Annotated in this window: 55 protein-coding genes, 2 tRNA genes and 1 other annotated feature (1 of these 58 running past the window's edge); of the genes, 42 read left to right on the top strand and 15 right to left on the bottom strand. The window is 46.3% G+C overall.

Translation table 11 applies throughout. From position 1 onward, the window contains the following. The first annotated feature begins 471 nt into the window (after nt 1–471). Nucleotides 472–699: a hypothetical protein gene (locus tag KNO86_RS11900; RefSeq protein ID WP_074033023.1), complete on the top strand. Its 228-nt coding sequence runs from the start codon at nt 472–474 to the stop codon at nt 697–699. 185 nt (nt 700–884) lie between these two features. Here KNO86_RS11900 and KNO86_RS11895 read toward each other — a convergent pair whose 3' ends face one another. Continuing rightward, entirely contained in the window at nt 885–1,799 is a 915-nt protein-coding gene (locus tag KNO86_RS11895; protein ID WP_074033024.1) for a hypothetical protein, read from the bottom strand. A 196-nt stretch (nt 1,800–1,995) separates the two neighbouring features. Between KNO86_RS11895 and KNO86_RS11890 the strand changes: the two genes are divergently transcribed. From KNO86_RS11890 to KNO86_RS11880, 3 genes are all read left to right on the top strand, one after another. Beyond that, complete coding sequence (locus KNO86_RS11890) at nt 1,996–3,228, top strand: LCP family protein (protein WP_214696469.1); 1,233 nt, start codon at nt 1,996–1,998, stop codon at nt 3,226–3,228. A 79-nt stretch (nt 3,229–3,307) separates the two neighbouring features. After that, nucleotides 3,308–4,015, top strand: coding sequence for an SDR family oxidoreductase (locus tag KNO86_RS11885; RefSeq protein WP_214696467.1), 708 nt, complete (start codon nt 3,308–3,310; stop codon nt 4,013–4,015). A gap of 20 nt (nt 4,016–4,035) precedes the next feature. Next, the gene (locus KNO86_RS11880) at nt 4,036–4,254 is read left to right on the top strand and encodes a PspC domain-containing protein (RefSeq protein WP_074033027.1); all 219 of its coding nucleotides are present in this window, start codon (nt 4,036–4,038) and stop codon (nt 4,252–4,254) included. A gap of 37 nt (nt 4,255–4,291) precedes the next feature. On the opposite strand, the gene KNO86_RS11875 is transcribed toward KNO86_RS11880, so the two are convergent. Then, a complete protein-coding gene (locus tag KNO86_RS11875) occupies nt 4,292–5,146 on the bottom strand; it encodes an aldose 1-epimerase family protein (RefSeq protein ID WP_214696465.1) in 855 nt (284 codons plus the stop codon). Nucleotides 5,147–5,220: 74 nt separating this feature from the next. On the opposite strand from KNO86_RS11875, the gene KNO86_RS11870 reads away from it, so the two are divergent. After that, nucleotides 5,221–5,787, top strand: a complete 567-nt coding sequence (locus KNO86_RS11870; protein ID WP_251127004.1) for a TlpA family protein disulfide reductase — start codon at nt 5,221–5,223, stop codon at nt 5,785–5,787. 48 nt (nt 5,788–5,835) lie between these two features. Here the strand turns inward: KNO86_RS11870 and KNO86_RS11865 are convergent, their stop codons facing one another. The 4 genes from KNO86_RS11865 to KNO86_RS11850 form a co-directional block, all read right to left on the bottom strand. Beyond that, entirely contained in the window at nt 5,836–6,042 is a 207-nt protein-coding gene (locus KNO86_RS11865; RefSeq protein ID WP_015880796.1) for a DUF3006 domain-containing protein, read from the bottom strand. A 408-nt stretch (nt 6,043–6,450) separates the two neighbouring features. Then, the gene (locus tag KNO86_RS11860) at nt 6,451–7,251 is read right to left on the bottom strand and encodes an MBL fold metallo-hydrolase (RefSeq protein WP_214696461.1); all 801 of its coding nucleotides are present in this window, start codon (nt 7,249–7,251) and stop codon (nt 6,451–6,453) included. Between the two features lie 156 nt (nt 7,252–7,407). Continuing rightward, nucleotides 7,408–7,481, bottom strand: a tRNA-Gly gene (locus tag KNO86_RS11855). 14 nt (nt 7,482–7,495) lie between these two features. Continuing rightward, nucleotides 7,496–7,569: transfer RNA gene (locus KNO86_RS11850), tRNA-Gly, on the bottom strand. Nucleotides 7,570–7,699: 130 nt separating this feature from the next. Between KNO86_RS11850 and KNO86_RS11845 the strand changes: the two genes are divergently transcribed. From KNO86_RS11845 to KNO86_RS11835, 3 genes are read left to right on the top strand one after another with little or no spacing between them, the layout of a single operon-like run. Next, nucleotides 7,700–8,059, top strand: coding sequence for a hypothetical protein (locus KNO86_RS11845; RefSeq protein WP_214696459.1), 360 nt, complete (start codon nt 7,700–7,702; stop codon nt 8,057–8,059). A 2-nt stretch (nt 8,060–8,061) separates the two neighbouring features. Continuing rightward, nucleotides 8,062–8,616: a hypothetical protein gene (locus KNO86_RS11840; RefSeq protein WP_224863319.1), complete on the top strand. Its 555-nt coding sequence runs from the start codon at nt 8,062–8,064 to the stop codon at nt 8,614–8,616. Further along, on the top strand, nt 8,613–9,026 hold the full coding sequence (locus KNO86_RS11835; RefSeq protein ID WP_074033032.1) for a DUF3805 domain-containing protein: 414 nt from the start codon (nt 8,613–8,615) through the stop codon (nt 9,024–9,026). The genes KNO86_RS11840 and KNO86_RS11835 overlap by 4 nt, the downstream gene beginning before the upstream one ends. Before the next feature lie 42 nt (nt 9,027–9,068). On the opposite strand, the gene KNO86_RS11830 is transcribed toward KNO86_RS11835, so the two are convergent. From KNO86_RS11830 to KNO86_RS11820, 3 genes are all read right to left on the bottom strand, one after another. Next, nucleotides 9,069–11,840, bottom strand: a complete 2,772-nt coding sequence (locus KNO86_RS11830) for an SH3 domain-containing protein (RefSeq protein WP_214696458.1) — start codon at nt 11,838–11,840, stop codon at nt 9,069–9,071. A 189-nt stretch (nt 11,841–12,029) separates the two neighbouring features. After that, complete coding sequence (locus KNO86_RS11825; RefSeq protein WP_214696456.1) at nt 12,030–12,938, bottom strand: alpha/beta fold hydrolase; 909 nt, start codon at nt 12,936–12,938, stop codon at nt 12,030–12,032. A gap of 14 nt (nt 12,939–12,952) precedes the next feature. After that, entirely contained in the window at nt 12,953–14,638 is a 1,686-nt protein-coding gene (locus tag KNO86_RS11820) for a formate--tetrahydrofolate ligase (RefSeq protein WP_214696454.1), read from the bottom strand. 243 nt (nt 14,639–14,881) lie between these two features. Between KNO86_RS11820 and KNO86_RS11815 the strand changes: the two genes are divergently transcribed. The 25 genes from KNO86_RS11815 (at nt 14,882) to KNO86_RS11695 (ending at nt 40,083) form a co-directional block, all read left to right on the top strand. Further along, on the top strand, nt 14,882–15,787 hold the full coding sequence (locus tag KNO86_RS11815) for a carbohydrate ABC transporter permease (protein WP_427373576.1): 906 nt from the start codon (nt 14,882–14,884) through the stop codon (nt 15,785–15,787). Then, the gene (locus KNO86_RS11810) at nt 15,784–16,686 is read left to right on the top strand and encodes a carbohydrate ABC transporter permease (RefSeq protein WP_083600080.1); all 903 of its coding nucleotides are present in this window, start codon (nt 15,784–15,786) and stop codon (nt 16,684–16,686) included. The genes KNO86_RS11815 and KNO86_RS11810 overlap by 4 nt, the downstream gene beginning before the upstream one ends. 104 nt (nt 16,687–16,790) lie before the next feature. After that, nucleotides 16,791–17,031 (top strand) — a binding site (T-box leader). A gap of 69 nt (nt 17,032–17,100) precedes the next feature. Next, nucleotides 17,101–18,081 carry an aspartate--ammonia ligase gene (gene asnA / locus KNO86_RS11805; protein ID WP_214696452.1) on the top strand — a complete coding sequence of 327 codons (981 nt, stop codon included), beginning with the start codon at nt 17,101–17,103 and terminating at the stop codon, nt 18,079–18,081. A 161-nt stretch (nt 18,082–18,242) separates the two neighbouring features. Next, nucleotides 18,243–19,535 carry an ABC transporter substrate-binding protein gene (locus KNO86_RS11800; RefSeq protein WP_214696450.1) on the top strand — a complete coding sequence of 431 codons (1,293 nt, stop codon included), beginning with the start codon at nt 18,243–18,245 and terminating at the stop codon, nt 19,533–19,535. Between the two features lie 146 nt (nt 19,536–19,681). Then, nucleotides 19,682–20,866, top strand: coding sequence for a NosD domain-containing protein (locus KNO86_RS11795; RefSeq protein WP_214696448.1), 1,185 nt, complete (start codon nt 19,682–19,684; stop codon nt 20,864–20,866). Beyond that, nucleotides 20,853–21,413: a nitrous oxide reductase accessory protein NosL gene (locus tag KNO86_RS11790; protein ID WP_214696446.1), complete on the top strand. Its 561-nt coding sequence runs from the start codon at nt 20,853–20,855 to the stop codon at nt 21,411–21,413. The genes KNO86_RS11795 and KNO86_RS11790 overlap by 14 nt, the downstream gene beginning before the upstream one ends. A gap of 3 nt (nt 21,414–21,416) precedes the next feature. Beyond that, entirely contained in the window at nt 21,417–22,208 is a 792-nt protein-coding gene (locus KNO86_RS11785; RefSeq protein WP_214696444.1) for a hypothetical protein, read from the top strand. Next, nucleotides 22,205–22,924 carry an ABC transporter ATP-binding protein gene (locus KNO86_RS11780; protein WP_214696442.1) on the top strand — a complete coding sequence of 240 codons (720 nt, stop codon included), beginning with the start codon at nt 22,205–22,207 and terminating at the stop codon, nt 22,922–22,924. Before KNO86_RS11785 ends, KNO86_RS11780 begins: the two co-directional genes overlap by 4 nt. 63 nt (nt 22,925–22,987) lie before the next feature. Further along, the gene (locus KNO86_RS11775; protein ID WP_214696440.1) at nt 22,988–24,448 is read left to right on the top strand and encodes an MDR family MFS transporter; all 1,461 of its coding nucleotides are present in this window, start codon (nt 22,988–22,990) and stop codon (nt 24,446–24,448) included. Nucleotides 24,449–24,485: 37 nt separating this feature from the next. Beyond that, nucleotides 24,486–25,583 carry a PQQ-dependent sugar dehydrogenase gene (locus KNO86_RS11770; RefSeq protein ID WP_214696438.1) on the top strand — a complete coding sequence of 366 codons (1,098 nt, stop codon included), beginning with the start codon at nt 24,486–24,488 and terminating at the stop codon, nt 25,581–25,583. 97 nt (nt 25,584–25,680) lie between these two features. After that, the gene (locus tag KNO86_RS11765; protein WP_214696436.1) at nt 25,681–26,898 is read left to right on the top strand and encodes a M48 family metallopeptidase; all 1,218 of its coding nucleotides are present in this window, start codon (nt 25,681–25,683) and stop codon (nt 26,896–26,898) included. 101 nt (nt 26,899–26,999) lie between these two features. Further along, nucleotides 27,000–28,751 (top strand): sensor histidine kinase, encoded by a 1,752-nt coding sequence (locus tag KNO86_RS11760; protein WP_214696434.1) that lies wholly within the window; start codon nt 27,000–27,002, stop codon nt 28,749–28,751. After that, nucleotides 28,748–29,458 (top strand): response regulator, encoded by a 711-nt coding sequence (locus KNO86_RS11755; protein ID WP_214696432.1) that lies wholly within the window; start codon nt 28,748–28,750, stop codon nt 29,456–29,458. Before KNO86_RS11760 ends, KNO86_RS11755 begins: the two co-directional genes overlap by 4 nt. Nucleotides 29,459–29,473: 15 nt before the next feature. Next, nucleotides 29,474–30,187, top strand: a complete 714-nt coding sequence (deoD, locus tag KNO86_RS11750) for a purine-nucleoside phosphorylase (protein WP_074033044.1) — start codon at nt 29,474–29,476, stop codon at nt 30,185–30,187. Between the two features lie 121 nt (nt 30,188–30,308). Beyond that, nucleotides 30,309–31,454 (top strand): MFS transporter, encoded by a 1,146-nt coding sequence (locus KNO86_RS11745; RefSeq protein WP_214696430.1) that lies wholly within the window; start codon nt 30,309–30,311, stop codon nt 31,452–31,454. A 149-nt stretch (nt 31,455–31,603) separates the two neighbouring features. Beyond that, entirely contained in the window at nt 31,604–32,989 is a 1,386-nt protein-coding gene (locus KNO86_RS11740; protein ID WP_214696428.1) for an aldehyde dehydrogenase, read from the top strand. 153 nt (nt 32,990–33,142) lie between these two features. Next, the gene (locus KNO86_RS11735) at nt 33,143–33,853 is read left to right on the top strand and encodes a Crp/Fnr family transcriptional regulator (RefSeq protein ID WP_214696427.1); all 711 of its coding nucleotides are present in this window, start codon (nt 33,143–33,145) and stop codon (nt 33,851–33,853) included. Nucleotides 33,854–34,031: 178 nt separating this feature from the next. After that, entirely contained in the window at nt 34,032–34,151 is a 120-nt protein-coding gene (locus KNO86_RS11730) for a cytochrome c oxidase subunit 2A (RefSeq protein WP_224863290.1), read from the top strand. Between the two features lie 24 nt (nt 34,152–34,175). Next, the gene (locus KNO86_RS11725) at nt 34,176–34,646 is read left to right on the top strand and encodes a cytochrome c oxidase subunit II (protein WP_074033048.1); all 471 of its coding nucleotides are present in this window, start codon (nt 34,176–34,178) and stop codon (nt 34,644–34,646) included. Beyond that, nucleotides 34,647–36,332: a b(o/a)3-type cytochrome-c oxidase subunit 1 gene (locus KNO86_RS11720; protein WP_214696425.1), complete on the top strand. Its 1,686-nt coding sequence runs from the start codon at nt 34,647–34,649 to the stop codon at nt 36,330–36,332. It begins immediately after the preceding gene. A 51-nt stretch (nt 36,333–36,383) separates the two neighbouring features. Further along, the gene (locus tag KNO86_RS11715) at nt 36,384–36,974 is read left to right on the top strand and encodes a kinase (protein WP_214696423.1); all 591 of its coding nucleotides are present in this window, start codon (nt 36,384–36,386) and stop codon (nt 36,972–36,974) included. A 139-nt stretch (nt 36,975–37,113) separates the two neighbouring features. After that, the gene (locus tag KNO86_RS11710) at nt 37,114–37,506 is read left to right on the top strand and encodes a GntR family transcriptional regulator (RefSeq protein WP_214696421.1); all 393 of its coding nucleotides are present in this window, start codon (nt 37,114–37,116) and stop codon (nt 37,504–37,506) included. After that, a complete protein-coding gene (locus tag KNO86_RS11705; protein WP_214696419.1) occupies nt 37,484–38,164 on the top strand; it encodes an ATP-binding cassette domain-containing protein in 681 nt (226 codons plus the stop codon). Before KNO86_RS11710 ends, KNO86_RS11705 begins: the two co-directional genes overlap by 23 nt. Beyond that, nucleotides 38,161–38,967, top strand: coding sequence for a hypothetical protein (locus tag KNO86_RS11700; RefSeq protein ID WP_214696417.1), 807 nt, complete (start codon nt 38,161–38,163; stop codon nt 38,965–38,967). The genes KNO86_RS11705 and KNO86_RS11700 overlap by 4 nt, the downstream gene beginning before the upstream one ends. 9 nt (nt 38,968–38,976) lie before the next feature. Continuing rightward, nucleotides 38,977–40,083, top strand: a complete 1,107-nt coding sequence (locus tag KNO86_RS11695; RefSeq protein WP_214696415.1) for a hypothetical protein — start codon at nt 38,977–38,979, stop codon at nt 40,081–40,083. Nucleotides 40,084–40,105: 22 nt separating this feature from the next. On the opposite strand, the gene KNO86_RS11690 is transcribed toward KNO86_RS11695, so the two are convergent. The 3 genes from KNO86_RS11690 to KNO86_RS11680 are packed head-to-tail and all read right to left on the bottom strand — an operon-like array spanning nt 40,106 to nt 42,389. Beyond that, nucleotides 40,106–40,750 (bottom strand): hypothetical protein, encoded by a 645-nt coding sequence (locus KNO86_RS11690; RefSeq protein ID WP_214696414.1) that lies wholly within the window; start codon nt 40,748–40,750, stop codon nt 40,106–40,108. Beyond that, nucleotides 40,747–41,913: a DEAD/DEAH box helicase gene (locus tag KNO86_RS11685; RefSeq protein ID WP_214696412.1), complete on the bottom strand. Its 1,167-nt coding sequence runs from the start codon at nt 41,911–41,913 to the stop codon at nt 40,747–40,749. Before KNO86_RS11685 ends, KNO86_RS11690 begins: the two co-directional genes overlap by 4 nt. Nucleotides 41,914–41,966: 53 nt before the next feature. Then, nucleotides 41,967–42,389 (bottom strand): hypothetical protein, encoded by a 423-nt coding sequence (locus KNO86_RS11680; protein WP_214696410.1) that lies wholly within the window; start codon nt 42,387–42,389, stop codon nt 41,967–41,969. 361 nt (nt 42,390–42,750) lie between these two features. On the opposite strand from KNO86_RS11680, the gene pflB reads away from it, so the two are divergent. Both pflB and pflA read left to right on the top strand, forming a co-directional pair. Next, complete coding sequence (gene pflB, locus KNO86_RS11675) at nt 42,751–44,997, top strand: formate C-acetyltransferase (protein ID WP_214696409.1); 2,247 nt, start codon at nt 42,751–42,753, stop codon at nt 44,995–44,997. Nucleotides 44,998–45,053: 56 nt separating this feature from the next. Then, on the top strand, nt 45,054–45,770 hold the full coding sequence (gene pflA / locus KNO86_RS11670) for a pyruvate formate-lyase-activating protein (RefSeq protein ID WP_214696407.1): 717 nt from the start codon (nt 45,054–45,056) through the stop codon (nt 45,768–45,770). Nucleotides 45,771–45,819: 49 nt separating this feature from the next. Here the strand turns inward: pflA and KNO86_RS11665 are convergent, their stop codons facing one another. Both KNO86_RS11665 and rsgA read right to left on the bottom strand, forming a co-directional pair. Beyond that, complete coding sequence (locus KNO86_RS11665) at nt 45,820–47,070, bottom strand: Nramp family divalent metal transporter (RefSeq protein ID WP_214696400.1); 1,251 nt, start codon at nt 47,068–47,070, stop codon at nt 45,820–45,822. A gap of 144 nt (nt 47,071–47,214) precedes the next feature. Next, the gene (gene rsgA / locus KNO86_RS11660; protein WP_214696399.1) at nt 47,215–48,180 is read right to left on the bottom strand and encodes a ribosome small subunit-dependent GTPase A; all 966 of its coding nucleotides are present in this window, start codon (nt 48,178–48,180) and stop codon (nt 47,215–47,217) included. A gap of 243 nt (nt 48,181–48,423) precedes the next feature. Here rsgA and KNO86_RS11655 point away from each other — a divergent pair, with 243 nt between their 5' ends. From KNO86_RS11655 to KNO86_RS11625, 7 genes are all read left to right on the top strand, one after another. Continuing rightward, on the top strand, nt 48,424–48,813 hold the full coding sequence (locus KNO86_RS11655) for a lmo0954 family membrane protein (protein WP_214696396.1): 390 nt from the start codon (nt 48,424–48,426) through the stop codon (nt 48,811–48,813). Nucleotides 48,814–48,835: 22 nt separating this feature from the next. Continuing rightward, entirely contained in the window at nt 48,836–49,480 is a 645-nt protein-coding gene (locus KNO86_RS11650) for a PspA/IM30 family protein (RefSeq protein ID WP_214696394.1), read from the top strand. Nucleotides 49,481–49,558: 78 nt separating this feature from the next. After that, entirely contained in the window at nt 49,559–50,248 is a 690-nt protein-coding gene (gene liaF, locus KNO86_RS11645) for a cell wall-active antibiotics response protein LiaF (protein WP_015880836.1), read from the top strand. Then, nucleotides 50,245–51,267: a sensor histidine kinase gene (locus KNO86_RS11640; protein WP_074033063.1), complete on the top strand. Its 1,023-nt coding sequence runs from the start codon at nt 50,245–50,247 to the stop codon at nt 51,265–51,267. Before liaF ends, KNO86_RS11640 begins: the two co-directional genes overlap by 4 nt. A gap of 2 nt (nt 51,268–51,269) precedes the next feature. Continuing rightward, nucleotides 51,270–51,905, top strand: coding sequence for a response regulator (locus tag KNO86_RS11635; RefSeq protein ID WP_015880838.1), 636 nt, complete (start codon nt 51,270–51,272; stop codon nt 51,903–51,905). Then, a complete protein-coding gene (locus KNO86_RS11630; RefSeq protein WP_214696393.1) occupies nt 51,902–52,441 on the top strand; it encodes a GNAT family N-acetyltransferase in 540 nt (179 codons plus the stop codon). Before KNO86_RS11635 ends, KNO86_RS11630 begins: the two co-directional genes overlap by 4 nt. Before the next feature lie 97 nt (nt 52,442–52,538). After that, nucleotides 52,539–53,468, top strand: a complete 930-nt coding sequence (locus tag KNO86_RS11625; RefSeq protein ID WP_214696391.1) for an NADP-dependent oxidoreductase — start codon at nt 52,539–52,541, stop codon at nt 53,466–53,468. 82 nt (nt 53,469–53,550) lie between these two features. On the opposite strand, the gene KNO86_RS11620 is transcribed toward KNO86_RS11625, so the two are convergent. Further along, nucleotides 53,551–54,181, bottom strand: the 3' end of a protein-coding gene (locus KNO86_RS11620) for an ABC-F family ATP-binding cassette domain-containing protein (RefSeq protein ID WP_214696389.1). The gene runs 1,268 nt beyond the window's last position; only the last 631 of its 1,899 coding nucleotides appear in the window; its start codon lies beyond the right edge, outside the window; its stop codon occupies nt 53,551–53,553.

Here is a 54,181-nt window from a genome sequence, read left to right as displayed (position 1 = left end):
AGCCTGTATGTGTAGCCTTTCAGCATGTCCGTCTCTCCTCCCCTCAGAAGATCGTGATGTGTCTTCTTCATCCGATACCCGTGGAGGGGAGGGAGAATCTGACGGAATAACGAACTTTTGTTCGCAAAATCTGTCACAAGGAGAGAAAACTGTTGAACCGGGCGATTCATCCCCCACCTACGCCGGGCTACGCCCCGAGACGCTTAGAGGAGGGAGAATTCTCGCCTGATTCAATTAAATTGTAAGCGCTATCTGAATAAAAGTTGTGTGGCATTTTCATGACACCTGATGGATGAAAATAATCAACATCCTTCATAAAAAAATGAAATAAAATAGATTGTTCGCACATGATTTTGAATAAATGATTGATTATACATGTTGGTCTGTGAGTTTCGTCAAATGTCAGACGTGACGTGTGGCGAAGACATGATATACTTAATCACAATGAAACCAATCAATTAGGAGTTTATGATGAAATATATTTATCAACTGATTCTCGTCGCTATGTTGTTCATGATTGCTGCTCCGACTACGGTTATGGCCGAAACAGAACCAGTAGTGATTCATGAGAACATCATTGTTGAAGAAGAGGTAGAGATTCACGAAGGATTTCAATCACCCAATGAGATGGTGTATGTCTTCGTATTAATCGTGTTATTATCTGTCGTTGGTTTAGGAATCATGAATACGATTGAATAACGTGAAAACGTTCACAAAAACGCAATAAGTCGTTTGGTAACGGTTACAAACGTTGCCTTATACTTATATGTGTAGGAAGAAAGTTCTGCACCAACTTTCTGTCCTCCTTTTCAAATGAACACCCCTCGTTCATATCATGTATTGGAGTCAACCGATGTCATCGATTGACTCCCTTTTTTGTCTATCTAAAATCGAATACGTTTTTCTTTTGCTAATCGTTTTAATCGTTTTGTTTCATCCGTATGGCCATGGCTCTCTAAGAAATCGACGTAGACACGGAACGGTTCGGAACGATGTGAAAAGAAAGGGATATACTCTGAAAATAGCTTCTGTTCGGCTTCTTGTAAGTTACCTTCGGCGACGAGGAGACGGAGCTCTAACATTTTAAGAGCTTGATAGTTTTCAAGTGCGGTATCTTCTGTCTGGGATTTTTCTAACATCCGCTCACACAGTTTGAGAATGCGTGCGTGAAGAATCTTTCTCGTGTTGGCTTGGCTGTGTTCAATCGGCAAGGTTGATAGTAAGTCGATTCGTGTGGAATCCACGTCTTTTGGCACGTGGAGGGCAGTGTATAAAGCGCGGTCAATCCAGACGGTATCAATGGGTGCGTCTAGTTGGTAGTAGTGGATGAGTTTTTGGAGCATCGTGACTTGTGAGATTTTCAATAGGCGAAACGGGTCGCTCGTTGAAAAGAGAGGTTCTTCTCCGGCTGACGTTGACAGAAGATAAAACATCTCTTCATACATCGTGCGTGCCTCAGTATATTCTTCGGCATAGTGGGCTAAATCACGGATGATTTTTTTGGCGTGGATATACCAATTTTTTTGATCACGGTCGGACATGACTTGGTTGGGACGAATATATAAATGTTCATATGCTGAATCGACAAAACGTTCAGCTAACGTAATCGTTTGTGAGAGCGAATGACGCTCTTCCGAATGTTTTTTTTCTTTATAGCGTGTGAACTGGCTGATCATAAAATCAAAGTCTTGATCATCAATCACATCTTTTGGAGTATGACGATACATCTCGACCAATAAATCACGTAACGTCGCCTCACCATATTGCTCCAACAACATGCGTAATTTTCCGATGCGCATCAGCTCTCCTCCTTTCATTCATACTTGTTGTATGCATCTCTGATTTGGGCAGACACCAATTAATATTCCTTTCCCGGATTTCATCTGAAACAATCATATGGTCTCATGCTTAAGACGGATTTTCCTTAGAAACGTTGTCAGATCAATGCGGGTTCGGGATAATAGAGAAAAATTGATAAAGTTGAGGATTGAAAATATGAAAGATGATCAACATTTATCGCGTGTAGAACGTAGAAAGCGCGAACTCGAACAACAAGAACTCGAAGCGTCTCGTTTGAATGGTGAACGATCTTCAGATGAGCCGTCGAATATAGAAGAGCCATCGAATATAAATGAAGCATGGCGACAGAATCGACAAGGGGAAGGGGCTCCTGTTCAATCGGAGCACCCGTTCTTGAACGAGAAATCAACGGATTCGTCGAAGCCGAACTACGGAACATCAAAAAAGCGGAAGAAGCGTATGCCACGGATTCCGTCATTCTCAAAATCGAAACGAAAGACTTCTCAATCAAAGTCGAATCATGCGACGCAACAACCGAAACCGGCAAAATCTCCGAAACAAGAAGTCGATCATTCGTCCAAACCATCAAATAAACGAAAGCGTAAATGGAAAGGGAAAGTGGCCCTTCTTCTCATTCTCCTGTTGCTTGTCGGAGGGTATGTGGCGACTTCCCCGTTCACGTTCCTCATTATGGGAAGTGACGCACGGGTGGGGGAATCCCTCTCGGGGTCCCGCACAGATTCTCTACAATTGATGGAATTTGTCCCTCGTTCACGTACTGTTCAAAACGTGTCGATTCCACGCGATACGTATACGGCCATTCCATGTGAGCCAGACCGGGATGGCGATAAAATCACCCATGCTTTCGCTTATGGTGGTGCAACGTGTACGGTAGGTGCTGTTGAAGGACTGACCGATGCGTCGGTCGATGGACAAGTCGTGATCACATTTGAGTCGTTCATGGAATTGATTGATTTGATCGGTGGTGTCAATGTGACGGCAACGCATTCATTCAGTGAGAAAGGGTTCAACCAAACGTATGAGTATACGGAAGGTGTCTCTTACGCGATGGATGGAGACATGGCACTTGCCTATGCGAGACACCGTAAGTCGGATACGGACGGCGCCCGTTCGAATCGTCAAACCGAAGTCATGACAGCCGTCGCAGAAAAATTGGCTAGTCCTTCGGGTTGGACGAAGATTCCGGCAACGTATCGTTTCATGAAAGAGGAAATGGGTCTTGAGATGAATGTCTTACAAATGGCATCCGTCGGTCTGACGATGATCTCGAACCCGGACGTGAATAAGATGCAAGTTGAAGGACAAGATGCCTATATCAACAATGTCTATTACTACGAACCTTTAGAAGAGAGTGTGCAATCCATTCGGGACGCCCTCGATTTATCGATGTGGGGCACGGTCAGATAATTTTAAGAAAAGGGTTTGATTCTGACTTGAAAGAGGAATTTTAAACAAATGAACTACTCTTTTGAGGAGGGAAATTTGAATGAAAGTATTAGTCATTGGAGCAACAGGAAAGATCGGGAAACGTGTATTGAAAAGTCTAGCGAAGACCCATCAAGTGACCGCTTTAATTCGTTATCCTGAACTACAAGCAGAGTACGAGAAAATGGGTGCGCACGTATTGACGGTTGATGTCGAGAAAGAACTTGAGAAAAAAGTTCATGAGGCGACAAGTGGACAAGATGCAGTCATCATTGCGGCGACTGCCGGCGCAGACGGATCGAGTACCGAGATTGAACTACTCGACCGAAACGTCGCGATGAACGCGATTGATGCTGCTAAAAAAGAACGAGTACGTCACGTCGTCTTGCTCAGTGCATATGGCGCGGACCAACCGAATGCCGCACCAAAAGAACTCTTTAACTTTCTGTCAGCCAACAATGCCGCCGACGAATACATCGAACATAGCGGTTTGAACTATACGATCATTTGCCCAGTGACCATTGTCGATGAACCGAGTAAAGGTTCCATCGAAGCATCTGAAGACTTGAACGATGCGGACGGTGCGACGATTTCGGAGACGGATGTCGCGACTGTCATCTCTGCATCTCTTGACAACCGTGGACTATACGGTCGCCGAATCGAAATCAAGTCGGGTAGTACGCCGATTAATGAAGCGCTTGATTTTGAAGGCCGTGGAGAAGTGGCAAACGGAGGTAGAACGACGTTACGCCGACCACAACGATCATAACGAGTTGAGGAGAAGATGACATGGAACGAAAGTTGTATAAAGATCAGAATAATAAAATGATTGCCGGGGTCTGTTCAGGGCTCGGGAACTATCTAGGAGTGGACGTCACGATTATGCGTGTTCTGTTTGTGGCAATGGCACTCTTAGGTGGTCCAGGGCTTCTGATTTATATCGTTCTGGCCATCATCATGAAAAAGCCGCCATCAGAATATGAGGCGGAACAAGAAGATCGTTTTTAACGAAATCAAGCAATCCGACAGTCATGTCGGATTGCTTTTATTTTTCGATGTATAAGGTGTAGCTTGCTTCGAACGTCTCGTTTGGGGCAAGGAGCTGAATTCCTTCTTTGTGTAGAAAATCTTTTCGGTGTCCTTTATAATCTGCGTGACCGAACCACGGTTCAAGACAAACGAATGGAGCATCCTTATGGGGTGGTGACCAAATGCCAAAGTGAGTAAATGAAGGGCTTTCCATCACAATTGCTGTTCCTGACGGTTGATGACGTAGCGCGGCGTACTCCACATTTTCGAAAATCAATGCATCGTCGTCAAATAGAGAACGGGTAAGTGGGATGTATTGCCGTTCGCCTAGTGGTTGATAGGCTCCTGTCAAATAAGGTCCTTCTAATAGATAGCGGTCAAGTGTACGTACTTCTCCGAAGTCGATCGTATAGTCCTCGAACGCACCACCCTTGAAAGGGATATTGAATGCGGGATGACCACCGATACTGAACGGTAACATGGTTTCCCCTGGATTATGGACATGATAGGTGACAATGACTTCTTCTCCTACAAGTTGATACGATACGTTCAGAGTAAACGGGAAAGGATAATGTTGTCTTGATTCAGGTGTATCTTTCAAGGTGAAACGAACGGAAGTTTCATTCGATGATTCGATGTCGAAAATCGCGTCACGAGCAAATCCGTGTTGACTCATCGTATACGTATTGCCTTCATATACATATTGATCATCCAATAATCGCCCGACAATCGGGAAAAGAATGGGGGCCTGTCGTCCCCAAAACGTAGGGTCACCTTGCCATAAGTATTCCGTTTCGTCTATTTTCCAACTAGTCATCTCAGCACCCTGTGCTTTTAACGTAATCTGAACATTTTTGTTTTGAAGTTGCACAATACATACGCTCCTTTACGGTTTGTGATAAGTTAAGTGTAGAAATCTTAAGTAAAACAAACAAGGGGTAAATGATGCGCTTACAAAGAATCGTAATCGGAACGCTCATCCTTCTATTGATTGCTGGGCTTGCCTACAAGGGCTACGAAGAATATATGACGACACAAAAGAAAGAAGAAGCGGTTCCAATCGCTCAAAATGAATCGGTATTAGGAGGGCTCGAAGTGGGGCAACAAGCTCCGGACTTCACCTTGAATACCCTAGAGGGGGAGAGTCTGACCCTTTCACAGTTCCAAGGACAGCCGGTAGTCATTAATTTTTGGGCTTCTTGGTGCCCGCCTTGTCGAGATGAGTTCCCTGAACTGGTTTCGTTTGAAGAAGCGACAGGTATTCCGGTTCTCGGTGTGAATGTCACCAAAAATGAACGACGAGGAAAAGCGGACGTCGAGGCTTTTTTACAGGAGTACCCGGTTGATTTTCCAATCTTGTTAGATGAAGAAGCGGTCGTAGAGCAACAGTATCGTGTCGTCGCGCTACCGACAACGTACGTGTTAGATGAACAAGGAGTCATTGTGGCAAAGCAGACAGGTCCCGTCGACGAAGCGTGGATTCAGCAACAGATTGAAAAGACGTCAATGTGATATTTCAAAAAAGCTGAACGATCTGCCCTTAATGGGAGGGCAGATCGTTCAGCTTTTATAGTGTTGCTTGATCAATGCATCAAAATTTGGGGTCATATCTTCTTCAAGATAATAATGATGATTGTCTCGAATGATTGTATCACCAACACGTGCTTCGGAAGGTAGGAATCGTCTAGGAATGAAACTTGAGCCGTTATTCCATCTCAATACGGCATATTTTCCCTCGATTCGCACCAATGTACCGTACTTAATCATGCCTCTTCCTCCTCGACGAGCAGCTTCTGTCTCTTTTTATCCTTACATCATGTATTCCCACATTCCACAAAAGCTACACATTTTTACGAGTGTCTGTCCAATCGGACAAGGGAAGTTATTCCAAGAAACGCAAGAGGATAAATTTGATAAATGTGAAGGAAGTTTGAAGAAAACGCTTTCTTTTTTTAAAATGGTCTTCTATAATGAAAGCACGGGGTGATTATGACGAAACTGTGAACAATGGGGGGATGGTCATGTTTTCTTCTGCAATGATTGGGTTACTCGCTCTGACGGGAGTAACGATCTATGGGGTTGACCGTATGTTCACGGTCCGCTCAGAACGCGTCACAAAGAAATAGGTCTACATAGGGGGAAATCGCAACGTCTTGGGGAGACGTTGCGATTTTTTTAATAGTCTTGTTGACGAGACCGGCGATCGGTCTCTTTTTGTTCCACCATTTTTCGATTACGTTCATGGACACGATCGAAAAAAGAATGTTCTGGCCACATAGGAGACCAGTGGCGCTCTTCGGGAAGTGCTAAGATGTATTCTTCTGCTGCACTCAAACGTTCAATCATCTGGCTACGATTGTCGCATAGGTCACCGTGTCCAGGCACGAACCATTGAACTTCATGTTCATAAATGAGGGTTTGCAACGTTTGTAATGTTTCGAGATATGCGGTCGAATCATGCTCGATAAAAGGTGGCTCGATATTCGAACCGTAATCTCCGCATACGAGTAGGTGCATCGGCTCGATTAGAACAGATAGGTGAGTTGCATCATGGCCCGGTGTCGGGATGAACGTAACGGGTAACGATCCAAGTAGAAGTGTCTGATTCGGTTGGACCACGATATCGATTTCAGGTTTTTGAATCGGGCGATTGATGTAGTGCTGTTCATAGAACTCGCGAATCTCATCGAGCTGATCGGACGAGTCGGCATCTACAAATGCCTGTGAGGCAATCGTTGTCGCATCCTTAAAACCATAAGCCCCGATAATATGGTCGAAATGATGATGGGTGAAGATGACGTAAAGTGGGCGATCATCGCGTCTTAACTCGATATCCCGACGAATCGTGGCAATTTCTTCAGGAAGCCACGTGGGGTCAATCAAAAGAATGGCATCTGGTGTATCGATCAAGGTCGATGTCGTTCGCATCAACGCACTTTCGTAAATCGTGAATGATTGAAGTTTCGCTTGAATCAAAAGAGTTCCTCCTCATCTGATTAGAGTCATTCACTCTTTTCCCCAAAACAATCGATGGAACAACAAAAAAGCAGAAAGTCAGATGACTTTCTGCTTTTGCAAGGTCTCAACCGTGCATTGTATGTGTGCGAGAGGCTCTCGCGTATATGTCGATATTGGAGCGGGTGAAGAGAATCGAACTCTCGTCATCAGCTTGGAAGGCTGAGGTTTTACCATTAAACTACACCCGCATGAAGAAAAAATATGGAGCGGGTGAAGGGAATCGAACCCTCGTCATCAGCTTGGAAGGCTGAGGTTTTACCATTAAACTACACCCGCGTTACGTCCTAACGTTACTTTGATATAATAGCATATCAAATTCTATTTGCAAACCCTTTTTTAAAAAACTTTTTAGGTTGCAGAATCCTATCCATAACGAAGATAATAGAAAAAAGGGGAGAAATCAAATATGAGTGAACGAAAATCATATTTACAACTGATGGGCGAAGGATTTCGGATGTTGAAGCAGTCCAAACAAACCGATCAAACAGTGTCTCTTCGAAGCTGGACGTTCTCGATTCATCATGACAACGAATGGTATGTCGTGTTACGTTCGAATCGGGTCAAGTGGGTCGGATTGCCGAGTCATACATTTGATATTGCTCTTGATTCGATTCAAATTGGGAATCTTCGAATCATACGTCACCCTGAATCGAACGAAGTACGTTTGACAATCGATGAAGAATGGGGATTGGAAAATAAGGTTGTTTGTGACAACCTAGAATGGGAAACATTCGTCGATGCGCTCAAACAAGTGAAGGGGGAGTAAGCGTGAGTGAAGAGAGGTTGTATCGAATGGAAGCGGAAGCACGAGGGAGTGCTTGGCGGGCCCGGGTTCTGACAGGGATTCAGCGATTTCGATTTTACAAAGGCGAATTGCTCGCACCATCGAACCGGCCGTATGTCGTATTGAGCATTTCACAAGATGAAGGGTCCTTGCCTGATCTGATTGAAACCGATATGGGCATCCTCTTGATCCATGAGCGAGTCAGTCCGATCTTTATGAATGTCTGTCCATATGACGTTCAGCTCGTCCGTGTCGAGCTTCATACAAGTACAGGGAAGACAGATCGCTACTGCGCGCTTAATGTGCTCCGACGCTTTGAAATCGAATACCTCGAACACTCGAACGAATTTCGCCCGTTAAGTACGGATCGATTCTATTTCCTATCTAATCAGACGGTTCGAATGAATTTATTTGGACATATGATTGCCCAAGATGTAAATAGCCAACGTCTTTATGTGACCGAACGACTAAAGTATGCATTACAAGCGAAAATGGTCACAGGACTGGCATTTAAGCAAGTAAAGGAGAAAACAGCATGAAAGAGTATGAAATTGATGGGTGGTTCCGCCTGACGTATCCGGAACATTACGAATACAGTGAAGAAGAAGATTATGTGAGCTTCTATTCAACAGAAGAGGATGCGCAAGGAACGCTTCAAATCTCCATCTATGAGTCTGAGGATTCACAAGAACCAAGAGAAGCCGTCTTACGCGAGTTAAATACCTTTTTAGGAGAGTTCCCAATCGACGTAAAAATTGCGCCAAGCGTGACTGACGAGACGGGTGACATGACGACGGCTTATGCGAGCGGCATCGAAGACGGGATGCATTTAGATGTCTGGTCTTTGACGGACGGAAAGCGCCTCTTATTCATGACATACGTTGCTGATCAAGTGACGAATGAAAAAATGGAGATTGAATCCATCATCGACTCAGTCGAATGGACATAAAATGAGACACGACGCCAAATTAGAGGCGCGTGTCTCATTTTTTTATTGATATTTTGGAACATCGAAATTAAGTGTATAGGCATCGAGCGATTGATAGACTTCATAGATCTGTCTCGTTTGAATATCTGCCCAAGCAATATTCGTTGCGTATTGATGCGTGCCTGGTGAATCAGGGTTATAACGCATCTTATAAAGTGTGTTTTGTTTATAAGTCGGATGATTAATGTAGCTAGAACCAATCCAGTAGGCTCCACCGATTACTGCTGCTTCAGGCGTGAACCATTTCTGTTCAAATGCATACTTAGCTCCGCTTCCAAGTGGATTGCTGTCGAAGGCCTGAATGCCATACATATTGTATACGGTAGCGGCTACAGGTCGCTCGGGATAAATGCGGTCACCGTTTGAGTTAATCAAGGCGTTTCCGTCTTTATCAACGGGTACACCAGACGCTAGTTTTGAGGTACCGTTACCCGTTTCATGAAGTGCATGTGAAAGCAGATAGACTTCATTGATATTATACTGACTGCCGGCATCTACGAACGCTTGACCTAAGCCACTGAGTGTACCTTTCGACAGGAGTAGCTTATTGAGCGTTGTCGCTGTCGTTCCGGCACTCTTCGATAAATCTAAGAATTGGTAGAACGAGCGTGAATTCGGATCAATGCCAGTCGGGTCAACATATGTCAACACTTCATTGAGCGATGCCCGACGCCACATGTTATCAAACACACGAAGGTTGTGACCGGATGGACGGTTGTAAGAAACTGTATAGTATGTGCCTGTCTGTCCAGTGATGGTTACTTTTTCGCCCGGATTGATTTGACCGTATGGATGAGATGTAAGGCTTGGTTGGCTTAAAATATTGGCCTTACCGATGACGGAACTCAATGTGATATAACCCGTTGCCGTACCGTATTTGACTTTATACCAAGAAGAGGAAGCGCGTTCTACATATTGAACTGTTGCTCCTTTCGGAATAGTGGCCACTGTCACAGAACTTGATGTGGCAGACGATTTTAACGCAGCACCTACGTTTGAGATGACGGTCATATCCTGATTGACGATTGTGCCGACGTTATCAGTGACACTGACCCAAGCTCTTGGCAAATACGCTTTTTCGTAGCGATGAAAATCAGTTTGAGCGATTTGATTATATTGTCGCTCTGCCATGTCACGAACAGTCATCGGATAACTTGTATAGAATACGTTCTTGATGACACCGCTTCCCGGAGGCGTTGTCGTGACCGGAATTGCGTAATCCATATGAATATAGTTTCCACTATACGTACCATTCGTCAATAATCCCCAATCTGAACCGATGATTGGTTTCACACTGACAATCGTCCCGTTGTTCAACGTTCCAGCGAGGTTATTTGACTGGACGGCAGGAGTAGAACGTACGTTTAACGTACTTCCACCTTCTACATAAATTCGGTATTCGGCTTCCGGACCGTACTGTTCAGTCGGTGTCGTTGTCGGTGGCGTCAACGCAAAGTCACGAGCTGCGACATAGCCAGTCGTGTTGTTGTAACGCACTTGATACCATGAACCAGTCGCTCCAAATTTAGCGAATTGATCAACTTTAGCCCCTTTTGGGATGGTCTGTAGCACCGTTTTAGAACTAGACATCGAAGAATATAACTTCGTTTCTTGTTGGGCGTAATACGGTGTCACCACTTGCGTGAATTTCTCAGATAGATCACGTGTCGGGACGTAACCTGTCGTAGATTGATACGTCACTTTAGACCATGAACCTGTTGCGCCATGAGTCGAAAGTTGAGAGACCGCCGTGCCAGGCGTTAACGTACGGATAGCTTTTTTAGTTGATGACATAGAGTTGTAAAGCGTCGTTTGATTACTAATATACATCGGTTTAGGTGCCGTCAGCGATTGGAGGTCGCGCATGGCCACATATCCAGTAATTCCGTTGTAAGAAATCTTACCCCACGAATTTGTCGCACCATATAAAGATTGAAGACTTACTTTCGCGCCTTTCGGGAGAGTCGTCAATACACGAGAAGTCGTCGTAATCGATGCATATACTTTTGTTGAATCAGTTGTCATATGTGTCGGATTCACTTGAGGCGTCACACTTCCACCTTCGTATGCAGAAAAGTATTTTTGAGCGACGTAACCAATTTTCCCGTTATAAGAAACTTTGTACCACGAACCCGTCGCGCCGTGCGTCGAAATATAGTTCACGACCGCATCCTTAGGAATGACCGTCAATACAGCAGAAGAAGTCGTCATTTCAGCTCTTAAATTGACGTTCATTTCCGCAACATATTGTTTTGCAGATGCCTGCTCAACAAAATATTTTTGAGCGACATAACCCGTCTTCCCATTGTAAGAAATTTTGTACCACGAACCCGTCGCCCCATGCGTCGATATGTAAGTGATGGTCGCACCTTTCGGGATTGCGCTTACGACAGAAGATGAGGTCGTCATCGATGAATACATACTTGTCGCTTCTTTAGCGATATATAGCGCAGTAGAAGCGGTAGAAGTAGTAGATGTAGAAGACTTAGAAATAGATGTATTGACGGTTAAATATTCGGAAGCGACATAACGTGTTTGACCCTCAAATTCGATTTGTGCCCAATCGTTATTCGATGAATAGACGTTTACCGTTGTTCCTTCTGTTAGTTTCCCAACAATCGATGAAGTCGTAGACGAGTCAGAACGAACATTTAAAATCTTTGTGTTGACGGTTCCTTCATATGTTGCTGCGTATGATGGAGTGGGAGCCAATCCACTAAATAACGAGGTCGAAACAAGGACGGCTGCACTCAATCGTGTAAGGTTTGATTTCAAAGTCTATTTACTCCTTTCACCAACCGATTGGTCATCGGTCGATGTAGATAATTTTCACTATGCGGTCTAAGTATAACGTACTTAAATTTTGATAAGAAGGTTATCTTTCAAAAAAGAGGTGAATCCTTGAAGTGAAATGTATGAAAAATGGAAAATAAAAAAGCTCCTTCAAAAAGGAGCTTAAACCATTTAATGGGTTTTGTTTTGTTTCATCCACATGAGTATGTCTGACCATACTTGTTCCCGGTCCGCTTCACGCAAAATTTCATGTCGGGCATCGTCATATGTCGCAACGGACAGTTCGACGTCCGCATTGCGATATTTTTCGATGATTCCGTTCAATCCCTCCCCGTCATGGATCACAGGGTCGTCCATCCCGGCGACGAGCAACATCGGAAGAGACTTCGGATGCTCATGAATGCGTGCGACGGTCGTGACATCAAGTGAGGCACGGGTCACTTCATGTAAAAATCCGAGTGAGGGAAGCCCCCCACAATTCGAATCATCGATATACGAATCAACTTCCTCGGGGACGCTTGATAGCCAGTCACTATCCGTTCGAGCAGGCAAAAACTTAAGGTTGTAGCGCCCGAACAAAAGGCGTTCAAAGAAACGTGATTGATGCGTGGCACCTTTACGTTTCATGACGGAAGCGATTAAACGATGCCCGACTTCACCTGCGACCCCAGGATGTGGGGGAGGCGCGACGACAATCACTCCAGCCAAAGCATGCCCCATGATTTGACCAAGTCGACGAACGAGCAGAGAACCGAAACTGTGACCTAACACATAAGTAGGGCGCTCATCTTCATAACGGTTAATCAGATATTGAGCATCCTCGACAAGTTGCGGAAAGCCCTCGCCCGGAGAGAGGTGTCCATAAGTCTGTTGTTCGTGGGCGCTTGAACCCGCCCCTCGTAAGTCGCATATGAACACATCGTATCCATTTTCTGTTAGAAAATGAGCGAACTCAATATATCTTTCATGGTGTTCAAGCATTCCATGAAAGATGAATATTTTTCCAATAGACTGCTCTGCTCGAATTTCCATTACTTCTGTCTGATATCCGTCTGGATACGTCAACTCCGAAAGAACCATGTGTCATCCTCCTATTAGAAAAGTCCGATTGCTTTTCCAGATTCATCAATGCCCATATTGAGGGCAGCCGGATGTTTCGGTAAGCCCGGCATCGTTAAAACGTTACCTGTGAGAGCAACGAGGAAACCTGCTCCTACTGATGGTTTTAATTCGCGTACCGTAATGGTGAATCCTTGTTGATAACCGAATTTGGAAGGGTCGTCCGATAGAGAGAACGGTGTCTTCGCCATACAAATCGGCAGGTCTGCCCAACCTTTCTGTTCAATCTCAAGCATTTGTTTTTTAGCTTTTGCTGTGAACGTGACATCGGCCGCTCCATATACTTCCCGGGCAATCGTTTTAATCTTTTGTTCAATCGAATCGGTCAATTCGTAAAGTGGTGATAGTTTACTTTCGTTTGACTCAACCGCATCAATGACAGCTTCAGCGAGTTGTTGCCCACCGAGTCCGCCGTTTGCCCATACTTCGCTCAGTGAAGCACGAATCTCATGTGCTGTGCACCAGTCAAGTACCGCTGCGATCTCTTCTTCGGTATCTGAATTGAAACGATTTAAGGCAACGACAGTCGGGAGACCGAGTTTTTTCATCGTGTCGATATGTTTCGCAAGCAGTTTCATCCCTTTACCGACCGCACCGACATTCTCGATATGGAGTTGGTCTTTCGCCACACCGCCATGCATTTTCAAAGCACGAACCGTCGCAACGAGCACAACCGCATCAGGATTTAATTCTCCAACACGAGACTTGATATGGCAGAACTTTTCTGCTCCGAGGTCGGCTCCAAATCCTGCTTCTGTCACTACATATTCGCCTAGTTTTAATGCTGTTTTTGTCGCAATGAGCGAGTTACAGCCGTGGGCGATATTCGCAAACGGTCCACCATGGACGAGGGCAGGGGTTTGTTCAATCGTCTGAACTAAATTTGGTTTGAACGCTTCTTTCAACAGCAATGTTGCCGCACCAGCTGCTCCGATATGTTCAGCGGTGATTGGTTCTTGTTGATGATCATAAGCAACGACGATTCGCTTAATCCGATCTTCGAGGTCTTTTAAAGAATCTGCGAGACAGAGAATGGCCATAATTTCAGAGGCGACAGTAATATCGAATCCTTCTTCACGTGGTACGCCATGAGCGGGACCACCGAGACCGACAGTGACGTGACGAAGGGCGCGGTCGTTCAAATCGAGCACGCGTTTCCAAACAATTCGACGAACATCGATGCCGAGGTCGTTTCCTTGATGAAGGTGATTGTCGATCATGGCGCTGATCGTATTATGAGCTGACGTGATGGCGTGCATGTCCCCTGTGAAGTGGAGGTTGATGTCTTCCATCGGGAGAACTTGACTGAAACCACCGCCAGCCGCTCCACCTTTTAAGCCCATCGTCGGTCCGAGTGAAGGTTCGCGAAGGCAGACGATTGCCTGTTTATTCAATTGGTTCAAGGCTTGGCCGAGTCCGACCGTAACCGTCGATTTTCCTTCTCCAGCTGGCGTTGGATTGATGGCTGTAACGAGTACAAGTTTTCCATCTTTTTTTGTCTTCACACGCTCGAGGACATCATAAGAGAGTTTGGCTTTGTATTTTCCGTAAAAATCAAGATCGTCTTCTTGTAATCCGATTTTTGCTGCAATCTCTTTGATGGGCAATGTTTTAGCTTGTTGTGCGATGGTTAGGTCAGATAATGGTTTCGTTGTTGTCATAAAAAAGTACCTCCGTTTTTCGAACGATATGTTTTTATATATTATTTAATATTCGGTTTTGGTGTTTTTAAGCACGAAACGAATGAATTCATGTCCAACCCGTTCGTAATATCATTGATTTTATCATAACTCATCAGATCGTGAAATTCATTCATTCCGTTCAATATTTTCCACCCTTTCCGTCAAATGTATCCGTTTTCATAAAAGATTCTTCACGATACATTGATAGTGGAGGCGATACACATGACTGAAACTTCGAAACGGATGAAACGAAGACGAAATTGGAAGAAACCAGCGAGTTTTGTAGCATTTGTCGGACCTGCTTTTCTAGCGTTCGTCGCGATCGTGCTCATTCCGTTCTTCAATGGGATCTACTATAGTTTTACGGATTGGAACGGTGTGACCGGAGAATTGAATTTTGTCGGATTTGATAATTATCAGCGACTATTCTTTGAAGATGAGCAGTTCCGCGCTTCATTTTGGATAACGACAAAATATACGATTATCTCTGTCTTACTGACGAACATCGTTGGATTCTCGTTGGCATTGCTGTTGACGATGAATATTAAAACACGAAATTTCTTGCGTACGATCTTCTTCATGCCAAACTTGATTGGTGGATTGATTCTCGGATTCATTTGGCAGTTCATTTATGTTAAAGGGTTTGCCTCAATCGGAGCGTTGACGGGTTGGAGTTTATTTGAATTACCGTGGCTCGGGGATGCGCAAACAGCATTCTGGGGAATCGTCATTGTCGCCATCTGGCAAGGAGGCGGTTATGTCATGGTCATCTACATCGCGGCGCTACAAAATGTACCGACGGATTTGATGGAGGCGGCTCGGATTGACGGAGCCAACCGTTTCAAAATGCTTCGTCACATCACGTTGCCGATGATTATGCCGTCCATCACCATCTGTTTATTCTTGACGATTTCTTGGTCGTTCAAAGTGTTTGATACGAACTTATCACTCACAAACGGCGGACCGTTCAAATCAACAGAGATGTTAGCTTTAAATATTTATACGGAGTCTTTTGTGAATAATAACTATGGTCTTGGGTCAGCGAAAGCGGTCATCTTCTTCTTGGTCGTGGCTGCGATTACGGTGACACAAGTGTACGTGACGAAGAAACGGGAGGTAGAAGCATGACGACTGAGAAATTGGAACATGTCGAGAGAAACATAGAGAAAACACCGAAGCGCGTTCCGCAACGTCCACTTCGCCCGGGAACATATTCTTGGAACCTTGGAATCATTGAGCTCGTCGCCATCTTGCTTGGACTTCTCTATTTGGTCCCGTTCTATTACGTTGTTGCCAATTCGTTTAAATCGATGGCTGAAATCTTTACGAACACATCGGCGTTGCCGAATGAGTGGTTGACGTCAAACTATACGGAAGCATGGGAAGCGATGAATTATGGACGTGTGTTTTTAAACTCGCTGTTCATTACAGTCGGGGCGAATGCAATCATCGTCATCTTCACATCGATGGCAGCGTGGAAACTTGTTCGGACGAAGCATTGGATTTCTACGATGATTTTCTTCTTATTCGTGGCAGCGATGGTCATTCCGTTCCAATCGATCATGATTCCGCTTGTGAAAGTCTCAAGCATTCTCGGGCTACTCAACAGTCATTGGGGACTGATGGTCATGTATCTCGGATTTGGTTCTGGAATCTCCGTGTTCCTATACCACGGATTCATGAAATCGATTCCCGAAGAGATTGAAGAAGCCGCAATCATCGATGGTTGTTCAACATGGGGCGTCTTTTGGCGCATCGTCTTCCCGTTACTCAAGCCAATCACGGTGACGATCGTCATCTTGAATAGCCTATGGATTTGGAACGACTTCTTATTGCCATCACTTGTTCTCCGTGATGTGGAGTTGCGGACCATCCCGCTCGCAACGTTCTATTTCTTTGGGCAGTACACGAAGCAATGGGATTTGGCGTTAGCTGGTTTAGTGTTAGGAATCGTTCCACTTTTAGTCTTTTTCTTCGGTATGCAAAAACATATCATCAAAGGGATTACAAGTGGCTCGATTAAATAACCCTCCCAAGGGAATCCTCCGTTCGCTACACGGAGGATTAATTTTTTTGAAAAAAGTCGTTGACATTAGTCTGAATATTTATAATAATGAACTCAATTCAATTGTGAACGACGTCGAAAGGACGAGTACACGAAGGTAGTGAGTCAAGCGATCCGGGGGTGGTGTGAGCCCGGTCTTAACCCTTCGTCGAAAAACTTCCTGGAGTCGCTACCCGAACGCTTTGCCAGTAGACGTAGCCGGACCGCTCCCCGTTATCGGAGTTACGAGATGATTGTCTCGAAAAAGTGAGTAGATTCGTCTACTAATTTGGGTGGCACCGCGGAACCGAAGTCTTCCGTCCCATGTTCAATGGGAATGGAGGGCTTTTTTTCATGGCTTCATTTTCAAATATTCCACAATTGGAGGAAACGGAAAATGACAACAGCAACAAGCACGATGAAGGAAAGACAGCAGACAATCGCGACAGTGAAGGCACTCTTCGAGGAGAAGGTCTCACGTGAACTCGGACTCACGCAAGTGCAGGCACCACTATTCGTAGAGTCAGCAAGTGGTGTCAACGACCATCTGAACGGCGTGGAGCGCATCATTCAGTTCGATACGATGTATCCGGGACATGAACTTGAAATCGTTCAATCGCTTGCGAAATGGAAACGTGAGGCACTCGGACGATATGGATTCGGAGTCGGAGAAGGGTTATACACGCAAATGCGCGCCATTCGCCGTGATGAAGAACTCGATGCGACACACTCTCTCTTCGTCGATCAGTGGGACTGGGAGCGGGTCATCGCTCGAGAAGAACGGACGATGGAATATTTAAAAGCAACGGTCGAGTCGATTTATGCGGCACTCCGTGAAACAGAATCGGAAGTGGAAACAACGTATGGCATTGAAGCGATTCTTCCGGAAGCCATCCATTTCATCACGAGTCAAGAATTAGAGGACGCATATCCGACGATGACACCGAAAGAACGTGAGAGTGCCATCTGTAAAGAACATGGCGCCGTCTTTATCTCGCAAATTGGTGACCTTCTCGCATCTGGCATGAAACACGATGGACGTGCGGCTGATTATGACGATTGGTCACTCAACGGTGACATCCTCGTCTGGCATCCAGAACTCGAATCGGCATTTGAGTTATCATCGATGGGGATCCGGGTAGATGAAACGGCTCTTGACGCACAGCTAAAGAAAGCGGATGCGGACGAGAAACGGGCATATCCATTCCACCAAGGTGTCCTCGAAGGCAAGCTTCCACTGACGATTGGCGGAGGAATCGGTCAATCACGTGTGGCGATGTATCTCTTGCGTGCGCGCCATATCGGGGAAGTACAAACGTCGGTTTGGCCACAAGAAGTGATTCAGTCGTGTGAAGCAGCTGGCATCAGCTTGTTGTAATATAATAAGAAGAAACACGGAACAGGACTCTAAAATGTGAGTCCTGTTTTTCTGTGCAACATTTTCCACCCTATTCGTCAAATTTGACACCTACATTATGGAAGCGTTTTCATTTAAAGTTGATTTTGTAAAGAATGGATCAGGTTAAGGGAGGAAATGAAATGAAACAGAAGTGGAAATTGTCGACTGCGGTCATGACGGCTGGAATGGTACTTTCATTAGCGGCTTGTGGAGGAGGATCTCTTACAGACGAAGGGTCTTCTGAAGGAAGTGCGGATAGCGGTGACAAAAAAGACGTTACGTTAAATGTCTTCCAGTTCAAAGCGGAGATCGCCAAAGATCTTGAAGCGATGGCAAAAGAGTATGAAGAAGAGACTGGCGTCAAAGTGACCGTTCAAACGGTCGGTGGCGGTGCGGACTATGGTGCGGCCCTCAAGTCTCAATTCGCTTCGGGCAATGAACCGGACATCTTTAATAACGGTGGCTTCACAGAAGCGCAGACGTGGAAAGACAAACTCGAAGACTTGTCGAGCGAGAAGTGGGTCGGAGATTTGACGGAAGTCGCCAAAGAACCGATGACGATGGATGGTAAACTTTACGGAATGCCGATGAACCTTGAAGGATACGGATTCATCTATAATAAAGAACTATTTGAAAAAGCGGGTATCAAAGAGTTGCCGAAAACGCTCTCTGAACTGACAGATGCTGCTGAAAAACTTGAGAAGGCAGGCATCACACCATTCTCTGTCGGTTATGCAGAGTTTTGGATTTTAGGCATTCATCTCTTAAATATTCCGATGGCGCAGCAAGATGATCCGGATGCGTTCATTCAAGCACTAAATGAAAATAAAGCGAAGTTTGAAGACAACGAACAGTTCCAAGAGTTTTTGAAGCTGTTTGATTTGACAATCAAATACGGAAATAAGAATCCATTGACGACAGACTATAATACACAAGTCACTCAGTTCGCCCAAGGTGAGACAGCGATGCTCCAACAAGGAAACTGGGCACAACAGATGATTCTCGATGTGAATCCGGATATGGAAATGGGCTTCGTTCCAATTCCAATCAACGACGATGCCGAGAAAATGGACCGCCTACCGGTTGGTGTCCCTAACAACTGGGTCGTCAACAAGAATTCGAAGTATAAAGAAGAAGCAAAAGATTTCTTAGAATGGATGGCGACATCTGATACTGGAAAAGACTATATGGTCAACAAGTTCAAGTTCATCCCGGCGTTCAAGTCGATTGAAGCGAACGACCTCGGACCGCTCGCAGATGACATCCTTGCATATTCGAATGAAGGAAAGACCATCTCATGGAACTGGTTCAAGTATCCGGATGGTGCGGTGAATGAATACGGTGCACTCATGCAGGCATATGTCGGTGGACAAAAAACAGGTGAAGAGATGCTTCAAGACTTCACGAAAGTATGGCAAGACAAAGTGAAATAAGCGACGCACAGACGGTGAAACGACCCCTTCACCGTCTGTGTTTTTTTTATGAAGAAACTGTCACAAGAATCCCATATAAACCACACACATACCTATGGGGGTTTCAGTAAAATAAGTGATGTAAGCGGTTGAGAGAAGGAGGGGGCATGAAACGATTACTAGTGGGGATTTTATTTATGTGTTGGATGCCGCATGTGAATGCGGAAGGAACGCTGACTCCATTAACTGAACCAATCGTCATCGAATCAAACGAAATATTTGATGGGACCGGAAAAACATATGCAAGCTGTGGACACCCGGCGTTCATTCTTCGAGGGACGGGTGCTCTTCTTGAACGTGTGTCGGTTCAACAGTGCGAGGGTGATCGTGTACCCGCCGTTCAAATGTCGGGTCTCGGACACCAACTAATCGATGTGTCTATCGAATCCTCGGGCACTGGACTATTGATTGAGAATAGTTACGGCGTACGTGTCATTCGAACATCAATTCAAGGAAACGGACAGGCAGATGGGATTGTACTTCTCAATAGCGAAGCGTCAGAGCTCAGAGGAGTCGTCGCGAAAGAGGTGCGAGACGGGATATACATAGAAAACGGATCTCAGCACACGATTGTGCGACCAGTCGTCTCGCATTCACGCTATGGCATTCACTTGATGTTTCCGACTGACGTTATGATTTCTGTACCTGAACTACATCATAATTTGACGGGTGCGATGATTATGGGGACGAATCAAGTCGCTTTCCAAAATGGAAATGTGCATGATCAAGTCGGTGGAACGGCGACGGGACTGATGTTATATGAAGCCATCGATACAACAATTGAGAAGACGAGTATTTATGGGAATCATATCGGTTTATATGCGGAGCAGTCGACTGGGACGACACTCGAACAGAATGCAATTAATGGAAATGACATTGGCTTTCAATTGAAGCAAGCAAGAGGGATGATGATTCTCCAAAATAATCTATTGGGGAATCGAGAACCCGTAACGATGGTCGAGTCATCTGAAAACATCGTGCAAGGAAATGTGTGGGGTGACATGACCCTTGACCTGAATGGCGACGGCTATAGTGAGGTTCCATTTCGCACAGACCCATATTTATTCTTATTGACAGATTCATATGAGGCATTCGAATTATTGTATGGGTCACCCGGTCTTCTTTTACTAAAAAGTATACTAAGGAGCCCGGAAGACGTATCGTTGACAGATGTTTCACCACAAACTTATTCTCCGATGTGGAAATGGAACGGTTCGGTCTGGAATGTAGGAAGTATTTTATTGCTCATTATCATTTGGAGATTTGGGAGGAAACGACATGAAATCGTATAAACAAGTAGCAGGACTATTATCAGTAGCAGGATTATCGTTGGCACTTGGTGCATGTTCAAGTGCATCGGCAGAACCGTTTGAAATCAAATGGGGCGAAACGGAATGCGAAGTGTGTAAGATGAAAATCATGGATGAGCAGTTCGCAGCGGAAGCAATCATGGAGAATGAAAAAGGATATGCGTTCGATGATATTGGATGCTTGATGCGTGATTGGTATCCAGAACAAAAAGAAGACGATATTGCAGCCATGTATGTGAAAGATTTCAATACGAAAGATTGGGTCGAATTAGACGAAGCGATGTTTGTTTACGACAAAGAGTCGAAAACACCGATGGCTTACAATATTCTATCGTTCGCAAAAGAGGCGGACGCGGAAGCGTATATGGAAGAGAACGGCGGCGAGATGATGGACTTCGATCAATTGAAAGATCATACATGGGAACGTGGCGAGATGAACATGATGATGGATGGCGAAGGTTCGATGGACGGAATGAATCAAGATAGCGAGATGGACATGGAGATGGATACGGAAGAAGAAGGGCAGTAACCGATGTCTCTATGGAGGATGGAATGGGCACGCAGCCTTCGAAAGCGAGAGAACTATGTCTTTCTCCTGACGTGGATTCTCACGCTCGTTCTACTCGGAGGACTTGGACAAGCACTACCGATTGCTGCCGACTATACGAACATAAGCGCAACGCTGATCACGGTGCTCGGTCTATTGCTTCCGCTTTTCATCTTACTGACCACGGCAATCCATTGGGGACAAGAGCAAGAATCGAAACGACTAAGTTTACTTTCGACATTTACCTATCCAAAATGGAAATTCATTTTCATCCGCTTTAGTTCATTTTTGGTCACACAAGTGCTCGTTCTATTATTGGCATTCTTCATCGCGTCACTCGTCGTCGGTCAATCGTTTACAACGTGGTTCATCCTATTTGCTTACGCGACTGGATTAACGATATATGCGACGGCACTCGGTACGTTAATCGGACTATTCGGTCGTACGAGAATCCGGGCGATGTTACTCGCCTTTTTAACGTGGGTCGTTCTCGTGCTATTATGGTCGACGATTCTCGTGACGATTATTTCCTGGCTTCCTTACGGTATGCAGGTGAACGGGATGATTGCTGCACTGTTCGTGAATGGATTTGATTTGATGCGTATTTGGGCAAGTACGACGGTATCGTCTCCAGACGTTTTTGGAGAGGTGTATCTCAACTGGTTAAATTGGATGAATCACCCGATTGGATCTGTCATCGTCTGGGCTACCTTGATGACGATGAGTAGTTTCTTGTTGTGGCTTGCTTCGAAAGTGGCTTGGAGGAAAACATCATGATCCACTGCATAGACGTAGGAAAAAAATATGGCGATACGTGGTCGCTCCATCCGATTCGTGAAGAGATTACCTCAGGGCGAATCATTGCTTTATGCGGGAGCAACGGGGCGGGGAAGTCGACGCTTTTAAATCTGATGAACGGGACAATCGAACCAAGTATCGGGGTCGTTCAGTTGAATGGCTACACGACAAAGCAGCGAACGAAATACAATGAGAACTTTGGCTATATGCCGGACGATTTCTCGTTTGATGGGACATGGACGGTTGAAGAGACGTTCACCTACTACGCCATCTTGCAAGGCGCACGTCCGACTCCTGAAGTTCTCAAACGAGTCGGGTTATATGAACATAAGCGCAAGAAAATCGCCGAATTATCTAAAGGGATGCGCCAACGTCTCCTCTTGGCACAAGCGCTCGTCAATGAGGCGGCTATCCTGTTATTAGATGAACCGACGAACGGTCTAGATCCGATCTGGATGCGAATGCTTCAAGATTTACTACGTGAAGAGGCGGAGCGAGGGACGACCATCGTATTTTCAACTCATCAACTAGATGTTGCCGCTATGTTGTCAGATGAAGTCTGGATGATGAGAGCGGGTTCTATTTGTGGGAAGGTGCATGTCCATGAAGAACAAGCCGCGTATGAACGTCTAAGAGAATTCTTTTTCGGATCAGAAGATGACACTTGTAAAATGGACGTGGCTCGCACAAAATAATAGACAGTTGAAGTGGTGCTCGGAACCTTCCGACGCCACTATTTTTTTGGGGAGATGGAACGGATGAGAAAAAATGTGACGGTTGCCCTCTTATTGGCAACCTTTTTAGCGGCGATTGAAGGGACGGTCGTATCAGTTGCGACGCCTGTCATCGCCAGTGAGTTGAACGGGGCGACGCTCGTCAGTTGGGTATTTGCTGCCTTCTTACTATTTACAGCAGTATCGACACCGATATATGGGAAAGTGGCGGATTTATTCGGGCGGAAGCGTGTCCTCTTGTTTGGCATCGGGTTGTTCACGCTATCCTCACTCTTATGTGGGTTAGCCACGTCGATGGAACAGCTGATCGTCTTTCGGGCGCTACAGGGTCTAGGGGCCGGTGCGGTTCTTCCGATTTCGATGACGATTATCGGCGATCTATACAAATATGAGGAACGCGGAAAGATTCAAGGGATTTTAAGTGCCGTATGGGGCGTGTCGGGTGTACTCGGTCCGGTCATCGGAGGCTTTTTAGTCGAAACGTTATCTTGGCGCTACGTTTTTTTATTGAACGTACCATTTGCGTTACTTTCGTTTATCATGATTATCATCTTCTATAAAGAGAAAGTCGCTGAGACGACTGAGCGGATTGACTTGAAAGGCGCGCTTTTGTTCGCAGGTGGGACGACAGCATTCCTATACGCCCTGATCACATTCAGTGAAACGAATGAATGGACGAAGACCATCGTTGCCAGCGGGGTGTTCAGTATCATCTTATTGGTTGGCTTCTTCGTATCTGAACGAAAAGCAAAATCTCCGTTGTTGCCGTTTGAACTACTCAAGCAACCGACGATTGCTGCGATTAACGGTTCGGTCTTTTTTGCGGCGTGGGTGCTCGTCTCCATGTCTGCATATATCCCGATTTGGGCACAAGCTGTGTTAGGGAAATCAGCGACAGAGGCTGGATTTATGTTGATGCCATTATCGGTCGCGTGGACGTTCACATCGATTATCGGTGGGCGTACACTCGGAGTGGCTTCTCCGAGACGACGCGCTTTGATTGGGATGGGATTGCTCATCATCGGGACGCTAACCTTAACATTATTATCACAATCTAGTTCAGATTTATGGGTATACGGGGCAGTGGCACTGATCGGTGTCGGATTCGGGTTGTCTCAACCGATGTTTATCGTCGTCCTGCAAACTGTCGTCTCCTATCAACAGCGTGGAACGGCAACGGCGACAAATTCATTCTTGAGTACGGTTGGTCAAACGCTCGGTGTAGCGGTGTTCGGAGCAGTCTTTAACTTTGTTGTTCTTAACGACTTTAAAGAGAGCAGCGCGTTATCTCAAGTTTCATTAGAAGACTTCTTCAATCAGAGTGTCACGGAGACGTTGAACGCTTCGGTTCGACTTCAAGGAGAACAAATCATTGCGATCGGATTGAACAGCATCTTTATCGGAGCGATGGTCGCCGCAATCATCGCGTTCGTCATCGCGTCCCGCTTGCCGGCTCGCCCACCGGAACCTTCACAGCGCTCGTGAAACAAGGGTATGATGAAAGAAAGGGAGGCGAACCGACATGAAACGTCAAATTGGGATTGTGACATTGTTGTTTCTGATGGGGTGTGCGCCAGAACAAACGAACGAAGGAGCAGAACCACCTACTTCAGAAGAGACACGAAGTGAGTCAGAGACTGACCGTGAGACGAGTACGACGGAAGAGTCGAATCTTGAGATTGGAGAAGTGACCACCATTGCCGAGAACTTGTCCATTCCGTGGTCACTCGCTCGAACAGAGGAGGGATGGCTCGTATCCGAACGTGGTGGCACGATCACCGTGCTTGACAGTTCGGGTCGCGCAACCCGACAAGACGTGAACTTCAAGGAAAGTGTATTCGAGATTGGTGAAGGAGGGCTCCTTGGTCTTGCGTTAAGCAAAGATTTTGAATCGAGCGGAATCCTTTACGCGTATCATACGTATGGATCGTCGGGAAGAAACGTTCAAAATCGTGTGGTCGAGTTGACATGGGATGGAGAACGCTTTGAGGAGACGAATGTCTTACTTGACGAGATTCCAGGTGCACGTTTTCATAACGGAGGTCGCCTATTGCTGGACGGTGAGCATCTTTGGGTGACGACGGGAGATGCGCTCGTGCCTGAACTTGCACAAGACGAATCATCATTAGCCGGAAAGATTCTACGAATCCCATTATCGGGTGAAGGTAAACCGACCGACTGGATCTATTCGCTCGGTCACCGCAATCCTCAAGGATTGAGTCAAATTGATGAAGTTCTTTATGCGAGCGAACACGGGGCGAGCGGACATGACGAGGTCAACGTGATAGAAGAAGGAAACAATTATGGATGGCCCATCATTGAGGCGAATCAGGAACAAGAAGACCTTGTCACACCGTGGTTTGAAGTAGGCGAGACCTCTTGGGCACCTTCTGGTATCGCGACAGATGAACAGTACGTCTATATGGCGACGCTTCGGAACGAGCGGCTTGTTGCCATCGACCGGGAAACGAAACAAGTGACGACGATTGTCGAAGATGTAGGTCGGATTCGTGATGTGTGGTTAGAAGATAACACCTTGTATTTTATTTCGAACAATACGGACGGACGAGGCAACCCACAGCCTCAAGACGATCAACTTTATCAAGTAACGATTCGCTAGAAACTGACGACTTTGTCAGTTTCTATTTTTTTCATTGTTTCTTCTGGAAGTAACGGTATAATTAAACATGTATTTTGGAAAAAGAAGGAGAAAATAGATGAATCATTCAAACTTGGTACATAAACGAGAAAAACTATACTTCTCACTATTAGTTGCAGCAAGCGTGCTCATGTTAATCCTCGGGATCGTGCTGACAGTAGCCTCATTCGGTCTCTTTTTATGGATCATCGGTACAATCGTATCGCTCTCGCTCTTTACTCACTGGATTCAAATCGGGTACATTCGGACGAACGGTGTCAAAGTGACGGCTCGTCAGTTTACAGAACTTCATGAGATGGTTCAACGCGTCGGGGTAGATATGGGCATCCGCTTGTTGCCAGATGTGTATATTTTACAAGCGGGTGGTGTATTAAACGCTTTTGCCACACGTTTCTTCCAGAAGAACATGGTCATTCTGTATTCGGATGTTGTGGAATTAACACGGACGGGACAGACGAAAGAAGTGGAGTTTGTCATCGCACACGAGCTAGCACACATTCGTCGTAACCATGTCCAAAAGCAGTGGGTCGTCTTGCTCGGTAGTATCATTCCTTTCTTAGGTTCTGCCTATTCACGTGCTTGTGAGTATACGTGTGACCGGATGGCTGCTCATTACATTCAAGACTTCGGGGCGGCGAAGCGTGCGTTAACGGTTCTTGCAATCGGGGGACCGCTCGCGAAAGAAGTGAATGAGTTCGACTATTTGTACGAAGCAAGTCGAGAGAACGGTTTTATCGCGAAATATAGTGAGTTGTTGTCGACGCATCCAACGTTACCGAAACGAATCGCATCGATTGCAACAGCTGCAGGTGAAGAAAACATTCCAGTCTTCAAGACGGCTGGATATGTGAAAGCTTCTATCATTTCGATGATATTGTTGACGGTCATCGGGAACGGAGTCCTCATCGCGTTTCTTGTTATGAGCGACGATTTGACGGAGATTGTATCTGCGGCGATGAGCGAGGACCTTGCAGATGATTGGGCGTTGGAATGGGAAGAACCAATCCAAGAATTGACGTACAATAATGCGAGCTATGAAGAAATCGAAGCAGAATTACAAAATGGTGCTGACGTGAATATTCAAGACGAGTATGGCGAAACGCCACTTCACAACTTGTTCTACAATGATGAGGTTGATGAAGAAACAGTTCAACTCTTGCTAGACAACGGAGCTGACGTCACGCTCCAAAATGATAGCGGGATGACACCGATTGATACGGCACGTGATTGGGGACATAGTTCTGAACTCATTGAATTAATGGAAGCATATGAATAAAAGAAATTTCCTCGTTTCAAAAGAGACGAGGAAATTTTTTTGTGGTTTTTTGCAAACGTTTGCATAGCGCGTGATATACTGTTTGGGTAGGAGGGATATCGGTGAATAGCATACGGACAAAGTTAACGGGGATGATTGCGTTGACCATTATTGTACCGGTCATTTTAGCGACGATTGTTTCATTTTGGTACGTGCAAGATCGGGAGCGTGAACGTGGTCTTGAGATGACCGAATGGTCGCTCGAAAGGGGGACACGTCAGATGGAACGCTATATCTCTGATTTGAGTCGATTGCCAACGAGCTTATACGCTGATCGTGACGTATTAGACATTTTGGAGTATGGACCGGGGCTTTCGTTACGAGAAACGGAGATTGAAGTGCGGCGCGCGCTCCTCGCGATGTATCTGTCCCGAGAAGATGTGGCGCAAATTCAGCTGTTAATGCTCGAAGATATGGATTCGTTTGCGGTTTATAAAATGAAAGTGTCACCACGATCGAAAAAAGAGCCGAGTGCCGTCCAACGACAGCTATTGGACAATCCGAAAAGTCGTATCTTATTGGAAGCATCCCATCCACTTGTTGCTTATCATGATTTTGGACCGATCATGACACAAGAAGACGTCGTGACGCTTCATTTCAGGCTGGACAAGATTGAAACGGATGAACCACTTGCTATTCTTTCGCTCGATATCCCTGAAAATTTATTCATCGGGCAGCTGGCTTCTTTACAAAATAGTCCGGATGAGAGTTTATGGTTCGTCGGTGAAGACAACCGTGTGTTTGCCCATCTCGGTGAGGGAGAAATTCCGTCTTCATTTCAGCCGAGATCCATCTCGACCGATGGAAAACACCATCAGATCACGAAAACATTCGAGTTTGACCATCAGCAGTTTTATGTCGGTAAATCGATTCCAGATGAACTCTTGACCGAACCGGCTTCACGAACGTCATTCATCATCTTGCTTGTCGGGATGGTCTCGCTCATTTTGGCACTGATCGGAGCGACCTATGCTTCGATGAAATTGACGACACCAATCAAGACGTTGACCTCAAACATTTGGCGAATCGAGCAAGGGGACATGACCGTCTCATTTGATTCCCTCGGAAATGATGAGTTCGGCGTACTCGGAAGACAGTTCAAGCGAATGATTGAACGGATCGATGATTTAATTCAACGAGAGTATAAGCTCGCCTTAGAGAATCGGACGAATGAGCTTCGTACGCTTCAGGCGCAAACCAATCCGCATTTCTTATTTAATACGTTACAGTCAATCGGAACATTGGCATTGAAGGGAGATGGCAAGACGGTCTATCGATTGATCACGCAACTGTCTTCGATGATGCGGTATACGATGCATCCAGAAGAGTCGATGGTGACACTGAAACGAGAGATCGAGCATTTGAATTCATACATTCGTCTTCAAGACGTACGATTTCCAAATCAGTTTCAAGTGACCGTTTCAGTTCCTGAAGACCTCCATGAACTGATTGTTCCCAAAATGATTTTGCAGCCGTTGGCAGAGAACTTTTTCAAGCATGGGTTCGAGCGGGACGGCTCTGCTTTAGCGAATCGATTTGATGTGACGGCCTGGATGGACGGCACGTCACTCGTGATTCGTTGTGAGAACAGTGGTCGTTCGCTGACGACCGAGGAATGGGAACGAGTCATGTCACGGATTGAACAAAGTGATTCGACATTTTATGACACGGAAGGCACAGGATTACGAAACATTCGCGATCGACTCATGTTAAACTATAATCGGGAGGCAGAATTTATGTTGGCTACACCTGAAACAGGCGGTTTTCGAATTATGATGCGTTTCCCGGCTTCTTCTGAGGGGGTGGCGTCATGACGAAAGTGTTGATTGTAGATGATGAATCTCCGGTAAGGGAAGCGGTGAAATTACTCGGTGAATGGGAACGGTTCGGTGTGACGACGGTTCTTGAAGCAACGGATGGGCGTGAAGCACAGGCGCTCATCGAACAAGAACGTCCAGCGCTCATCTTATCCGATATTCAAATGCCCCATTGTGATGGAATCGAGCTGATGGAGTGGGTACACGACCATGCTTCATTTTCTAAGCTTGTCGTGTTGACAGGATACGATGAATATTCGTATATGCGACGCGCCATCCAGTATGGGAGCTTTGATTATTTGTTAAAACCGATCGACCCGGATGTATTGAATGATACGTTGGCACGCGCGTTAGGGGACGTGGTGGATCGATCGAGTGAAGACCCGATTTCTCAGATTGGAACGTTCATTGAACAGCATTTTTCGGAAGAACTGAGTTTGCAAGGGATGAGCGAACGATTTTACTTAAGTCGAGAGTACATCTCGCGACGTTTTAAACAACAATATGGCGTGAACTTGTCCGAATACGTATTGACGATTCGGATGAACGAAGCGAAGCGCCTGTTAGAGACGAGTAGACAGCGTATCTATGAAGTCGCCCAAGCAGTCGGCTTTTCGGACGATAAATATTTCCGGAAAGTCTTTAAAAAACAAGTCGGTGTTACTCCGAACGAATTTCGGGAAAAGGTTCAACGACAAGCTTAAAGGAGGAATTCAAACATGAGTGTACACATTGGAGCTCAAGAAGGACAAATTGCAGAAACGGTATTACTTCCAGGGGATCCGCTTCGCGCCAAGTATATCGCGGAGACGTTTTTAGAAGACGTCGAATTATATAATGAAGTTCGTGGGATGTACGGCTTCACAGGTACGTACAAAGGAAAACGCATCTCGGTCCAAGGAACAGGGATGGGTGTGCCTTCGATGTCGATTTACGTGAACGAACTCATCATGTCGTACGGTGCAAAAAACTTGATCCGTGTCGGAACTGCCGGCGGAATTCAAGAAGATGTCAAAGTGCGTGATGTCGTCATCGCGATGAGCGCATCAAGTGAGATGGGGCAAAACCGTGTACGCTTCAACGGAATGGACTATGCACCAACAGCGACGTTCGACCTCCTACATCGTGCGTATATGAATGCAGAGAAAGCCGGCATCCCGGTCAAAGTAGGACAAATCTTCACAGCGGACCAATTCTATCAAGATGACTTCCACCACTTCAAGAAGTGGGCGGACTTCGGTTGCCTCGCAATCGAGATGGAAGCAGCGGGTCTTTACACGCTTGCGGCGAAACATAAAGTAAACGCGTTGACAATCCTCACAATCTCTGACCACTTGTTGACAGGTGAAGAGACGACTTCAGAAGAGCGTCAGACGACGTTTGATGAAATGATTCGTGTCGCTCTCGATACAGCGGTTGAAGTGACGAACTAAACAGTTTTCCCTACAGTCTTTGGCTGTAGGGATTTTTTGTGTCCAAACCCATTCATCCCTATGAAACGGTTGGAGCTCCAGCTAGACTAAGGATAAGATACCGAGAAAGAGGAAATGTCTAATGAAAACTCCATCACGTTTTATATTATATGCAATTGTATTTTTTGCTTTTTTTGATCTGTTCGCCCAACTTCCAATCATGAGCACATTTGCGTTATCCGTTGGGGCATCTTCATTTATCGCTGGTTTTTCCATCGCAATTTATTCGTTGACGAACACGTTTGGAAATGTGCTGTCCGGTATATGGACTGACAAGAATGGTCCATATCGCGTATTGGTTCTCGGTTTGTTTCTGACGAGCTTAAGTTTACTCGCTTACCAATTCGTCGACTCGCCATCCATATTACTGCTTGTCCGGTGTGTCCACGGCTTTATGGCTGGACTGATCGTCCCGGCTGCGTTTACCTTGTCTGCGAACATCACAGCAATGAATCGTCAAGGGAAGAAAGTCGCCATCACCAGTAGTTTCGTCGGATTAGCGGCCATTATCGGTCCTGCGTTCAGTGGAATTGTCGCCAGTATCACATCACCACCGACCGTCTTTTTATTTGTTTCTTTATTCGGCTGGGTGATTCTGTTCGTGACAATCGTAACGATGCGACGGAATCAAACGGTGGATTCGAAGAAAGATACCCATACAGCAACGATAAAACCAGACCTGAAAGTGATTCGAGCCTATTGGGGGGCATTCTTCCTCATGTTTTCCCAAGGGGCACTTGCGTTTTTGTTACCGGTTCATGTGCAGGAGCTTGGCTATGATTCACGATTGAGTGGGACGTTGCTCAGTATGTTCGGCGTGGTCGCCGTCTTATTCTTTTTATTACCGACGAACCGATTGTTCGATCGATTTTCATCGACCAAATTGACGGCACTTGGGGTGGCGATTATTGGGACGTGCCAGATGTTAATTGGACAAGCAGGTGTACAAACGAGCCTTTATGGGGTACTTGCCTTATATGGTGTCGGGTTTGCGATTCTTTTCCCGGCCATCAACACATTGTTGATTCAATCAACTTCTCCTCAAAATCGAGGAAAAGCATACGGGGCGTTCTATGCCTTTTTCTCTCTCGGTACGGTAGCGGGATCTTCTTTTTTAAGCGCTCTGCCACTTTCAGTCGTCGAGCAGTTCACGCTAACTGGTTTGATTTTATGGGGGGCGAGCCTCCTCTTTCTTGTCAGTGTGGTAAAGGGAAGACGGATATTTTGACACGATAAAAGTAATGTATTACTCTATGGTTAAATGTTTAAACATTTAAACGGTTAGTGCAACTTGCATCGATGAAAGCGTTTTTTTGATTCGCTTTTCACTCGATGATAAAATGAAATCAATGTGATGAATCATAAGGAGGAAAGTTCATGCTGGCACCGATTGAACAATTGACGATTGACGAGCTTGTTCAGAAGCAACGTCGTTTCTTTAAAACACAGGCGACGAAATCAATGGCATTCCGTTTAAGTATGCTGACGTTTTTGAAGGAATCGATCAAGCATCATGAAGCGGACTTGCTAGAAGCCCTTAAAGAGGACTTGAACAAGTCGGAAATGGACGCATATACGACAGAAATCGGATTCATTTATGACGAGATTTCCCGGACGACACGCGAATTAAAACGATGGATGCGTCCGAAGCGTGTGCGTGGAACTGCCATCCATCTTGGAATGAAGAGTGAAATTCAATATGAGCCATACGGTACGGTATTGATCATCGCTCCGTGGAATTATCCGTTCCAACTAGCGGTCGCACCACTCATTGGTGCCATTGCCGCGGGAAACACAGCGGTCGTCAAACCTTCAGAACTGACACCGAACGTCGCGCGTGTCCTGACACAAGTGCTAGAACGTGCTTTCACCGATCGATATATAGCAAGTGTCGAAGGGGATAAAGACACAGCCCAAGAGCTCTTGAATCAAAAATGGGACTACATTTTCTTTACAGGTTCGACGCAAGTCGGTCGAATCGTGAATAAGGCGGCAGCAGAACATTTAACACCCGTCACACTCGAACTCGGAGGAAAATCACCTGTCATCGTTCACGGAGATGCGAATGTCTCCATCGCAGCAAAACGTGTCGCGTGGGGGAAATGGATGAACGCCGGGCAAACGTGTGTCGCGCCAGACTATGTGCTTGTACATGAATCGCAGCAAGAAGCATTTTTAGAGGCAATCAAACAAGAGGCGTTTGCGATGTTCGGGAACGGTGTCGGTACGAAACGATACACGCGTATCGTCAACGAATCGCATTTCGACCGTTTGTCTCACTATTTGACGGAAGGTGAACTTGCTTTTGGCGGGGAAACGAACCGGGATGAGCTAAAAATTGCACCGACTGTCATGACGAATCTCGAAGAAGATGCTGATGTGATGAAAGACGAGATTTTTGGTCCGATTTTACCGATTATTCCTTATCGTCAACTAGATGAAGTGATCGAGTTCATCTCTGACCGGCCGCATCCACTCGCGCTCTATCTCTTTACGGAATCGAAAGATGTGGAAAGAACGATCATGAAACACCTCTCCTTTGGAGGAGGATGTGTGAACGATGTCATCATGCATTTGACGAACCCGAATCTCCCGTTTGGTGGAGTGGGTGAGAGCGGTATGGGTGCCTATCACGGACGTACGAGCTTTGAGACGTTTAGTCATGCGAAGTCTATTTTGAAAAACACGACAAAATTTGATTTACCAGTCCGGTATCCGAACTTCAAACCGGCCGAACAATTGATTCGATTGATTCAACGATAAAGCTATAGAGAGACTCGGTACGAATGCCGGGTCTCTTTTTTTGAAAAAGATTGTTTGAAATGTCACATACTTTTCTGATACTCCCTGTCACACTCCTGTATAATAAAGTCATAACTGGAACGTACGAATGAAACGTGGAGGGAGCACCGACCTATGTCAATGCAATGTGGAACGACCCAACCGAACAGTTTTGTATTCTCAGATGAAACGAAACAATTGCTACTGGAAATGATGACGATTCAACATCATCCGAAAGCGAGTATCGTATGTTGGGAAGGTGAAAAGTGTGATAAGTTCTTTTACTTGAAGAGTGGTTCTGTCAAATTCACAAAAATCACGAAAAAAGGTAATCCACTCGTCATGTTCATGTATGGGGCGGATGATTTCTTTGGCGAGTTTGACATCGTGGAAACGTTCCCTAGTTCGTATAGCATCGAGACGACTGAAGAGAGTACGATTGGAACCATTTCAAAACGTGAATTGGAATCGCTCATGCAACGAGATATCCGCTTTGCCGGAGAAATTTTACGATGGACGTCCATGATGCGGAAGCATTCAGAAATGAAAGTACGGGACTTATTATTGTATGGAAAACCAGGAGCGCTGGCTTCAACCCTACTTCGCATGGCAGCTATGTCCGGCGTGGAAGAGGAAGATACGATCGTCATTCCTCGTCATCCGTCTGATGGAGAACTCGGACAATTGATCGGGGCACCGCGTGAGACGGTGAATCGATTAATCAGTCAATGGCGAAAAGAAGGAGTCATCAGTACGACAACCAAATCGATCGTCATCCATGATGTTGATTTTTTAAAAGAGCTTTGTCACTGCGAAGGTTGTCCTGCAGGAATATGTCGTTTATGAACCGCCTCATGTGAAGGCGGTTTTTTTGTGACCTATTTTTATGGAAATGTGAATTTTGTGTGTTGAAACTACGCAAAATTGATGTGATTGTCACTTTTAGAGTGATAAATATCACATATTATCCACTAGGCGATTGCATACAATGAAAGTGGAAAAACAACCGAAAGGGGTCTTACACGTGGAACATAAAGATGGGCAAGAACCAAACCTAAAAGGAACGTTTACATCGGTCATGATCGTTGCAGGTGTCATCATCGCCATGTGGTCATCAGTCTTTTACTTATTCGTCACACGATAAACATGTAGGGAGGAGGGTCTCATCGTGCATATTCATAAACTAGAAAAATATTGGCTTACATTTGGTATTATCCTACTCGCGGTCTTCTTGACTGTTCTCGGGGTATCGGCATTCGCGGCAGGGAACCAGCCAGCATCGGATGCGGATTTGATTGACCCGGCCAAAGTAAATCAGACGGCTCCATTCGACAAACCAGGACTTCATCAAATTGGTGAGAATGAATACGAACTCGTCATGATCGCACAAGCGTTTACGTTCACACCAGGGAATGTTGAAATTCCAAAAGGCGCAAAAGTAACATTCCTTGTGACGTCACCTGACGTTGTCCACGGATTCCAGTTGACAGGTACACCGGTCAACATGATGGTTGTCCCTGGACATATTAACTCATTGACGTACACGTTCGAGGAAGCTGGCGAATTTTTGATTCTTTGTAACGAATATTGTGGGACAGGGCATCACATGATGTCGACTAAAATCAAGGTGGTGGAGTAAATGAACGACGTATCATCTAAACTGAAACAATGGGAGATGGAGCGAGGGGTTCCTGTTCCAAGTATCGGAGCGAAAGAGGCGCGTCTTGCGTACGGTCACGTTCTCGTATCAATTCTCGCCGTCTTGATCGGTGCGTTGGCCGGTTTGACACAGACGCTAATTCGGACCGGAGTCATTCCTGAAATCTTTGGATATTATCAATTACTAACGGCTCACGGTATTATGCTCGGGATCGTCTTCACGACGATGTTCATCATCGGTCTCTTATATGCGTTGCTTGCGAAGTCGTTCGGTCGTTTTGAATCATTCCCGACACGTGTCGCTTGGCTCGGTTTTTGGACGATGATTATCGGTGCCGTCATGGTAACGGTCATGATTTTGGCCAACAAAGGGACAGTATTGTATACGTTCTATGCACCGCTCATGGCAGATCCTCTCTTCTATGTCGGACTCGTCCTGTTCGTAGTCGGAACGTGGTTGTCGTCATTCGCGATGTTCCGTATGTATGCGGACTACAAACGCGACAACCCAGGCGTTCATCCGCCGCTCCCGGCTTACATGAGTATTATGACGATGCTTCTATGGGACATTGCGACACTCGGTGTCGCAGCAACGATTCTGTTCCAACTCCTTCCTCTCTCGTTAGGATGGACAGATACCGTCGGAATCGAATTATCACGTACCTTGTTCTGGTACTTCGGTCACCCGCTCGTTTATTTCTGGCTCATGCCGGCATACATTGTATGGTATACGGTTGTGCCGAAAGTCATCGGTGGGAAGATCTTCTCGGATGCGTTGGCGCGTATGGCGTTCTTGTTGTTCTTACTCTTCTCATTCCCGGTCGGCTTCCACCACCAGTTGACAGAACCAGGAATTGAACCGTTTTGGAAGTTCGTTCAAGTCATCTTGACGTTCTTGGTCGTCATCCCATCGTTCATGACAGCATTCTCGCTCTTTGCGACGTTCGAACTTCGTGGACGTGCGCTCGGCGCGAAAGGGTTGTTCGGTTGGGTGAAGAAAATGCCGTATGGCGATGTTCGTTTCCTCGCACCATTCGTTGGGATGCTATTCTTCATTCCTGCCGGTGCAGGTGGGATCATCAACGCGTCTCACCAATTGAACGCGATGGTTCACAATACGCTTTGGGTCACAGGTCACTTCCATATCACAGTCGGAACGGCTGTCGCCTTGACGTTTTTCGGAACGGCATACTGGCTCGTACCAGTACTTCGTGGTCGCACGTTGACGAAAGCGATGAACAAGCTTGGATTGATTCAAGCAGGGACGTGGGCGTTCGGTATGGCCATCATGTCATATGCGATGCACATTTCAGGCTTGAATGGTAACCCACGTCGTACGGGTCCAGCAACTTACTTCTCGGATGCATTGACGCGTGAATGGATTCCGTACCACGTCATGATGGCGATTGGAGGAACGATTTTATTCATCTCGGTTCTGATCTTCGTCTACTCGATGTTCAACTTGTCATTCCTCGCTCCAAAAGGCGAAGAGGAATTCCCGCTCGCTGAGACAGAAGAGGCGGCTATGGATACACCGCGCTATTTCGAAAACTGGAAATTGTGGATTACGGTAACGTTCGTCTTGATTGCATTTGCATACACGGTTCCAATCTGGCACTTGATTGAGAGTGCGCCTCCTGGAGCGCGTGGTTGGGTACTCTGGTAAACTAAAGTCAGCTCATACGTGAGCTGACTTTTTTGTGTGGGGAGGAACGATATGAACGTATTAGACGTCATCCATGAAGCGCGTTCGATGCATTCAGCCAATCGCCCGTTTGTCGTGGCGATTGATGGATTGAGTGGAGCGGGCAAGACAACGCTCGTCTCGCGTTTGAGCGAAGAGCCGACTATACTTGTTCTTCACATTGATGACTATATTGTCGAACGAGACAAACGCTATGAGACCGGACAGCCTGAATCGACCGAGTATTACGCACTTCAATGGGACGTGTCGCGTCTTGAGAACGAACTGTTCCGTCCTTTAACAGAAGGGGTTAAGGAGTTAGCATTACCGCGATACAATCATGAACGAGATGTCATCGTTGAAGAAGTAATCGATGTGTCATCTGCTTATACCATTGTCGTCGAAGGGATTTTTCTACAACGACCGGAATGGCGACCATATTACGATTACGTGATTTATCTCGACTGTCCCCGCGAGGTTCGGTATGAACGGGTATTGAATCGAGATACATATCTCGGCGTCCCGGAGGAACGGCTTGCGAAATACAAGAGGCGCTATTGGCCAGGGGAAGATCTTTATCTTCAACTCGTCGACCCGAAAAGAGGAGCAGATATCGTGCTCTGACTGAACGTTTCAACATCTGATGTACGCGTCAGGTGTTTTTAATTTGGAGAAAATTTGAAAAAATGATTGACGTCAAAGTGTATTATGCTAATAATACAGTTAGAAAGTGTATTAACTATGTCATACACTTAGAAAGGTGATGAACATGCAATTCAATACGAGGGCACCGGTTTACCTACAGGTCGTCGATTACTTCAAAAAGAAAATGGCGCTCGGTGAATTGAAAGCCGGGGATGAGATGCCATCTCGGCGTGAGCTTGCGAATGAATTAAAAATTAATCCGAACACGGTTCAAAAAGCGTTCAAGGAAATGGAGGACCAACAATTGATTACGACCGAACGAAATCGACCGAGTCGCGTGACGACAGATCGAACGGTATTGGCACAAATCCGCTCTGAGATTGTAGATGACGCGGTCGCCGTATTTGTGGAATCGATTCAAGAGCTTGATGTCTCGGTGGACGAGCTTGTCGAGAAAATCAAACGACAGTACAAGGAGGGAATGTACGATGATCGAAGTGTTGGGAGTTAAAAAACGCTATCGGCGGAAACAAGTCATTGAAGACGTGTCGTTCACAGCGAATAAAGGTGAAATCACGTGTCTCATCGGCTTGAACGGTACGGGGAAGTCGACGTTGTTGAAAGGCATCATGGGATTGACACCTTTCGATAAAGGTTCGGTATTGATCGATGGGAAACCGATTGATTTGAATCGTGTCGCCTTTATCGCCGACCATGCGATGTTCCCGATTCACTTTACAATCGAACAATGTGAGGCGTTCATGAAAGATTTTTATCCGACATTTGATTCGGCATTATTTGCCCGTCTCGTTGATGATTTCAAGTTGTTTCCGGAAGATAAGTTGAGCGAGTTATCGAAAGGGACGCTCGCGAAAGCGAACCTCGCACTCGGGATTGCGCAAGACCCGGATTATTTATTGCTTGATGAACCGTTCTCAGGAATCGATGTCTTCTCAAAAGAACAGATTGTCGAACTATTTTCGAGCGAGGTCATGGAGAATCGTGGCGTGCTCATTACGACACACGAGATTGAAGATATCGAGTACTTGATCGACAAGGCCGTCATGTTGAATAACGGAAGAATCGTCCGTGAGTTTGATGTCGAAGATGTCCGTTTCATTCACGGGAAGTCCATCGTCGATGTGATGAGAGAGGAGTACGGGGCATGAATCTATTGAAACTTTTGAGTTGGGAAATCGAGCGTGTCACAAAACCGTTCTTGATGTTAGTTACTGGCCTCCTCGTCGTCCAGTTTGGGTATCTCGGTTACTTTTTATGGGACGAGACGAACTTTTATGAACAGTTGCGACGTGAAGGAAACGCGGACTATCAATTGTCATTTGCAGACTACCTTGGAGGTACGCCTTATCTCTTGTCGCTCGGCATTGCAGTCGCGGCGATGTTATTATACAGCGCCTGGATTTGGTATCGCGATTTTCAAGGACGAGGGACGTTTATGCTCCGACTCCTGACGATGCCACAAAAGCGCATGACTTTGTTTTTCGCCAAACTCGCTACAATTTTAATGATAACGTTGGGGCTATTTTCCATTGAATGGATTGCTCTTAAGTTACAATACATAACGTTCACGAGTTGGTTTGATGAAAAGATGATACCGATGAATGGATCATTTGAACGAGCTCTATCTTTCAACGGAATATTGGGCATGATGTATCCTACTTCAGCTATCAACTTTGTCATCCACCAATTATTTATTGTCATCGTCGTCCTATTCGTTTTCACATTTGTGTTGATTGAACGGAGTTTTTGGCAACGGACGATGTGGTCACCGGTACTTAGCTTATCGATTCTAGTTGTCATCTTGAACATTCCGATTTTAGGCTACGCGTTCCTGTCGAATCGACTGATTTATAATGAGACAATCATTTACGTCGGTGTGGTATTGGTCGTCTGGGCAAGTGTGACGATTTGGCTTAGTCGAAGATTTTTACAGACGAAATTAAATGTGTGAGGTGATAAAATGAAGCGAATGTGGAATGTGGCCGCGCTCGGTGCGGTGATCGTGATTGGGCTTGGGACGTTTGCCGTCGATGCGATGGAGCCGAAAGCGGAATGGGCGTTAAACATCAGTTCGAATCCATCTGTTTGGAAAGACAAGGTCGTTGAATTTGGTTATAACACAGATGACGATGTCGCTCAAAGGTTTGAAGTCACTTCTGATGAGAGTCGTGTCACTTCGGATTTAAATTATATCGCTGAAGGAATTCGTTATCGAGAAAGTTTGAATGAGAACGAACGCTTGATGCACCGAAAAATGAACGGATTGACGTTTGCGCAATCAATTCAAATGAAAAATGGATTCATAGGAATTGGCCAAAATAGAAATGAAGAGCTCATAATCTTTAATCAGTTAGATGGAAAAGAGATCACGACTTATACGTTCGATGCCAAGGATCGTCAAATTTATGAGATCTTGATAGGTGTATGGGCCGGTTTGTTCATGTCCGATGGTCAACTCAATTTGATTTATCAGGAAGGCTTTGATGGAAATGAAACGACAATGCTTGCAACATTCAATCAAACGATGGATGACGTCACTGTCAAAGAAATAAAGATGGAAAATGGATTTATCACGCACGTAAGTGGAACAAGTCGTTTTTATGAGACAAATGGATCTCCGTCCAAGTTCGAAACACGCTATGTCCCAGTCGGCGTCAGTGCCTATGAGACAATTAGAGAAGGGGAAGAGACGTACTATAGTGGAATTACGATGCCGGGGCAATTCGCTTACGATACGGAAACAGGACAAGTTGTCCAGTTGGCAGGAGACCAAGACTTTTGGGACTATTCAGTGTTCGAAAATACATTGTTCACACTAAATGCGGATGGCGAAGAAACTGTCATTGATTTAAGTACCGGGAAGCAGATGACTCGGAAAGTTCTCGACTCAGTGGATCACGCCTTCTATGCAAATGGTCGCCTGTACCAAACGCGCCAAGCGAAAGATGGTGTCATCATCGATGTATACGAGGATGGAAAACAAATCTCAAGTGCAGCGGTTACACCTGAAAACGAGGAAGCGCAAGCGATGCTTGATCAGGTTGACGTATACGTTAGACAAAAATAAGCAAAGGGCCGCGGCCCTTTGCTTATTTTGATGGTTTCGGTATGATGACGCCTTCTTCTAAATCAAGCAACAAGTCAATCAGTTCCGCGCAGAACTCCGGAAATTGCTCCAAAAAGGCACCGGGACCGACTTCATCCGTAAAGTCGATATATAGGTCGGCCACGTTTCCAGACATTTTCGCAGGTAAGGCGAGGAACGCCGAACCGAAGCGCCAGCTGCCTCGGATGTCGAGTAACTTTCCGAGGACGAGGTCGCCGGTCTCGCGTTCTTCCGGTAACTGAACAGCGTACGTCTCTTTTGACTCCCAGTCTTTTAACTGACCGTTTTCCGTCACTTCAAAGATGCTGCAGCGCGGGACGGCTAGTCCACGGAGTGCGTGATAAAGAGCAGGTGACATGTCGCCCTTATGATCAGCCAAATAGCGACCGTGGGGCGTCATGCCATCTTCGTCCGTTTCAAAGAAGACGGCCCAATCAATGAAGAGGTCACGGAAGAGCTCGGCATCTTTTAAATGCCATGTCCCTTCTGATGCGATTTCTTGAATATAGTTCGTCCATTGTGTGCTTCGCGCAAGAGCGGCTTGCTCATATAACTTTTTCAGTTCGGCAAGCAATTCGGACTCTTCGACGAGCAAAGGGAAGGGAATTACTTTCCGGTCTTTTTTCATCGGCGCGGTCCTCGCTTGTTCGCAGGGCGTTTGACGACAGGAGGCTTCTCCTCAATTCGTTTCTCGATCACATCGCCACGATAAATCTCGAGTTCTTTCAATTCGACACCGAGTTGACGCGCGAATGATTTCAAGTGTGGTAAATCGTCCGTCGTCACGAGAGAAAGAACGGTCCCGCCTGCGTTACCGCGAGCCGTACGGCCTGAACGGTGGATGAAGTCATCGATGGATTCCGGTAAGTCGAAATGGACGACGTGCGTCACATCTTCGATATCGAGCCCGCGTGCCGCGAGACCTGTCGTGATGAGGAGCGGGTATTCGCCTTTACGGAATTCACGGAGTGTCTCGACGCGTTCGCGCTTTCCTTTCAAGCTGTCGAGCATGCGGTAGTCCACTTTCAACTTTTCAAGCTCCCCACGAAGTGGTGGCAAGAACGAGCGGTTATTGATGAACGCAAGTGCTTTCACGCCATCGACGTGTGAAAGACGGCGTAACAGTTCTGGTTTGTAGCGACGCGTCGTCAACAAGTAACCGTATGTCACTTGATCGCTGACAGCACGTTCGATTTTGATATGTGCCGGCTCGTTCATGAACGGTGCCGACCACTCTTTGAGTGAATCAGTGAGTGTTGCCGAGACGAGTGCAAGTTGACGCTCATGTGCAGTATGCTTGATGATGCGCTCAGCCGCCTCTGTCAAACCGCTATCGATGATTTGGTCGGCTTCATCGAGAATGACGGTATGTGTCTCATGGAGCTTCAGCTTTTTCTTATCAATCAATTCGACGAGACGTCCCGGTGTCCCGACAATCAAATGAGGCTTTTTCTTAATCCGATCGATTTGACGTTTCAATTCGACACCGCCGATAAACGAGCCGATGCGGACATCGCCTTTTTCGGTGAAACGTTGTGCGACCTGTTGGATCTGCATGACAAGTTCACGAGTTGGAGCGACGACGACAACTTGGATTCGGTCGTTCGATGGATCGATTTTTTCAATCGCTGGGAGCAGGTAAGCGAGTGTTTTACCCGTTCCGGTCGGTGCCTCGATTGTCACGTCTTTTCCATCTAATAGTAGGGGAAACGCTTCTTTTTGGACCGGCATCGGCTCGTTAAAGCCCATCCGTTCCCACGTCTCGTTAATAAAAGGTTTTGTAAAATTCATAATAGGTCTCCTTATCTTTAGGCAAAAACAAAGGAAGCGAAAGCGCTCCCTCGTCAAATATAGCGAACATGCTCCTGGCCATCTTCCATTGAAGAACGTAACGTCTGTGTATACGTTTGACCGTCTTCGATGAGTTGGATGTGGGCATCCGCGCCTTCTGCTGTCAATTCAACTTTCTCAATCGTGAATCCTTGATAAACGCGATACTGTAACTCGGACGTCATTTTCTCGAACGGTTTCAGTTCCGGATGTGTCGTGATGACATGGATTGGACGCGACAAAAGTCCGGCGAGTAATTGGTCGCGATAATCGATAAAATCTTCGTTCTCGATGTCATCGTCAAAGCGAATCCAAAACCCTCCATCTTCAAATTCTGTGATAAATCCATCACGCTTTTCACCGGCTTCGTCGACCTTCAACGAGATGCGATCGCCGACTTGAAAGGCGTGGCTTGGTGTTAATGGTTCGTACGTCATGAGTAGAACCCCTTCCTCTTATACAATGTTCTGCCTTCATTGTGTCTGATACGACACAAAAATTCAAGTTCTAACCGAGTGATGTGAGATTTATCACCCACAAAACTGTATAGTTCGTCACAGAACAATCAAATTAGTACAGATCATAGTTCAACCTTAATGAAATAGGATTCAGCTGTTTCAAACTATATAATTAATCGAATATAACAGTTTGTAAAACGCTTTCAAAAACGGCTATTTCATCACGTTCATAAGATTGTTACAAGTTTCACAAGACTGTAAAACATATTGTTCACGTTTTCACGTACACTCACAGTATAGATAACACGCAATTACTTTCGAGAATGAGGAGTGAATCAACATGGCAACCGAAATCAAATCCGCATGGTCAGGTTTTATCCCTGGTCAGTGGACGAATGAAGTCAATGTCAGTGAGTTTATCCGTTTGAACCGTCATGAATACACAGGGAACGATACGTTCTTAGCAGGTCCGACAGAAGCGACAAACGTTCTTTGGAATCGTGTGATGGAACTGACAAAAGAAGAGCGTGAACGCGGAGGCGTTTGGGACGTTGATCAACACACACCATCGACAATCGTGTCGCATGGACCAGGTTACTTAAACAAAGAGTTAGAGAAAGTCGTTGGCGTTCAGACGGATGAGCCGTTCAAACGTTCGATTCACCCAAATGGCGGGATTCGCATGGTGGATGCCGCACTCGAATCATATGGTTTCGAACCAGATGAAGAAATCACAAAAATTTATTCAGAGATCCGTAAAACACATAACCAAGGTGTCTTCGATGCCTATACGCCTGAAATGCGGGCCGCTCGTAAATCAGGAATCATCACAGGTCTTCCGGATGCGTACGGTCGTGGACGCATCATCGGTGACTATCGCCGCGTCGCGCTCTACGGAATTGATTTCTTGATGGCAGAACGCAAAAAAGACTTGGCGAAACGAGGTGGATTCTTATCTGAATCAGACATCCGTGACCGGGAGGAAATATCGGAACAACTTCGTGCCCTCCAAGAACTCAAACAACTCGGAGCCGCTTATGGATTTGATCTCGGTCGCCCTGCGGAAAACACGCAAGAAGCGTATCAATGGGTGTACTTGGCATACCTTGCTGCGATTAAAGAACAAAACGGTGCCGCGATGTCACTCGGTCGCGTCTCGACATTCCTTGATGTGTACGCTGAACGCGACCTTGAAGCTGGTCGTTTAACAGAGTCAGACGTTCAGGAAATCGTCGATCACTTCATCATGAAGCTTCGAATCGTTAAGTTCTTACGGACACCTGACTATAACGAATTATTCTCAGGTGACCCGACTTGGGTAACGGAGTCAATCGGTGGGATGAGTGAAGATGGTCGCTCGAACGTCACGAAGAGCTCGTTCCGATTCTTACATTCACTCACAAACCTCGGTCCTGCTCCAGAACCAAACTTGACGGTCCTTTGGTCGACGAAACTTCCAGAAGGATTCAAACAATACTGTGCGAAAATGTCGATTGAAACATCGGCGATTCAGTATGAGAATGATGACTTGATGATGCCACAATTCGGTGATGACTACGGCATCGCATGTTGTGTGTCACCGATGAAGATCGGGAAACAAATGCAGTTCTTCGGTGCGCGTGCCAACATGGCGAAAGCCCTTCTTTATAGCATGAACGGCGGACGTGATGAGAAGAGCGGCGCTCAAATTGCTCCAGCTTGGGAAATGAATACAGAAGATGTGCTCACGTACGAAAAAGTATATGCCGACTTTGACCGTACGCTCGATTGGTTGGCAGAGCTATACGTCAATACGCTCAACGTTATTCACTTCATGCATGACAAATATGCGTACGAACGCATCGAAATGGCGCTTCACGATCCAGAAATCTTACGGACGATGGCTTGTGGGATCGCGGGTCTCTCCGTAACGGCAGATAGTCTTTCAGCAATCAAATATGCGAACGTCAAACCCGTTCGTAACGAAGAAGGAATCATCGTCGACTTCGAAACGGAAGGCGACTTCCCGAAATTCGGTAACAATGACGACCGTGTCGACGCGATTGCCGTAGAACTCGTCGAATCGTTCATGGAAAAAGTACGGAAACATAAAACATACCGTGACGCGCTTCATACGCAATCGGTCCTCACCATCACATCGAACGTCGTCTACGGTAAGAAAACAGGGAATACGCCAGACGGTCGCCGTGCTGGTGAACCATTCGCTCCAGGTGCCAACCCGATGCATGGACGGGATACGAAAGGTGCGGCTGCATCGCTCTCATCTGTTGCGAAACTTCCATTTGAACACGCACAAGACGGGATCTCATATACGTTCTCAATCGTACCGAAAGCACTTGGAAAAGAAGAAATCGCACGCGAACTCAACTTGGCGGCACTTCTCGATGGGTATATGAGTGGAGAGCACAAAGGACACCATTTGAACGTCAACGTCTTCAACCGCGAGACGCTTCTCGACGCAATGGAACATCCGGAAGAGTATCCACAACTCACAATCCGCGTATCTGGATATGCGGTCAACTTTATCAAGTTGACACGTGAGCAACAGATTGATGTCATCAACCGTACGTTCCACGGTTCGTTGTAAGTAAAGGCTTAGCGGCCTTCCACGGAGGGCCGCTCATTCGTTAGGAGGTCATTTCGATGACAATGGGATATGTACATTCGGTCGAATCATTCGGAACAGTTGACGGCCCTGGTATTCGCTTCATCGTCTTTTTACAAGGTTGTGCGTTACGTTGCCTCTATTGCCATAACGCGGACACGTGGGATTTCAAAAAGAATAACCACCGCTCGGCTGAAGACGTCATTCAAGAGGCGCTCAGTTACCGACCGTTCATGGAGGCATCGAACGGCGGCATCACCATCTCAGGTGGTGACCCACTCGCGCAACCTGAATTTTTAGAGGCATTACTGCGTGAAGCGAAAAAGTATGGGCTCCATACGACACTCGATACGTCCGGTGCTCTCCGTCCTCCTAACTTGGATGGGATTTTAGATCACACCGACCTTGTCTTGCTCGATATCAAGCATATCGACGACGACATGTGTAAAAAATTGACGGGACGTAGCAATGCCAACACGCTCGCGCTTGCCGAACACCTTTCCGAGCGCGGAACGAAAATGTGGATTCGCCACGTCCTCGTCCCTGGATGGACGCTTGAAGAAGGGGCGCTTCGTCGCACCGCCGCGTTCATTCAAAAATTAGACCATGTCGAGAAAGTTGAGATTTTGCCTTATCATGAGATGGGCGTCTATAAATGGGAGGCGCTCGGACTCGATTATCCACTCAAAGGTACGAAACCCCCGACGTCTGATGAAGTCGAATGGGCGGAAGGAATCTTGCAGGGAACTGTATAAAAAACAAGCGCAGGCCGCTCGGCCTGCGCTTGTTTTTTATATTTAGAGATTAGATAAAGGTTTGGACAATCAAAAATATATTTAATGCGATGACAATCGCTGTGATACCCCATCCAATCCATGTCGTAAAACGATGATTCACAAGCCCGCCCATTAACTCTTTATTACTCGTAAAGAGAAGCAGAGGGATGAGGGCGAATGATATACCGAAAGAGAGAACGACTTGACTCCAAACGAGAGCGTTTGACAAGTTGACACCGGAAAGAATGAGTAAGAGTGGAGGAGCCATCGTAATCACACGACGTATATAAATCGGAATATGCTTTTGAATGTACCCTTGCATGACGACATCCCCGGCCAATGTTCCGACAGATGCACTTGATAATCCGGAGACCATTAAGCCGATGCCAAATAACATGGCAATTGGTGATCCTAAAAAAGAGTCAAACTGCTGGTGAGCGATTTCTAAATCGTTTACGAACATCCCATTCTTATAAAAGACGGCAGCTGCGATAATCAACATACTGGCATTGATTGCGCCAGCGAGGACCATTGCGATTGTCACATCAATTCGTTCAAATTTCATGATGCGTTTTCGTGCTACCGCATCTTTTCCCTTGATTCGCCGTTGTGTCAAAGCAGAGTGCAAATAAATAGCGTGCGGCATGACAGTTGCACCTAATATTCCGGCAGCTAATAAAATACTCTCTGTCCCGTCAAAACGAGGTATGAGGAGACCTGACAAAAGGGGTTTCACTTCGGGCTGAGAGCTAAACGTTTGAATGGCAAACGCAAGAGCAACGACGAGTAGCATCCCAGTCACAAGCGTTTCAAGTGGTCGATAGCCACGTCTTTGTACTTCTAAGATGGCAAAAGAACCGGCCGCGGCAAGTAGTGCTGCTTGAATGAGCGTTATATCAAACACGAGGTAGATCCCGAGTGCCGCACCAACAAATTCTGCCAAATCAGTGGCCATAATCATTAATTCGGCTTGAATCCATAAAAAGACTGCGGTCTTCTTAGAGAAGCGGTCACGACAAATTTCAGGTAAGTTTTTCCCAGTCGCGATTCCGATTTTAGCAGACAGCGTTTGGATTAATCCGGCCATCAAGTTTGCGATTAAAATTACCCATAAGAGTAAATAACCAAATTGAGAGCCTGCTGCAATATTAGTTGCATAGTTTCCAGGGTCGATGTATGCGACCGAAGCGACAAAAGCTGGACCTAAAAAAGGGAGAAGTGTATTTAGTTTTTGAGTCATCGAGCGATGTATTCGAATTAATTCGACTTCATTCAACATGACAGATCCTTCTTTCTTGCCTAATGGTTAATTTGTTTACTTAGGTAAACTTTTTAAGTATATGGCAAGTTTACGCCTGCCTAGAGAACCTGTCAAATTACAATAAAAAGGACTGCGAGCAGCTTCGCTCACAGTCCAACGAACTTATATCCGCCGTTTTTTCTTTTCTAATACCCGTGCTTGCTCTGCTTGCTTCTTCTCCATGTAGAGAAGCTCACGCCCGAGTTTGACGTAGCTTGCATAGCGTTTCGCATCTAACGTACCGTTCGTTAGCGCCTCTTGGACGGCGCAACCCGGTTCTTTATGATGAGAGCAGTCGCGGAAGCGGCATGTCTCGGCAAGCGCTTCGATATCACGGAACGTCTCATCGAGATGCTCGCTTCCTTCCCATAGTCCGAATTCTCGCATCCCTGGTGTGTCGATGACGTATAAGTCGTCGATTCGAAACAGTTCGCGATGTGTCGTCGTATGTTTGCCGCGCTCGTCCTGCGCCCGGACGGCTTGCGTGACGGCAAGTGTCTCGTGGGCTAGGGCGTTTGTCAGCGTAGATTTTCCGACGCCAGACGAACCGACGAAGGCGATTGTGCTTTCGCTCGGTAACGCGTGACGAAGTTCAGCCACACCTTCTCCCGTCACAGCACTGACAGGAAATACTTGAATTCCAGGTGCGTTTAGCTCAATGTCTTCGAGCAGTGTGTCGACCGATTCGACTTGGTCCGTTTTTGTCAGGACGATGATGGGGATTGCACCTGTGTCCCACGCAGCTAGCGTATAGCGCTCAAGGCGGCGGATGTTGAAATCGTGTCCGCATGCCATCGTGATCAAGACGTAGTCGACGTTCGCACAGATCAGTTGTTCACGCGTCTCGTTGCCGGCGGCCGCTCGTGATAGAACGGTCCGACGCTCAAGGAGATGGTGAATCGTACCTTGACCATGCTCGCGAACTTGAATCGTGACATAATCGCCGATGACCGGGTAATCTCGTTCGCTCGTCGCCGCATGTCGAAATTTTCCGGAAACCCCGCACATATAGGCGTTTTCTCCGATTGATACCGTATAAAGATGTTGGAACTGTGCCGTGACACGTCCCGTTTCAGTTTGTTGATTCAAAAGAATCCTCCTTTTAATGATGGAGGACGACAGCCCTCCGATTCGCTGACATTTGGTGACGTGCATGCATCATGTTGCTCATAAAACATCATCCTTTCATTGTTCGATAGCATCAGTGTACCACAGTTATTGGAAACGGTAACATCTCAGTCTAAAGACCGAGGCGAAACAAGCCTTCCGCTCGTCGACCTATACAAAATAACGTATTATGATAAGAGTGTACTTAACAAGGAGGGATGACAGATGAATCACCAAGTGAAAAAGGTGTTGTTCATCGTAGCCGCGATCGCTCTAGTGCTCGTGTTGATCGGTTCTTTACCGAATATGATTTTATTCGGATTAGGAGCGCTCTTGACGCTGTGGGCTGGAGTCCGTTTTCAGGCTGTGACACACATCGGTGCTAAAGTTGGTTTCGGAATCCTTGCCGTCATCGGGATTGGGACGATGCTCTCAAACATTTGGGCACTCGTCGGAATCATTGTCGCGTGGTTGTTGTTTAAAGGGTATATGATGTATACAGGTGAGAAGCGCGACCCGGAAGTCGAAATTTTAAATGCCGACGGAACGCGTGCTAGCCGTAGCAGCTTCCAACAGTTCGATCAAGTGTGGCAAAAATTTGTTAATCGTCGTTAAGATTTCATAAGGAGGATTCACCATGAAGACACCGTTTGATCAGTTTCGTGAACTAGCGAATGAATTGACGAAAGAGATTTCAAAAGAAGTGAAGAAGTATCAAGATAAAGAGATGCCACGTTCGAGTGGAGAAGCGGAATTGAACCGTCATATCCGTGGAGCGGAGAAGGAAGCGCTATCGGTTGAGCGTCTCGTCGAACGTCAACGCACACTACTTGCAGAGCTTGCTGAAAAGCGTGATGATGCCAAAAAGATGGCAGATAAACGATATGAACAGACAGAACTGGCGAAGCAGGCTGGTGAAGAGAAGTTGGCAGAACGTGCAGCTCTTGAGTCAAAACACTACGGAGAACAGTATCGTTATTTCGAAGGGTTGATCGATGAAGGAGAGCGTGAATTGGATGCGCTAGAGCGTCGTGCACTCGAGATGAAACTCAAGCTCGATGAAATGCAAAACAAACGATATGAATTTGCGATGCGTGAAAATTTAGATCTTCTAAAAGGGGCACTTGACCAAATCTTCGGTCAAAACACGTCGCAGTCTCATCCGTTTACCGAGGAAGAGAAGAAAGAACAACCTGTTGAAGAGAAGAAAGACACGCAAGCAGATGAAGATGATTTTGAAGCAAAACTAAAAGAACTGGAGCGTCGCTTTAAACAAGAGTGAGGTGACGGTTCGGCGATGACCTGAACAAGGTCATCGCTTTCTTTGCTTCATACATATGAACAGAAAGGGGGAATGGACATGGAACGTTGGAACACACGTCAAATCATTGGATTCATGATTATTTTATTTTCAGTTGGACTCTTTATCGACATCGTGACGGGTGGGAATAGCGTCTTATTCAGCATGATCCTCCCATTGCTTCTTCTTTATATTGGAAGACGCTTCAGTCGTCGAGGTAAACAGTCGGCCAGCTATATCTTTTACGCCATCGGGGGCATTCTCTTGATTGGCTTGATCTTCTCGTCGGCCGCGTTTGGGTTTGTGCTCTCGGGTCTGTTGTTGCTATTCGGGTATCGACTCTATAAGAATCGACCGGTTGAATCAAAAATTCGGACACCGCTTCGTCAGGAACAAGCCTTCTCGTTCGGTATGAAAGAATCGGGACACTATGTGTTACGCGATACGAATGAGTTCTTTTTGTTGCGTGATGTTGAGATGGATTTATCACAAGCCATCATTCCTGAAGGGGAGACGTTCTTGCTCCTAAATGGACTTGCGGGAGACATCCGCATCCTCATTCCAGCGGGTTATGATTATTCAATCGATGCGTCGATTGGATTTGGAAAAGTCCAAGTCGATGATTCGAACTATTCACCGGTTTTTAATCGTCGCTTCTATACAGCGTCTGATGATTATGTCCAGGCTACGCGAAAAGTTCGGATTCATATCGTGCTCATGAGCGGAAGTGTCGAGGTGATGACGGTATGAAAAAAGATTCTTATCCACGGACGGTCGTCTGGCATCAATTGTTCAGTAGCCTCTTGACGGCTTTCTTGATTACAGTGGCGTTTCTCATAGGTGACTCGACTTCACTGAGCGACTTGTTTTCGCGTGAAGAAGGGTTGCCTTTCGGTGTGTCCATTTTGGTGATTGCCGTTTTGATTGGCAGTATCTTTGGAGTCGCATCATACTTTTACTTACGTCGAGATTTCCGAGAGGTCGCGAACGCCCTTTGGAAACTAGAGAATCAAAAAGAAATCACGTTCCGACCGTTGTCGCCTTACCGAGACACGCTCGAACGAATCGTTCGCGTCTCAAAACAACGTCAAGAGATGATTGAAATGGCGAAGCGAGTCGGTGAGCGTCCAGTCAGTGTGGAAGAGGCGCGTAGTGAAGCGGTCGTCGAAGAAAGACGTCGCGTCGCACGAGAACTTCATGATTCGGTGAGTCAACAGCTCTATGCCATCTCGATGATGACGACAGCGGTCAAACAGACGATGCAGACGAAACCGGAATTAGCGAGTAAACAAATGGAGCAAGTGGAGCTCATGGCTCAAACGGCACAGGCAGAGATGCGGTCGTTACTCCTACAACTACGACCGGTGGAATTAGAGGGTATGACGTTAAAAACCGGAATCGAACGCCTATTAGAAGAACTGTCGCGTAAACAGTCGACTGAACTCGTCTGGCGTCTAGAAGAAGTGAAGCTATCACGGCACACCGAAAATGAACTGTTCCGCATCGTCCAAGAGGCAATCAGTAACACGTTGCGGCATGCGAAGGCGACTCGCCTAGAAATTGAGATGCGAACCGTGCAACAGACGGTCATTTTAAAGATCAACGATGACGGAATCGGATTTAACGTGGACGATACACAAGTCGCCTCATATGGATTACAATCGATAAGAGAGCGCACGGCGGAAGTCGGTGGGACGTTACGATTGGTCAGTGTGCCGAATGTCGGAACACAAATCGAAGTACGTGTGAAACAACAAGTGGAGGGGTAATGATGATTCGAGTTGTATTAATTGATGATCATGAAATGGTCCGAGCGGGCGTGTCTGCCTTTTTATCGACACAACCGGACATTGAAGTCGTCGGTGAGGCATCGGACGGCGCGACGGGAGCGGAGCTTGCGATTGCGGAAAAACCGGACGTCGTCCTCATGGACTTAGTCATGGAACCGGTGGACGGAGTTGAATCGACGAAACGAATCAAAGCAAGCTGGAAAGAGGCTAAGATTCTAGTCGTGACGAGTTTCTTGGATGACGAGAAAGTATACCCGGTCATTGAAGCCGGCGCGATGAGCTATGTCCTCAAGACGGCAAACGCCAATGAAATTGCCGACGCGATTCGTCAGACGGCTGCCGGCAATCCCGTTATGGCTGCCCAAGTGACAGGAAAGATGCTCGAACGTCTACGTCACCCGGAGATGACCCTCCATGAGAGCTTGACTGCACGTGAACGAGAAATTTTGCAACTCATGGCGGAAGGGAAGTCGAATCAAGTCATTGCGGACGAATTGTTTATTTCACTGAAGACGGTAAAGACGCATGTCTCGAACATCTTGACGAAACTTGACGTCTATGACCGAACACAAGCGGTCGTGTATGCGTTTCAACATAATCTGGTGAGTAAAGGATGAATCGGCTCCCTTTGATCGAAACGGAACGTCTTCGACTGCGCCCCCTTCAAATGGAAGATATTCCACACGTATTCGCCATTTTTTCAAATGAACGCGTGCTCCAGCATTATGGGATGGAGCCGCATCAAACGCTTGAAGAGACGGAGCAGATGCTTACCCACATGCTCGCTCAAATCGAGACGGGGGCCATCATCCGTTTTGCGATTGAACATCGAGAATCAAAAACGTTAATTGGAACAATCGGTTTTCACAATCGGGCGCCGTCACACCGTCGCGCCGAAATCGGTTATGAACTCAGACCAGAATATTGGCGTTCGGGTTATGCGACCGAAGCCCTCCATGCGGCCCTGCAGTATGCCGAGACATGTGAGATTGAACGTGTCGGTGCCATTGTCTATATCGACAATCTCGCATCGCAACGTATGCTTGAGAAGAATGGGTTCGTTCAAGAAGGTCGACTACATAATTACATGCGTCAGCGGGGACAAGCCCATGACGTCTATGTCTATAGCTATATGACACATCAGTCAATCTAAGCACATCGTCTAACGGGCGTTGTGCTTTTTCGTTTGTGAGACAAACAAAATGGGAACCGAGTAAAGGTGAGTTATTCGCTCAAAGGAGGACGATAGGATGAAAGCAGCATATATCGAACAGTATGGCGGATCAGACGAATTCAAAGTAGGGGAGCTTGAGCAACCGACAATCGGTGCAGATGACGTATTGATTGAGGTTCATGCCGCAAGTGTCAACCCGGTGGATTGGAAGTTGCGTGAAGGATACTTAAAAGAAATGCTTCATTTCGAAATGCCGCTCGTCATCGGATGGGATGTATCGGGAGTCATCAAAGAAGTCGGGGCGAATGTGACCGAGCTTGAGGTCGGCGATGAAGTATTCAGCCGTCCGGATATTGCGAGGCAAGGCACATATGCCGAATACGTGGCGGTCGATGCCCATCTCGTCGTCAAGAAACCCAATTCATTGAGCTTCGAGGAGGCAGCGTCACTTCCGCTCGTCGCGCATACGGCATGGCAAGTCATGTACGAAGTGATGGATGCGAAACCGGGTGACCGAATTTTCATCGGTGCTGGTTCAGGTGGTGTCGGAACGGTTGCCATCCAGCTTGCGAAAGCACACGGATTGTATGTCGTCACGTCAACCAGTACGCCGAACGTGGACTGGGTCAGCGAACTTGGGGCCGACAAGGTCATCGACTATAAACGACAAGATCCATCAGAAACCGTCCGCGATCTTGACTTCGTATTCGATACGATGGGAGGAGACGGACAGAGCAAACTGTATCGAATGCTGAAAGAAAATGGGATGCTCGTCTCCATCTCAACACCACCGAATGAAGAAGAAGCCGAACAGGCAAATGCCCGCGCGGAGTATGTCTTCATGCAACCGACAGGGGAGCGCTTGAAAAAAATTGCGGAAGCTGTTGAAAAAGGCGAACTGAAACCTGTGATCGACCGTGTCTTTGATTTGGAAGACACGAAACTTGCCCATGACTATGGAGAAGAAGGACATGCCAAAGGGAAAATCGTCATTAAAGTGAAATGATAAAAAAAGAGGTGGATTCCCGGAGTGTGAACCGGAAATCTACCTCTTTTTCATTAGATGTGAAAGGCTACCTCATGTGGAATCAGCCCTTTTTCTGTGCTTGTATCTGTTCATCGATTTCAGACAAGTATGTCCACCGTTCCATCTTGGCATCAAGTGATTCTTTCAGTTCGGCGATTGTTGCGTACAATTCATTCACTTTTCCGAGGTCGCTGCCCGCGGTCGCAAGCGTCGCTTCTTGTGCTTCAATCTGTTCTTCAAGCGCGGCGATGTCTTCTTCAATCGTGTCCCATTCCTTCTGTTCTTTGAAGGTGAATTTCACGACTTCCGACTTCGCTCGTTCTTTTTTCTCTTTTGGTTCTTTCTCTTTCTTCACTTGACGAACCTCTTCTTGGCGCATCGCCAAGTAGTCACTGTATTCTGCGTGATACACCTGGATCGTACCGTCTTCAAATGCGATCAACTGTCCGGCAACACGGTCTAGGAAATAACGATCGTGGCTGACGGCGATGACGGTGCCAGGGAACGATTCTAAATAGTCTTCTAACACGGATAACGTTTCCGTATCCAAATCGTTCGTCGGCTCATCGAGGAACAAGACGTTCGGTTCGTCCATGAGAATCCGCAGGAGGACAAGGCGTCGTTTTTCTCCACCGGATAACTTCGCAATCGGTTTATATTGCGCGTCCGGTGAAAAGAGGAAGCGTTCGAGC

This window comes from Exiguobacterium sp. s160 (assembly GCF_018617575.1).
GTDB classification, from domain to species: domain Bacteria; phylum Bacillota; class Bacilli; order Exiguobacteriales; family Exiguobacteriaceae; genus Exiguobacterium; species Exiguobacterium aestuarii_A.
Note: the sequence above shows the minus strand (reverse complement) of the source record. Positions and strands in the feature narration are given on the sequence as shown.

What these genes read in the sequence shown, in the direction of transcription:
- KNO86_RS11900 (WP_074033023.1), top strand. Translation starts at nt 472, where the DNA reads ATGAAATATATTTATCAACTGATTCTCGTCGCTATGTTGTTCATGATT.
- KNO86_RS11895 (WP_074033024.1), bottom strand. Translation starts at nt 1,799, where the DNA reads ATGCGCATCGGAAAATTACGCATGTTGTTGGAGCAATATGGTGAGGCG.
- KNO86_RS11890 (WP_214696469.1), top strand. Translation starts at nt 1,996, where the DNA reads ATGAAAGATGATCAACATTTATCGCGTGTAGAACGTAGAAAGCGCGAA.
- KNO86_RS11885 (WP_214696467.1), top strand. Translation starts at nt 3,308, where the DNA reads ATGAAAGTATTAGTCATTGGAGCAACAGGAAAGATCGGGAAACGTGTA.
- KNO86_RS11880 (WP_074033027.1), top strand. Translation starts at nt 4,036, where the DNA reads ATGGAACGAAAGTTGTATAAAGATCAGAATAATAAAATGATTGCCGGG.
- KNO86_RS11870 (WP_251127004.1), top strand. Translation starts at nt 5,221, where the DNA reads ATGCGCTTACAAAGAATCGTAATCGGAACGCTCATCCTTCTATTGATT.
- KNO86_RS11865 (WP_015880796.1), bottom strand. Translation starts at nt 6,042, where the DNA reads ATGATTAAGTACGGTACATTGGTGCGAATCGAGGGAAAATATGCCGTA.
- KNO86_RS11845 (WP_214696459.1), top strand. Translation starts at nt 7,700, where the DNA reads ATGAGTGAACGAAAATCATATTTACAACTGATGGGCGAAGGATTTCGG.
- KNO86_RS11835 (WP_074033032.1), top strand. Translation starts at nt 8,613, where the DNA reads ATGAAAGAGTATGAAATTGATGGGTGGTTCCGCCTGACGTATCCGGAA.
- KNO86_RS11825 (WP_214696456.1), bottom strand. Translation starts at nt 12,938, where the DNA reads ATGGTTCTTTCGGAGTTGACGTATCCAGACGGATATCAGACAGAAGTA.
- KNO86_RS11820 (WP_214696454.1), bottom strand. Translation starts at nt 14,638, where the DNA reads ATGACAACAACGAAACCATTATCTGACCTAACCATCGCACAACAAGCT.
- KNO86_RS11815 (WP_427373576.1), top strand. Translation starts at nt 14,882, where the DNA reads ATGACTGAAACTTCGAAACGGATGAAACGAAGACGAAATTGGAAGAAA.
- KNO86_RS11810 (WP_083600080.1), top strand. Translation starts at nt 15,784, where the DNA reads ATGACGACTGAGAAATTGGAACATGTCGAGAGAAACATAGAGAAAACA.
- asnA (WP_214696452.1), top strand. Translation starts at nt 17,101, where the DNA reads ATGACAACAGCAACAAGCACGATGAAGGAAAGACAGCAGACAATCGCG.
- KNO86_RS11800 (WP_214696450.1), top strand. Translation starts at nt 18,243, where the DNA reads ATGAAACAGAAGTGGAAATTGTCGACTGCGGTCATGACGGCTGGAATG.
- KNO86_RS11795 (WP_214696448.1), top strand. Translation starts at nt 19,682, where the DNA reads ATGAAACGATTACTAGTGGGGATTTTATTTATGTGTTGGATGCCGCAT.
- KNO86_RS11790 (WP_214696446.1), top strand. Translation starts at nt 20,853, where the DNA reads ATGAAATCGTATAAACAAGTAGCAGGACTATTATCAGTAGCAGGATTA.
- KNO86_RS11785 (WP_214696444.1), top strand. Translation starts at nt 21,417, where the DNA reads ATGTCTCTATGGAGGATGGAATGGGCACGCAGCCTTCGAAAGCGAGAG.
- KNO86_RS11780 (WP_214696442.1), top strand. Translation starts at nt 22,205, where the DNA reads ATGATCCACTGCATAGACGTAGGAAAAAAATATGGCGATACGTGGTCG.
- KNO86_RS11775 (WP_214696440.1), top strand. Translation starts at nt 22,988, where the DNA reads ATGAGAAAAAATGTGACGGTTGCCCTCTTATTGGCAACCTTTTTAGCG.
- KNO86_RS11770 (WP_214696438.1), top strand. Translation starts at nt 24,486, where the DNA reads ATGAAACGTCAAATTGGGATTGTGACATTGTTGTTTCTGATGGGGTGT.
- KNO86_RS11765 (WP_214696436.1), top strand. Translation starts at nt 25,681, where the DNA reads ATGAATCATTCAAACTTGGTACATAAACGAGAAAAACTATACTTCTCA.
- KNO86_RS11755 (WP_214696432.1), top strand. Translation starts at nt 28,748, where the DNA reads ATGACGAAAGTGTTGATTGTAGATGATGAATCTCCGGTAAGGGAAGCG.
- deoD (WP_074033044.1), top strand. Translation starts at nt 29,474, where the DNA reads ATGAGTGTACACATTGGAGCTCAAGAAGGACAAATTGCAGAAACGGTA.
- KNO86_RS11745 (WP_214696430.1), top strand. Translation starts at nt 30,309, where the DNA reads ATGAAAACTCCATCACGTTTTATATTATATGCAATTGTATTTTTTGCT.
- KNO86_RS11740 (WP_214696428.1), top strand. Translation starts at nt 31,604, where the DNA reads ATGCTGGCACCGATTGAACAATTGACGATTGACGAGCTTGTTCAGAAG.
- KNO86_RS11735 (WP_214696427.1), top strand. Translation starts at nt 33,143, where the DNA reads ATGTCAATGCAATGTGGAACGACCCAACCGAACAGTTTTGTATTCTCA.
- KNO86_RS11720 (WP_214696425.1), top strand. Translation starts at nt 34,647, where the DNA reads ATGAACGACGTATCATCTAAACTGAAACAATGGGAGATGGAGCGAGGG.
- KNO86_RS11715 (WP_214696423.1), top strand. Translation starts at nt 36,384, where the DNA reads ATGAACGTATTAGACGTCATCCATGAAGCGCGTTCGATGCATTCAGCC.
- KNO86_RS11710 (WP_214696421.1), top strand. Translation starts at nt 37,114, where the DNA reads ATGAACATGCAATTCAATACGAGGGCACCGGTTTACCTACAGGTCGTC.
- KNO86_RS11705 (WP_214696419.1), top strand. Translation starts at nt 37,484, where the DNA reads ATGATCGAAGTGTTGGGAGTTAAAAAACGCTATCGGCGGAAACAAGTC.
- KNO86_RS11700 (WP_214696417.1), top strand. Translation starts at nt 38,161, where the DNA reads ATGAATCTATTGAAACTTTTGAGTTGGGAAATCGAGCGTGTCACAAAA.
- KNO86_RS11695 (WP_214696415.1), top strand. Translation starts at nt 38,977, where the DNA reads ATGAAGCGAATGTGGAATGTGGCCGCGCTCGGTGCGGTGATCGTGATT.
- KNO86_RS11690 (WP_214696414.1), bottom strand. Translation starts at nt 40,750, where the DNA reads ATGAAAAAAGACCGGAAAGTAATTCCCTTCCCTTTGCTCGTCGAAGAG.
- KNO86_RS11685 (WP_214696412.1), bottom strand. Translation starts at nt 41,913, where the DNA reads ATGAATTTTACAAAACCTTTTATTAACGAGACGTGGGAACGGATGGGC.
- KNO86_RS11680 (WP_214696410.1), bottom strand. Translation starts at nt 42,389, where the DNA reads ATGACGTACGAACCATTAACACCAAGCCACGCCTTTCAAGTCGGCGAT.
- pflB (WP_214696409.1), top strand. Translation starts at nt 42,751, where the DNA reads ATGGCAACCGAAATCAAATCCGCATGGTCAGGTTTTATCCCTGGTCAG.
- pflA (WP_214696407.1), top strand. Translation starts at nt 45,054, where the DNA reads ATGACAATGGGATATGTACATTCGGTCGAATCATTCGGAACAGTTGAC.
- KNO86_RS11665 (WP_214696400.1), bottom strand. Translation starts at nt 47,070, where the DNA reads ATGTTGAATGAAGTCGAATTAATTCGAATACATCGCTCGATGACTCAA.
- KNO86_RS11655 (WP_214696396.1), top strand. Translation starts at nt 48,424, where the DNA reads ATGAATCACCAAGTGAAAAAGGTGTTGTTCATCGTAGCCGCGATCGCT.
- KNO86_RS11650 (WP_214696394.1), top strand. Translation starts at nt 48,836, where the DNA reads ATGAAGACACCGTTTGATCAGTTTCGTGAACTAGCGAATGAATTGACG.
- liaF (WP_015880836.1), top strand. Translation starts at nt 49,559, where the DNA reads ATGGAACGTTGGAACACACGTCAAATCATTGGATTCATGATTATTTTA.
- KNO86_RS11640 (WP_074033063.1), top strand. Translation starts at nt 50,245, where the DNA reads ATGAAAAAAGATTCTTATCCACGGACGGTCGTCTGGCATCAATTGTTC.
- KNO86_RS11635 (WP_015880838.1), top strand. Translation starts at nt 51,270, where the DNA reads ATGATTCGAGTTGTATTAATTGATGATCATGAAATGGTCCGAGCGGGC.
- KNO86_RS11630 (WP_214696393.1), top strand. Translation starts at nt 51,902, where the DNA reads ATGAATCGGCTCCCTTTGATCGAAACGGAACGTCTTCGACTGCGCCCC.
- KNO86_RS11625 (WP_214696391.1), top strand. Translation starts at nt 52,539, where the DNA reads ATGAAAGCAGCATATATCGAACAGTATGGCGGATCAGACGAATTCAAA.